The organism is Morganella psychrotolerans, from assembly GCF_001676155.1.
GTDB classification, from domain to species: domain Bacteria; phylum Pseudomonadota; class Gammaproteobacteria; order Enterobacterales; family Enterobacteriaceae; genus Morganella; species Morganella psychrotolerans.
The window spans coordinates 57,672-115,342 of sequence record NZ_LZEW01000032.1 but is presented as its reverse complement, the minus strand read 5'-3'; the positions used below and the strand labels follow the sequence as shown (position 1 = coordinate 115,342).

Annotated in this window: 46 protein-coding genes, 1 pseudogene and 1 other annotated feature (1 of these 48 only partly in view); of the genes and pseudogenes, 32 read left to right on the top strand and 15 right to left on the bottom strand. The window is 50.1% G+C overall.

Annotated features, from left to right (window positions below; all coding sequences use genetic code 11):
- Positions 1–8: 8 nt before the first annotated feature.
- A complete protein-coding gene (locus tag AYY16_RS17385) occupies positions 9–233 on the bottom strand; it encodes a hypothetical protein (protein WP_328585686.1) in 225 nt (74 codons plus the stop codon).
- Between the two features lie 144 nt (positions 234–377).
- A complete protein-coding gene (locus AYY16_RS17380) occupies positions 378–1,052 on the bottom strand; it encodes a YtjB family periplasmic protein (protein WP_067369520.1) in 675 nt (224 codons plus the stop codon).
- Positions 1,053–1,177: 125 nt separating this feature from the next.
- Here AYY16_RS17380 and serB point away from each other — a divergent pair, with 125 nt between their 5' ends.
- Genes serB through nadR form a run of 3 tightly spaced genes read left to right on the top strand, consistent with a single transcriptional unit; the run spans position 1,178 to position 4,890 of the window.
- Entirely contained in the window at positions 1,178–2,155 is a 978-nt protein-coding gene (gene serB, locus AYY16_RS17375) for a phosphoserine phosphatase (protein ID WP_067369517.1), read from the top strand.
- A 25-nt stretch (positions 2,156–2,180) separates the two neighbouring features.
- On the top strand, positions 2,181–3,572 hold the full coding sequence (radA, locus tag AYY16_RS17370; RefSeq protein WP_067369516.1) for a DNA repair protein RadA: 1,392 nt from the start codon (positions 2,181–2,183) through the stop codon (positions 3,570–3,572).
- Between the two features lie 10 nt (positions 3,573–3,582).
- A complete protein-coding gene (nadR, locus tag AYY16_RS17365) occupies positions 3,583–4,890 on the top strand; it encodes a multifunctional transcriptional regulator/nicotinamide-nucleotide adenylyltransferase/ribosylnicotinamide kinase NadR (RefSeq protein ID WP_235846350.1) in 1,308 nt (435 codons plus the stop codon).
- 469 nt (positions 4,891–5,359) lie between these two features.
- Here nadR and ettA read toward each other — a convergent pair whose 3' ends face one another.
- On the bottom strand, positions 5,360–7,027 hold the full coding sequence (gene ettA / locus AYY16_RS17360; RefSeq protein WP_067369513.1) for an energy-dependent translational throttle protein EttA: 1,668 nt from the start codon (positions 7,025–7,027) through the stop codon (positions 5,360–5,362).
- A 649-nt stretch (positions 7,028–7,676) separates the two neighbouring features.
- Here ettA and sltY point away from each other — a divergent pair.
- Complete coding sequence (sltY, locus tag AYY16_RS17355; protein WP_067369511.1) at positions 7,677–9,602, top strand: murein transglycosylase; 1,926 nt, start codon at positions 7,677–7,679, stop codon at positions 9,600–9,602.
- Between the two features lie 108 nt (positions 9,603–9,710).
- Positions 9,711–10,034, top strand: coding sequence for a trp operon repressor (trpR, locus tag AYY16_RS17350; protein ID WP_067369510.1), 324 nt, complete (start codon positions 9,711–9,713; stop codon positions 10,032–10,034).
- Between the two features lie 227 nt (positions 10,035–10,261).
- On the opposite strand, the gene yjjX is transcribed toward trpR, so the two are convergent.
- Entirely contained in the window at positions 10,262–10,801 is a 540-nt protein-coding gene (gene yjjX, locus AYY16_RS17345; protein ID WP_067369665.1) for an inosine/xanthosine triphosphatase, read from the bottom strand.
- A gap of 203 nt (positions 10,802–11,004) precedes the next feature.
- Here yjjX and gpmB point away from each other — a divergent pair, with 203 nt between their 5' ends.
- The gene (gpmB, locus tag AYY16_RS17340; RefSeq protein ID WP_067369508.1) at positions 11,005–11,652 is read left to right on the top strand and encodes a 2,3-diphosphoglycerate-dependent phosphoglycerate mutase GpmB; all 648 of its coding nucleotides are present in this window, start codon (positions 11,005–11,007) and stop codon (positions 11,650–11,652) included.
- An 84-nt stretch (positions 11,653–11,736) separates the two neighbouring features.
- Here gpmB and robA read toward each other — a convergent pair whose 3' ends face one another.
- A complete protein-coding gene (gene robA / locus AYY16_RS17335) occupies positions 11,737–12,651 on the bottom strand; it encodes an MDR efflux pump AcrAB transcriptional activator RobA (protein ID WP_067369505.1) in 915 nt (304 codons plus the stop codon).
- A gap of 287 nt (positions 12,652–12,938) precedes the next feature.
- Here robA and creA point away from each other — a divergent pair, with 287 nt between their 5' ends.
- Entirely contained in the window at positions 12,939–13,430 is a 492-nt protein-coding gene (gene creA / locus AYY16_RS17330) for a protein CreA (RefSeq protein WP_150385047.1), read from the top strand.
- Between the two features lie 148 nt (positions 13,431–13,578).
- Here the strand turns inward: creA and arcA are convergent, their stop codons facing one another.
- Entirely contained in the window at positions 13,579–14,295 is a 717-nt protein-coding gene (gene arcA / locus AYY16_RS17325; RefSeq protein ID WP_067369502.1) for a two-component system response regulator ArcA, read from the bottom strand.
- A 653-nt stretch (positions 14,296–14,948) separates the two neighbouring features.
- Positions 14,949–15,063, top strand: a sequence feature (Thr leader region).
- Between the two features lie 30 nt (positions 15,064–15,093).
- Here arcA and thrA point away from each other — a divergent pair.
- The 3 genes from thrA to thrC are packed head-to-tail and all read left to right on the top strand — an operon-like array spanning position 15,094 to position 19,790.
- Positions 15,094–17,553 (top strand): bifunctional aspartate kinase/homoserine dehydrogenase I, encoded by a 2,460-nt coding sequence (thrA, locus tag AYY16_RS17320; protein ID WP_067369499.1) that lies wholly within the window; start codon positions 15,094–15,096, stop codon positions 17,551–17,553.
- Positions 17,554–17,556: 3 nt separating this feature from the next.
- Complete coding sequence (gene thrB / locus AYY16_RS17315) at positions 17,557–18,489, top strand: homoserine kinase (RefSeq protein WP_067369495.1); 933 nt, start codon at positions 17,557–17,559, stop codon at positions 18,487–18,489.
- Positions 18,490–18,497: 8 nt separating this feature from the next.
- On the top strand, positions 18,498–19,790 hold the full coding sequence (gene thrC / locus AYY16_RS17310) for a threonine synthase (protein WP_067369492.1): 1,293 nt from the start codon (positions 18,498–18,500) through the stop codon (positions 19,788–19,790).
- Positions 19,791–19,874: 84 nt separating this feature from the next.
- Here thrC and yaaA read toward each other — a convergent pair whose 3' ends face one another.
- Positions 19,875–20,648: a peroxide stress protein YaaA gene (gene yaaA, locus AYY16_RS17305; RefSeq protein WP_067369489.1), complete on the bottom strand. Its 774-nt coding sequence runs from the start codon at positions 20,646–20,648 to the stop codon at positions 19,875–19,877.
- A gap of 326 nt (positions 20,649–20,974) precedes the next feature.
- On the opposite strand from yaaA, the gene tal reads away from it, so the two are divergent.
- The 5 genes and pseudogenes from tal to dnaJ all read left to right on the top strand — a co-directional run bounded on the left by tal (position 20,975) and on the right by dnaJ (position 27,748).
- Positions 20,975–21,928, top strand: coding sequence for a transaldolase (gene tal, locus AYY16_RS17300; RefSeq protein ID WP_067369486.1), 954 nt, complete (start codon positions 20,975–20,977; stop codon positions 21,926–21,928).
- A 106-nt stretch (positions 21,929–22,034) separates the two neighbouring features.
- The gene (gene mog / locus AYY16_RS17295) at positions 22,035–22,619 is read left to right on the top strand and encodes a molybdopterin adenylyltransferase (protein ID WP_067369481.1); all 585 of its coding nucleotides are present in this window, start codon (positions 22,035–22,037) and stop codon (positions 22,617–22,619) included.
- Between the two features lie 122 nt (positions 22,620–22,741).
- Positions 22,742–24,040, top strand: coding sequence for an MFS transporter (locus AYY16_RS17290; RefSeq protein ID WP_067369477.1), 1,299 nt, complete (start codon positions 22,742–22,744; stop codon positions 24,038–24,040).
- 540 nt (positions 24,041–24,580) lie between these two features.
- Positions 24,581–26,503 (top strand): molecular chaperone DnaK, encoded by a 1,923-nt coding sequence (gene dnaK, locus AYY16_RS17285; RefSeq protein ID WP_067369475.1) that lies wholly within the window; start codon positions 24,581–24,583, stop codon positions 26,501–26,503.
- Between the two features lie 104 nt (positions 26,504–26,607).
- A pseudogene (gene dnaJ, locus AYY16_RS17280) lies at positions 26,608–27,748 on the top strand (molecular chaperone DnaJ).
- A 172-nt stretch (positions 27,749–27,920) separates the two neighbouring features.
- Here the strand turns inward: dnaJ and AYY16_RS21580 are convergent.
- Both AYY16_RS21580 and AYY16_RS17275 read right to left on the bottom strand, forming a co-directional pair.
- Positions 27,921–28,214 carry an EamA family transporter gene (locus AYY16_RS21580; protein ID WP_459562094.1) on the bottom strand — a complete coding sequence of 98 codons (294 nt, stop codon included), beginning with the start codon at positions 28,212–28,214 and terminating at the stop codon, positions 27,921–27,923.
- Positions 28,174–28,764, bottom strand: coding sequence for an EamA family transporter (locus tag AYY16_RS17275; protein WP_328585684.1), 591 nt, complete (start codon positions 28,762–28,764; stop codon positions 28,174–28,176). Before AYY16_RS17275 ends, AYY16_RS21580 begins: the two co-directional genes overlap by 41 nt.
- A 281-nt stretch (positions 28,765–29,045) precedes the next feature.
- On the opposite strand from AYY16_RS17275, the gene nhaA reads away from it, so the two are divergent.
- The gene (nhaA, locus tag AYY16_RS17270; protein ID WP_067369472.1) at positions 29,046–30,224 is read left to right on the top strand and encodes a Na+/H+ antiporter NhaA; all 1,179 of its coding nucleotides are present in this window, start codon (positions 29,046–29,048) and stop codon (positions 30,222–30,224) included.
- A gap of 90 nt (positions 30,225–30,314) precedes the next feature.
- The gene (gene nhaR, locus AYY16_RS17265) at positions 30,315–31,244 is read left to right on the top strand and encodes a transcriptional activator NhaR (protein ID WP_067369469.1); all 930 of its coding nucleotides are present in this window, start codon (positions 30,315–30,317) and stop codon (positions 31,242–31,244) included.
- A gap of 58 nt (positions 31,245–31,302) precedes the next feature.
- Here the strand turns inward: nhaR and rpsT are convergent, their stop codons facing one another.
- The gene (rpsT, locus tag AYY16_RS17260; protein WP_067369660.1) at positions 31,303–31,563 is read right to left on the bottom strand and encodes a 30S ribosomal protein S20; all 261 of its coding nucleotides are present in this window, start codon (positions 31,561–31,563) and stop codon (positions 31,303–31,305) included.
- 350 nt (positions 31,564–31,913) lie between these two features.
- Between rpsT and ribF the strand changes: the two genes are divergently transcribed.
- The 10 genes from ribF (at position 31,914) to AYY16_RS21575 (ending at position 45,286) form a co-directional block, all read left to right on the top strand.
- On the top strand, positions 31,914–32,858 hold the full coding sequence (ribF, locus tag AYY16_RS17255; protein WP_067369467.1) for a bifunctional riboflavin kinase/FAD synthetase: 945 nt from the start codon (positions 31,914–31,916) through the stop codon (positions 32,856–32,858).
- Positions 32,859–32,885: 27 nt separating this feature from the next.
- A complete protein-coding gene (gene ileS / locus AYY16_RS17250) occupies positions 32,886–35,699 on the top strand; it encodes an isoleucine--tRNA ligase (RefSeq protein WP_067369464.1) in 2,814 nt (937 codons plus the stop codon).
- Between the two features lie 3 nt (positions 35,700–35,702).
- Entirely contained in the window at positions 35,703–36,251 is a 549-nt protein-coding gene (gene lspA, locus AYY16_RS17245) for a signal peptidase II (RefSeq protein WP_067369461.1), read from the top strand.
- A gap of 64 nt (positions 36,252–36,315) precedes the next feature.
- The gene (fkpB, locus tag AYY16_RS17240) at positions 36,316–36,747 is read left to right on the top strand and encodes an FKBP-type peptidyl-prolyl cis-trans isomerase (RefSeq protein WP_067369458.1); all 432 of its coding nucleotides are present in this window, start codon (positions 36,316–36,318) and stop codon (positions 36,745–36,747) included.
- Positions 36,748–37,050: 303 nt separating this feature from the next.
- Positions 37,051–38,001, top strand: coding sequence for a 4-hydroxy-3-methylbut-2-enyl diphosphate reductase (gene ispH / locus AYY16_RS17235; protein ID WP_067369455.1), 951 nt, complete (start codon positions 37,051–37,053; stop codon positions 37,999–38,001).
- Positions 38,002–38,176: 175 nt separating this feature from the next.
- The gene (dapB, locus tag AYY16_RS17230; RefSeq protein WP_067369452.1) at positions 38,177–38,992 is read left to right on the top strand and encodes a 4-hydroxy-tetrahydrodipicolinate reductase; all 816 of its coding nucleotides are present in this window, start codon (positions 38,177–38,179) and stop codon (positions 38,990–38,992) included.
- Between the two features lie 433 nt (positions 38,993–39,425).
- Positions 39,426–40,565 (top strand): glutamine-hydrolyzing carbamoyl-phosphate synthase small subunit, encoded by a 1,140-nt coding sequence (gene carA, locus AYY16_RS17225; RefSeq protein WP_067369449.1) that lies wholly within the window; start codon positions 39,426–39,428, stop codon positions 40,563–40,565.
- 15 nt (positions 40,566–40,580) lie between these two features.
- Positions 40,581–43,808, top strand: coding sequence for a carbamoyl-phosphate synthase large subunit (gene carB, locus AYY16_RS17220; RefSeq protein ID WP_067369446.1), 3,228 nt, complete (start codon positions 40,581–40,583; stop codon positions 43,806–43,808).
- A 205-nt stretch (positions 43,809–44,013) separates the two neighbouring features.
- Positions 44,014–44,931, top strand: a complete 918-nt coding sequence (locus tag AYY16_RS17215) for a hypothetical protein (protein WP_067369444.1) — start codon at positions 44,014–44,016, stop codon at positions 44,929–44,931.
- Positions 44,900–45,286, top strand: a complete 387-nt coding sequence (locus AYY16_RS21575; protein ID WP_067369443.1) for a YadA C-terminal domain-containing protein — start codon at positions 44,900–44,902, stop codon at positions 45,284–45,286. The genes AYY16_RS17215 and AYY16_RS21575 overlap by 32 nt, the downstream gene beginning before the upstream one ends.
- A gap of 474 nt (positions 45,287–45,760) precedes the next feature.
- On the opposite strand, the gene dkgA is transcribed toward AYY16_RS21575, so the two are convergent.
- The 3 genes from dkgA to AYY16_RS17195 form a co-directional block, all read right to left on the bottom strand.
- Complete coding sequence (dkgA, locus tag AYY16_RS17205) at positions 45,761–46,585, bottom strand: 2,5-didehydrogluconate reductase DkgA (RefSeq protein ID WP_067369442.1); 825 nt, start codon at positions 46,583–46,585, stop codon at positions 45,761–45,763.
- Positions 46,586–46,616: 31 nt separating this feature from the next.
- A complete protein-coding gene (gene yqhD, locus AYY16_RS17200) occupies positions 46,617–47,774 on the bottom strand; it encodes an alcohol dehydrogenase (RefSeq protein ID WP_067369441.1) in 1,158 nt (385 codons plus the stop codon).
- 208 nt (positions 47,775–47,982) lie between these two features.
- A complete protein-coding gene (locus tag AYY16_RS17195; RefSeq protein WP_067369439.1) occupies positions 47,983–48,681 on the bottom strand; it encodes a DedA family protein in 699 nt (232 codons plus the stop codon).
- Positions 48,682–49,023: 342 nt separating this feature from the next.
- On the opposite strand from AYY16_RS17195, the gene exbB reads away from it, so the two are divergent.
- Positions 49,024–49,965, top strand: coding sequence for a tonB-system energizer ExbB (exbB, locus tag AYY16_RS17190; RefSeq protein ID WP_067369435.1), 942 nt, complete (start codon positions 49,024–49,026; stop codon positions 49,963–49,965).
- A 6-nt stretch (positions 49,966–49,971) separates the two neighbouring features.
- Positions 49,972–50,394 carry a TonB system transport protein ExbD gene (exbD, locus tag AYY16_RS17185; protein WP_067369432.1) on the top strand — a complete coding sequence of 141 codons (423 nt, stop codon included), beginning with the start codon at positions 49,972–49,974 and terminating at the stop codon, positions 50,392–50,394.
- Between the two features lie 41 nt (positions 50,395–50,435).
- On the opposite strand, the gene AYY16_RS17180 is transcribed toward exbD, so the two are convergent.
- Positions 50,436–51,611: a multifunctional CCA addition/repair protein gene (locus tag AYY16_RS17180; protein ID WP_067369430.1), complete on the bottom strand. Its 1,176-nt coding sequence runs from the start codon at positions 51,609–51,611 to the stop codon at positions 50,436–50,438.
- Positions 51,612–51,642: 31 nt separating this feature from the next.
- Positions 51,643–52,260 carry a TIGR04211 family SH3 domain-containing protein gene (locus AYY16_RS17175; RefSeq protein ID WP_067369657.1) on the bottom strand — a complete coding sequence of 206 codons (618 nt, stop codon included), beginning with the start codon at positions 52,258–52,260 and terminating at the stop codon, positions 51,643–51,645.
- Positions 52,261–52,488: 228 nt separating this feature from the next.
- Here AYY16_RS17175 and AYY16_RS17170 point away from each other — a divergent pair, with 228 nt between their 5' ends.
- The 3 genes from AYY16_RS17170 to hldE form a co-directional block, all read left to right on the top strand.
- The gene (locus tag AYY16_RS17170) at positions 52,489–53,454 is read left to right on the top strand and encodes a CYTH domain-containing protein (protein WP_067369423.1); all 966 of its coding nucleotides are present in this window, start codon (positions 52,489–52,491) and stop codon (positions 53,452–53,454) included.
- 51 nt (positions 53,455–53,505) lie between these two features.
- On the top strand, positions 53,506–56,334 hold the full coding sequence (glnE, locus tag AYY16_RS17165; protein ID WP_067369654.1) for a bifunctional [glutamate--ammonia ligase]-adenylyl-L-tyrosine phosphorylase/[glutamate--ammonia-ligase] adenylyltransferase: 2,829 nt from the start codon (positions 53,506–53,508) through the stop codon (positions 56,332–56,334).
- Positions 56,335–56,438: 104 nt separating this feature from the next.
- Positions 56,439–57,671, top strand: partial view of a bifunctional D-glycero-beta-D-manno-heptose-7-phosphate kinase/D-glycero-beta-D-manno-heptose 1-phosphate adenylyltransferase HldE gene (gene hldE, locus AYY16_RS17160; protein ID WP_067369420.1) — the 5' portion only. Its footprint extends 195 nt past the window's final position; the window shows 1,233 of its 1,428 coding nt (coding positions 1–1,233); the start codon lies at positions 56,439–56,441; its stop codon lies off the right edge, out of view.

The window sequence follows — 57,671 nt, the reverse complement described above, 5'->3', positions numbered from 1 at the left end:
ACAGCCTTTCATATGCAGGGCGCGGATAATAAATAATCCTCAAGCCACCCCGCTTGCCGGTTCCCTTCTGATACCAGCGAATTTTTTTTACATCCGCCGGTCTGGCTAATCGTATTTCCCTGTTTGTAGCTTTCCAAAAGATAGCTTTGCAGTTCCCGGAATTCATCATCAGTCATTAGTTCCTGACGAATACTGCTGAATATTGTCGTTTCGATAAATACCAGGTAATTCATTGCGCCACTCCTCATATCAGTATGGGGAGTGTAGTGACAGAGTATAAACTAACGCCAGGTAAATTAGTACCCTGTACTAATTTTATTATCCCTGTCATATAAACAGACAGGGACTAATTAAAAAAATGAATGGAGTCAGATAAATCATTTCTGCCCGTTATCTTTCTTATCTTCCGGTTTCTTCTCCGGTGTCTCTTCATCATTTTTCAGATTGGCGGTCAGGAGATAGAGTGACTGCTGCCAGCGGCTTGGTGTCAGTTGCAACAGGTTATTGGCCAGCACAAAACCAATCGCCAGCGCCAGCAGTAACATCACGCGCAGCAGGTTGGTGGTATTATCCACCTGCGTGGATTCTGTCGCCAGGCGGTGGGTGTCGATAGTCAGGCGCAAAAAGCCTTTCGGCCCGTTTTTCCCGGGAATGGTGGCGACAATCTGATGATTGAAATAGCTGCCTGCTTTCTGTCCGTCCAGCGCCAGCCGGTCGCGTACCGTAATATTTTCGCCGGTTGTGGCTATCTGAACCCCGTCATCCTGATACACTGTGGCATCCAGAATACGGCTGTTTGTCGTCAGTTGCGCTAAATTTGCCGTGATCTGTTTCTTATTGAGGACTTTCCCGTTATCGTCTATAGCATCGGAAAGGTTAAATGCCACTTGTTGTGCCAGCGAATAGGCCAGTTCATTAAACTGTTCCATAGACGATTGCTGATGCACGCGGCTGAAATAGGAAACGCCCTGTAACAGGCAGACCATCAGGGCGAGACAAATCAGAATAATGGCTGTCTTATGCAGCCGGAATGTTAACTTCGTTTTGGCCATTTTTTATCCGTTTTTCTGTTGTCGTCATCATATTGCCAGAAGCGATGCTGTCAGGATAGCCGGAAACCCACATTTTTGTCCGCTACCATCATGAATATTATCAGAGATTATAGGAGTATCTGTTGATGTCGACGAGTCTGACCTACTGTTATTTGCCGAATGAAATCCATAAGTGGCCGGGTCTCCCGCTCTCTCTGAGCGGCGACGAAGTGATGCCGCTGGACTACCGGGCGGGTGACAGCGGCTGGCTGTTATACGGCCGCGGGCTGGATAAAGCGCGGATTAGCGATTTCCAGCATCGTCTGGGCGCGGCTATCGTGGTGGTGTCATCATGGCGGATTGATGATTATCAGGTGGTGCGGATAGCGGGCAGTCTGAGCGGGCGCATTAAGCGTGTGGCGGATGAATTTCAGATGGATGTCGTACCATTAGGCAATATCCCGAAACTGCGCTCACCGGGCTTACTGATGATGGACATGGACTCCACGGCAATTCAGATTGAATGTATTGATGAAATCGCCCGTCTTGCGGGAGTCGGTGATGAAGTCGCCGGTGTTACAGAAAGAGCCATGCTGGGTGAGCTGGATTTCAGCGAAAGCCTGAAAGCGCGTGTCGGCCTGCTTGCCGGCGCGGATGCCAACATCTTACAGCAGGTTCTGGATAATCTGCCGCTGATGCCCGGGCTGACCAGTCTGGTGCGAAAACTCCAGGCAATGGACTGGCATGTGGCTATTGCCTCCGGCGGATTCACCTTTTATGCCAATCACCTGAAAGACTCTCTGCGCCTGATTGCGGTGTATGCCAATCAGCTGGAGGTTAAAGACGGCAAACTGACCGGTAAAGTGAAAGGTCCTGTAGTAGATGCAAAATACAAAGCTCAGGCGCTGCTCAAACTGGCGGCGTTTCTTAATATTCCGGTTGAGCAGACAGTGGCGATTGGCGATGGTGCTAATGATTTGAAAATGCTTAAAAAAGCAGGTCTTGGTATTGCATTTCACGCCAAACCGAAAGTCTATGCGCGGGCAAAAGTGGCTATTCGTCACGCCGATTTAATGGGGGTGATGTGTACCCTGAGCGGCGGGCTGAAACACGAAGAACGTTAATTAATCAGTTATTACGGGGTCACGAGTGGCAAAACCAGCAAAACGCGCCTTTGTCTGTAATGAATGCGGGGCAGATTATCCCCGCTGGCAGGGGCAGTGCACCGCGTGTCAGGCGTGGAATACTATCACAGAAATCCGGCTGGCGGCCGCGTCGTCGTCTTCTGCGGCGCGGGCAGAGCGCCTCAGTGGTTATGCGGGGCAGGGCGGGATCAGTAAAGTTCAGAAGCTGTCTGACATCAGCCTGGAAGAGTTGCCGCGTTTCTCAACCGGCTTCAAAGAATTTGACCGCGTACTGGGCGGTGGTGTGGTGCCCGGCAGTGCGATTCTGATCGGCGGGAACCCCGGTGCCGGAAAAAGTACCCTGCTGTTACAGACCATGTGCCAGCTCGCCTCACAAATGAAAACCCTGTATATCACCGGGGAAGAGTCCTTACAGCAGGTCGCCATGCGCGCGCATCGTCTCGCGCTGCCGATGGACAATCTCAATATGCTGTCAGAAACAGCGATTGAACAAATTTGCCTGATTGCAGACCAGGAACAGCCTAAGCTGATGGTGATCGACTCCATTCAGGTGATGCACATGGCAGATATCCAGTCGTCACCCGGCAGTGTGGCGCAGGTGCGTGAAACCGCCGCTTACCTGACGCGCTTTGCCAAAACCCGGGGTGTGGCGATTATCATGGTGGGTCATGTGACCAAAGACGGTTCACTGGCGGGACCTAAAGTGCTGGAGCACTGTATTGACTGCTCGGTGATGCTCGACGGTGAGTCAGATTCACGTTTTCGCACATTGCGCAGCCACAAAAACCGCTTTGGTGCGGTGAATGAGCTGGGTGTTTTTGCGATGACTGAACAGGGGCTGCGTGAGGTGAGTAATCCCTCCGCCATTTTCCTGAGCCGGGGCGATGAAATTACTTCCGGCAGCTCGGTGATGGTGGTCTGGGAAGGAACACGTCCGCTGCTGGTGGAAATTCAGGCGCTGGTGGATCACTCGATGATGTCAAACCCGCGCCGCGTGGCTGTGGGTCTGGAGCAAAACCGGCTGGCTATCCTGCTGGCGGTATTACACCGCCACGGCGGGTTGCAGATGTCTGATCAGGATGTCTTCGTCAATGTGGTCGGTGGGGTGAAAGTAACAGAAACCAGTGCGGATCTGGCATTGCTGCTCTCGCTGGTGTCAAGTTTTCGCAATCGTCCTATCCCGCGGGATGTGGTCATTTTCGGGGAAGTCGGGCTGGCAGGGGAAATCCGACCGGTGCCGAGCGGACAGGAACGTATTGCTGAAGCCGCCAAACACGGGTTTAAACGGGCGATTGTGCCGGGCGCCAACTGCCCGAAAAACCCGCCTGCGGGCATGCAGGTCTTCGGCGTGAAAAAACTGGCAGATGCATTATCCGTTCTGGATGAGCTGGAATAGAGAGGCGTGAATGACTGATTTTTCCTATCTGAAGCACGCCATTAAACAGGCGGGTCTGACACTGCAACAACTGGCAGATCAGTGCGGTGTGACCAAAGGCTATCTCAGCCAACTGATCAATAACAAAATCAAAAGCCCGGGCGGACAGAAAATGGCCGACCTGCACAGTGCGCTGGGGCTGGATTATCCGCTGCAAAAAAAACGTGTCGGCGTGGTGTTTGGTAAATTTTACCCGCTGCACACCGGACATATCTATCTTATCCAGCGGGCATGCAGTCAGGTGGATGAGCTGCATGTGATCCTCTGTCATGATGAACCACGCGATAAAGCCTTGTTTATCAACAGTTCCATGTCACAGCAACCGACAGTCAGTGATCGCCTGCGCTGGTTGTTGCAGACGTTTAAATATCAGAAAAATATCCGCATCCACTCCTTTGATGAACATGCTTATGACCCGTATCCTCATGGCTGGGAGCACTGGAGTCAGGGGGTGTGTCAGTTTATGCAGGAGAAAGGGATTGCCCCTGATTTTATTTATTCAGGTGAAAAAGCCGATGTTCCGCGCTACCGCGAATCGTTTGGTATTGAAACGGTACTGATCGATCCGGAACGCAGCTTTATGAATATCAGCGGACGCCAGATCCGCCAGGCGCCTTTCCGCTACTGGGATTACATCCCGACAGAGGTTAAACCTTTCTTTGTGCGCACGGTTGCAGTGCTCGGCGGGGAATCCAGCGGAAAATCCACCCTTGTCAACAAGCTGGCAAATATGTTTAACACCACCAGTGCATGGGAATACGGGCGTGATTATGTTTTCTCCCATCTGGGCGGGGATGAAATGGCGCTGCAATATTCAGATTATGACAAAATTGCATTGGGTCAGGCACAATATATTGATTTTGCAGTTAAATATGCAAATAAAGTCGCATTTGTGGATACGGATTTTGTGACTACTCAGGCATTTTGCCGGCGCTATGAAGGCAAAGATCATCCGTTTGTTCAGGCGCTGATTGCCGAGTACCGTTTTGATCTGGTTATTCTGCTGGAAAATAACACGCCGTGGGTTGCAGATGGCTTACGCAGTCTGGGCAGTGATAATGACCGCATGGCGTTTCAGACACTGCTTATCGGGATGCTCAGAGATAACGGTATCAAATTTGTCCATGTGACTTCTTCTGATTATGACACCCGTTTTCTGGAGTGTGTGGAGCTGGTACAGCGCCTGCTTATGCTGGATACCCCGGAAGTCCGGATGGTGACCGGACGAATAGTTGATGCAGATAACAGTTTTACACCAATGTTGATTTTTTTTATCTGATTTTCGTGCAGGATTTTTTTTCCCCGTCTATACTGAAATCATAAGGACAAAACACATCGTCCGACAGAATTCAGGGTCACAAAGGGAGGAAAGATGAAGAGTAAAGGATCCCTTTACTGATTGCGCGACGCAGTTGAATTATCACGCGCTGAATGTTGTAGAAAGCGGTAAACGTAAGTGTTAAGTAGTTAGTGAATCAGCTTTTTTTGCACCATGAATATCAGGTTTAACGTAATACCCGTTACAAAGTAGTAAACATCTTTAAATTATCCAACCCCGATGCCGCGCAATTTTTACTGCGCGGCATTTTCAATAGTGATACCGGCACGCCGTAATCTCAATTTATTAAGCACTGTGCATTATCAGGTGACCGCATCAGATATGCAGTTTCTTCCGCAGTTTCTGTTTTTTATCCATACATAAAAAAGCCGCGCCATTTTCATGGTACGGCTTTTCTGAGAACATCCCGTTACTTGGTCATACGCTTGTACTTCATCCGGTGTGGCTGAAGTGCGGCTTCGCCGAGTGTCCGTTTTTTGTAGTCTTCGTATTCGCTGAAGTTACCTTCAAAGAATTCCACTTTTCCTTCATCCTGATAATCGATGATGTGAGTGGCGATACGGTCAAGGAACCAACGGTCATGGGAAATAACCATGGCGCAGCCCGGGAACTCCAGCAGGGCATTTTCCAGCGCCCGCAGGGTTTCGATATCCAGGTCATTGGTTGGTTCATCGAGCAGCAACATGTTTCCGCCGACCTGCAACAGCTTCGCCAGATGCAGACGACCACGTTCACCGCCGGATAACTCACCCACGCGTTTGCCCTGGTCAACACCCTTGAAGTTAAAGCGTCCGACGTAGGCACGGCTCGGGATCTCCGTTGTGCCGACACGCATGATATCCTGCCCGCCGGATACTTCTTCCCAGACGGTTTTCTTATCATCCATGGAATCACGGAACTGATCGACAGACGCGATAGTCACAGTATCACCCAGTGAGATAGTGCCGGAATCCGGTTGTTCCTGACCGCTTATCATGCGGAACAGCGTCGATTTACCCGCGCCGTTTGGTCCGATAATCCCGACAATCGCACCTTTCGGCAGAGAGAAACTCAGGTTATCGATCAGGGTGCGGTCATCGTAAGATTTACTCAGATTTTCCACTTCCAGCACTTTGTCACCCAGACGCGGACCAGGCGGAATAAAGAGTTCGTTAGTCTCGTTGCGTTTCTGGTATTCGACACTGTTCAGTTCATCAAAGCGGGCCAGACGCGCCTTACCTTTGGACTGACGGCCTTTCGGATTTTGACGGATCCACTCCAGCTCTTTCTCGATAGATTTACGGCGGGCAGCCTCAGATGAAGCTTCCTGTGCCAGGCGCGCATCTTTCTGCTCCAGCCAACTGGAGTAGTTACCTTCCCACGGAATACCTTCACCGCGGTCCAGTTCCAGGATCCAGCCTGCGACATTATCCAGGAAGTAACGGTCATGGGTAATCGCCACGACAGTACCTTCATAGTCATGCAGGAAGCGCTCCAGCCAACCAACAGATTCAGCATCCAGGTGGTTAGTCGGTTCATCCAGCAGCAGCATGTCCGGTTTTTCCAGCAGCAGACGGCAGATTGCCACACGGCGGCGTTCACCCCCGGACAGATTGGCAATTTTGGAGTCCCATGGCGCTAAACGCAGGGCATCTGCCGCACGTTCCAGCTGGTTATCCAGGTTATGACCATCATGTGACTGAATAATGGCTTCCAGCTCACCCTGCTCTTTGGCAAGCTTGTCGAAATCCGCATCAGGATCTGCATACAGGGCGTACACTTCATCCAGACGGGTCAGCGCATGTTTTACTTCTCCGACCGCTTCTTCAACTGCTTCACGGACAGTATGTTCAAGATTCAGTTTCGGTTCCTGCGGCAGGTAACCGATTTTCAGTCCCGGCTGCGGGCGGGCTTCGCCCTCAATGTCGGTATCGACACCGGCCATGATGCGCAGCAGAGTTGATTTACCGGCACCGTTCAGGCCGAGAACACCAATTTTTGCACCGGGGAAGAAACTCAGTGAAATATTTTTCAGTATATGACGCTTCGGTGGCACGATTTTGCCGACGCGGTGCATCGAATAGACGTATTGAGCCAATGTGTATACCTTTTTGAAAAATAAGTAAATTATTTAATAGTTTATGATATATAGGGCATCTGTGGGGCATTATGATTTCTGAGGCGGGATTTTAGCATGGTTCGGTGTACTTCTCATCGTCAGTCAGTGTTATTCAGGTCACGCTGTGACGATCCCGCGTTTACCGTAAAAAAAAAAGACGACCGGAGTCGTCTAAGTATGTTCACGATTTATATAGTTTTATAGGTAGTATTTTGGACACCGGTTACCGGCGCAATGACCCGGTCGATTACCCATATCCGAAATTATTTAACATATGTGACGTTAGGAATTATTCCTACTATATATCAAAAACAGTCTCTGTGCCAGATGATCACGCTGCCATAGAGATAATATACCATTTTTTATCATAACGAGAATGCATAATAAGAATAATCAGAAGTATATTCTGTAACCGTCGGGTAAATGAACATACAACTCCTGGTTTCGGTTTTTTTATCATTTCGTGTTTGTTTTCTGTTTCTGATAACTAAAATTACGCACCTGTGTAATATTATTCGGCAGCAAGGTATTATTTATTTAATACATTCCCTGCACTTACTGTATTTTTTATGGTCAAACGGCTGAGAGAATGCCTGAGCAGGTAACCGGTAATTAAGGAGACGGGAAGATGACGAGGAAAAGTGTATGGCCGGGCGTGGCAGCCCTTGGTGTGCTGATGTTTTCAGTACCGGCATTCGCGGACTCGCTGGGTGAACAGCGCATACGCTATCAGGCTGTCAAGACCGCCTGGGATACCAATGATATGGCAGAGGTTGAACGCCTGATGCCGATGCTGAAAGAGTATCCGCTTTATCCGTATCTGGAATACCGCGAACTGACACAGGATATGAGCCTGCTGACCAGCAATCAGGTCAATGCATTTACAGCGACTCATCCTAATCTGCCCTCTGCGGCAAGCCTGAAAAATAAATTTATCAGCGAGCTGGCGAAACGTAATGACTGGCAGGGGCTGGTCAGTTTCAGCACCACGGTGCCGAAGCCGGTCGGCGCGAAGTGTGATTATTATTATGCGAACTGGCAGACCGGTAACCGGCAGGTTGCGCTGGACGGAGCAAAATCTGTCTGGCTGTCCGGTAACTCTCTGCCGGCAAACTGCGACAAATTATTTGATGTCTGGGAGCAGACCGGCGGGCTGACACCGGAACGGGTGCTTGAGCGTATCAGCCTGGCACTGAAGTCCGGCAATACGTCCATGGTCAGTTATCTGGCAAAACGATTACCACCGAAATATCAGACTATCAGTAACGGATTGATTGATCTGCAAAAAAATCCTGCGTCTGTTGTGACGTTTGCACAAATCAACCCGACTGATTTTACGCGCCAGGCAACTATCTCTGCTTTTTCGGCCTATGCCCGCAAATCACCTGATGCAGCCCGTATGAATCTGAGCGGTGTGGCACGCGCCCAGAAAATGAATGACAGTGAGCGTCAGCAACTGAAAGATGCGATCGCGTGGCAATACATGGGCGATGCAACAACAGAACAGGCGGCGTGGCGTGATGATGTTATTCAGGAGACGGATTCTGTCACATTGCGTGAGCGCCGGGTGCGTCTGGCACTGGGAAATGCCGATGATCGTGATTTAGACCGCTGGCTGACCCGGTTACCGGCGGAGGCTCAGCAAAAAGAAGAGTGGCAATACTGGCGTGCTATTCTGCTGGAAAAAGGCGGAAATAAAGCAGCCGCAGATGCCATCCTGGAGAAAATCACACAAGGGCGCGGTTTCTATCCGATGGTGGCGGCTCAGCATCTGGGCAAACCTTATGTCATGCTGATTAATGCCGCAGATAAACCAGACTACACCATCAACAACCAGGCGGAAGTGCGGCGCGTCAGTGAGTTGCTGTACTGGCAGCTGGAAGGGCAGGCGCGTACTGAATGGCTGAATCTGGTGGATAGCCAGCCACCTGCGCGTAAAGCTCAGCTGGCGCGTTATGCGCTCGAACAGGGCTGGGCGGATCTGAGTGTTCTGGCAACAATTAACGGCAAGCTGTGGGATCATCTGGAAGAACGTTTTCCGCTGGCGTGGCTGAGTGAGTTTGATGAATTCACTCAGAATAAAAGCATCACCAAAAGTTACGCGATGGCAATAGCGCGTCAGGAAAGTGCCTGGAACCCGCAGGCGCGTTCACCGGTCGGCGCGACGGGTCTGATGCAACTGATGCCGGCAACAGCAAGCCATACAGTAAAACAGAGCGGAATTACCGATTACAGCAATACCAGCCAGTTGGTAAACCCGCGTAAAAATATCGAGATTGGTACAGCATATCTGGACAGTGTCTACAGCCAGTTTGGTCAGAACCGGATCCTGGCGAGTGCCGCCTATAACGCGGGTCCGTCCAGAGTTAACCGCTGGCTGAGTAACAGTGGCGGACGACTGGATGCGGTGGCATTTGTGGAGACTATCCCGTTTGCAGAAACCCGGGGTTATGTGAAAAATGTGCTGGCATTTGATATTTTTTATCAAAACTTCCTGAAAGGTCAGACACCTGCGGATGTTCTTACACCTTCTGAAAAATCAATGCGTTATTGATCGTTTTTCTGCCCGGTACAGCAGGAGACAGTTGTACCGGGCATGTGTTATCCTGTCTGTACTAGTTAATGAGTATATTTTGTACTCCCGGTCAATATGGGGTAACACATGACAGCGGTTCACCTTCAGGACAGCGCGTCCGACGAGAACAGTGACTGGCAGCGCTTTGTCCGGTTATTGGGTAACGCATATTCGCAGGATATTGAATCCCATATTTTTCAGCTTCTTTTTACGCCAGATGAACGCACCGCTCTCGGCACCCGCGTCCGTATTGTGGAAGAACTGCTGCGCGGTAAAATGAGCCAGCGCGAGCTGAAAAATGAATTAGGTGTGGGGATTGCCACTATCACCCGCGGCTCCAACAGCCTGAAATATGCACCGGAAACAGTTAAAGCCTGGCTGGAACAGGAACTGATGACAAAAAAAGGGTGAGCAATCATCTTTTATTCTCCCGCCGGTAGTGCGTCGGGATCTTGAACGATGCAAACAGCAATTTTGAGATAAGTCAGCGTGAAGGTGAAATCGCGTATTGGGCCGGTGTCCCGTATCGGGGACAAGGGCTGGCACAGGAAGAGTAGCTTGCACAACTGTTATAAAGGTGTGAAAAAAGTCAAAGGTGTGAAAAAGTCGCCGGGCCGGTTGTCGCCGGTCCGGTTTTTTTATCTTTCTTCTTTGGTATTCAGTGATTTGTAGATTTCGTGCTGGATAGGGACGAGAGCCAGGATGGTTGCCTGCTCATACACGCTGGTGCGGGTAAGTGCGCCGCCGGTGAAGAAACCAATCGCGCCGCCTTTTTGTTTAATATCTTCCACGCCGGTCAGATCCGCCATTTCATCGCCCAGTTCACGGCCTTCGCGGATCCCCGCCAGAATTTTCTCCGGCAGCATCAGGCTGGCTGAACGGGATTCGCCCCGCAATTGCTGGTGTTCAATGACAATCCAGGCAAAGGTCATATCGCCGTCAATACCGGCTTCAACGCCGACCCAGAAATCTGCTTCCGGTCTTACCTGGCGGGCAGCATTTACACGCTGACGGGCTCCGGTACGGGTTTCGGTATTCCCGATGGGTTGCTGTGGCACACTGCTGTCCACATTCACATCTTCAATATCAAAATTTCCGTTCCCTAAAACCACTTCAAAAGCGGCACGAATTGCCTGAATTTTAGCCGGGTTAGTCGTCGCTGCGATAATATGAAACATGATAATTAAACTACCCACGTTATTTTGTTTGGCGCAGTATAGCGAATATTGGCGGCTTTCCGCAGTATTTTTTACCCCCCGCATGGCGGGCGGCACCGCCGGGACGATCTGTTTGCGGGATAAAGCGTGATCCTGTGAATACTTTTACGGTATGGTATCGGGGTAATCAGACTTCCACACAGCAAGAGCAGAGATTGATAGTTATGACACAGGTATTTCTTGTCCGTCACGGTGAAACCGAATGGAATGTTCAGCGCCGTATCCAGGGGCATTCCGACAGCCCGTTAACGCAAAGTGGTATTGATCAGGCCGGTCAGGTTGCCGCGCGTCTGAAAAATGAAGGGATCACGCATATTATCGCCAGTGATCTGGGTCGCACACAACAGACTGCGCAACTGATAGCAGATGCCTGCGGCTGTGATGTGATTGCAGATCCACGTCTGCGTGAGCTGAATATGGGGATTCTGGAAAAACGTCAGATCCATACCCTGAACGCTGAAGAAGAGGGCTGGCGTCAGAGCCTGCTCAACGGCGCAGAAGAAGGACGTATTCCTCAGGGAGAATCTCTCACTGAGCTGGAAAGCCGGATGCGTGCTGCTCTGGAAAGCACCCTTGAACTGCCGGAAGGCAGCCGGGTTCTGCTGGTCAGTCACGGTATAGCGCTGGGTTGTCTGATTGGCTCGGTGATGGGGCTGGCACCTTACGCGGAGCGTCGTCTGCGTCTGCGCAACTGTTCATTGTCTGTACTGGAATACCAGGAAAGCCCGTGGCTGGCAGATGGCTGGGTGGTGGAAACTGCGGGGGATACCACGCATCTTACCCTTCCGGCACTGGATGAAGTGCAACGCTGAACAGACAGATAATATAACTGATGCCGCTCCCGGAGGAACAGATACCGCCCGGGGCGGCATGTGTTCAGCGGAGTCAGGGGGCAATTACTGCGGATCGTGCCTGACAGGAATATAATATTTAAACTCTTCAATATGGTTACGCGGATCAGCTTCATCGATATCCGTTGCATTCACAACATCCGTATCTTTTCTCAGCTTGTAACGCTCAATATCATAGCCTCTGCGGCGGGTGATCCCCAGGCGCGGCACGCATTGCCCGTAAATCGTGAAGAGAAACTCCTGCATTGCACCACGGTAAGGAATGCCGTTGAATGTAAAGCAGAGATATTCACCGCCCGGCATCTCCAGCTCACGAAGATTTTCCTGTGTGGTGAATGCGGCAGACTCTTTATCCACAGCCGTGGTATAGCTGACGCTCTGCTCATCTTCTTTATCCGGATTGCGGGACGTGCTGTACAACCCGTAAACATAGTCCGGAATCGTTTTTGTCGCAGAAATATAGCGCAGCCAGAACTCCTGACGCATGCGTGTACAGGCGGTAGCCCAGTCTTCCAGACGATGGGAGCAGCTATTTTCTATCCCTATAACAGTACGAGGCGGGAATGTGACAAATTCATACTCCGGCATAGGGACATCGTTGAGCAAAATAGCAGAACAAATACCGTCAGAGCACCATTCGTCAAGACGGCGATACAGCGCGGGTGTTTTATTAAACTGTTTCTTGAATGCACGGGTGAACGTTTGTTGTGAGTCAAAACGATACTGAAGTGCGATATCTAAAATCGGACGTGAGGTCAGGCGCAGGGCAATAGCTGCGCGTGACAGGCGACGGGCGCGGATATAAGCCCCGATAGCTTCGCCGGTAACATCCTTGAACATACGTTGTAAATGCCACTTGGAGTAGCCTGCCTTCGCTGCAACGTGGTCGAGAGAAAGTGGCTGATCTAAGTGCTCATCTAACCAACGGAGTAAATCGCGAATGATGCTGGTCTGATCCATACATCTCCCTTATTGGATTGATGACGTTAGGAAATTATACTCGTCATACTTCAGAATGCCCGGGTGTTGACTACGCTCAGCTACCCTACATGCATTCCGAATTATTCATAGTATATATAACGGATTAATATTCTAACCTGAGTAATTATCAGTGGGATAATCATTTACTCATTATTACTTTTGGCCGGAGAATATTTTAAGAGTGCTGTGACTATCATAAAACGGCAATATGAATTATCTTTGAAATCATACATTTTTCAAATGATTTTCTCGGACTATCAAAAATTATGAATCAGACGAATAAGTCACTACTGGGTATTATCACAGCTATTTCATTGAGTACGTTATCCTTTTTGAGTCATGCCGAAGAAATTGGCTCGGTGGACACCGTGTTTAAAATATTTGGTCCTGACCACAAAATTGTGGTGGAAGCGTTTGATGACCCGGATGTGGAAAATATCACCTGCTACCTGAGCCGTGCGAAAACAGGCGGATTTAAAGGCGGGCTGGGGCTGGCTGAAGATACCTCAGATGCCGCAATTTCCTGTCAGCAGGTCGGGCCGGTCACGGTCAGTGATAAAGTGAAAAAAGGTAAGAAAGACAAAGGACAGGTTGTTTTCCAGAAAAGAACATCTATCGTATTCAAGAAGTTACAGGTTGTACGTTTCTATGATGAATCACGTCACGCACTGGTCTATCTGACCTACTCAGATAAAGTTGTTGACGGCTCACCAAAGAATGCGCTGAGTGCCGTACCGATTATGCCGTGGAATAACTAATTTATTCCATTACTTATATACCCAACGTCATTCAGGATGCAGCCAACGAACCTGCATTTTGAATGAATAAGGGTATAGCAGACGTAACAAAGCCCGGTGTCGTGGCACGGCACCGAGGCTGATATTACGTTACTGCTGTGGCAGAAGATTACTCTTCGAGATCACCACAGAACCGGTAACCTTCGCCGTGGATAGTGGCGATAATTTCCGGGGTATCCGGTGTGGATTCGAAATGCTTACGGATACGGCGGATGGTGACATCCACAGTTCTGTCATGCGGTTTCAGTTCACGGCCGGTCATTTTTTTCAGCAATTCAGCACGGGTCTGAATTTTGCCCGGGTTTTCGCAGAAGTGCAGCATGGCACGGAACTCACTGCGCGGGAGCTTATACTGCTCACCGGTCGGCCCGATTAATGAACGACTGTTAATATCCAGTTCCCAGCCATTAAACTTGTAACTTTCCACACTGCGGCGCTCTTCACTGCCACCGGACAGATTCATGGTCCGGGAGAGTAAGTTGCGTGCACGGATAGTCAGTTCGCGCGGATTAAACGGCTTGGTAATATAGTCATCAGCACCAATTTCCAGACCGAGAATTTTATCGACTTCATTATCACGGCCGGTTAAGAACATTAATGCCACATTTGCCTGTTCACGGAGCTCGCGCGCCAATAACAGACCATTTTTTCCCGGGAGGTTGATGTCCATGATAACCAAATTGATATCATGGTCTGACAGTACATTATGCATCTCTGCACCGTCAGTGGCTTCATGTACAACATAACCCTCTGCTTCGAAAATACTTTTCAGAGTGTTACGTGTGACGATCTCATCTTCAACAATTAAAATATGCGGGGTTTGCATAATAGTCGCTACCTAAATCACTTAGAATTATAAGAAATTGGATTATCTGCCCGGGTTTTCTGTGTCGGTGTAGTTTTGGTTATGTCTGACACGAAACCTGTGAACAGAAAAAAAATCTGGTTCAGACCGCGTTTTTACAATCACTCAATTCAGAAAGTAAAGAATTGAAACGATTCGTACCAATATTAGTCTATTAACACCAATATAACAGCAACCCATTCATTTACCATCTGGAAAACTAACCTTTGTTGATACATATCAAAATCAATTGTAGCACGTTAACACATTCTTCAATTGTTAATTGCCGGTTTTAATGATTGTCAAATAAATAAAGATACAATGTTAAGCATTATATCTGACTTGTCTGATTATTGTACATTTTTCTCCCGGGTAAACAGCGAAAAATGAAACCTGCGCAAGAAAAGTTAAAAAAAAACAAAAAAGTCAGGATTACGTGAAATTAAATACCGGGATATGTGTTAATGGCAGTGCGAATTTACCAGAATCTCTTTTTAATATGTTATGTGACAGGCCCCTGATAGTCTGATTTTCCGGGTTATTTTGAAGAATAATTTGACATCAACCGGCCTTTCCTTTAACCGTAATAGGGTAAACCAGATAAAGGACGGACAGGAACTCAATGCGTAATCACAGCCTGAACATGATTATTATTACGACCACCACCACCATTACCACCGGCGGTGCGGGCTGACGCATATCTGAATCACGAAAAAAGCCCGCACAAAAAATTGTGCGGGCTTTTTTTTTTGGACTAAAAACGGCAGGAGCAGGTGACACATGCGTGTACTTAAATTTGGCGGCACATCCGTGGCAAACGCGGAACGTATGCTTAACATCGCGGGAATTGCAGAGGAAAAACTCGCACAGGGACAAGTTGCACTGGTGCTTTCCGCACCGGCAAAAATAACTAATTATTTAGTGGCGATGGTAGAGCAGACCGTCAGCGGCCAGGACGCACACACGCTGGTACATGACGCAGAAGCTATTCTGAACGGCATTCTGGACGGGCTGAACGCCACTGTTTCCGGGTTTGAGTATGCACGTCTGAAGGGGGAAACTGAGCAGGAAATCAGCCGCATCAAACAGGTTTTGCACGGGGTATCCCTGCTGGGGCAGTGTCCGGACAGTATCAATGCCAATATGATTAGCTGCGGTGAGCGGTTTTCCATTGCGGTTATGGCATCACTGCTGAAAGCCCGCGGGCACAAAGTGACGGTTATTGACCCGGTGATGAGTCTGCTGGCGGTCGGTGCATATCTTGAATCGACAGTTGATATCAATGAATCCACTAAACGCATAGCGGCGCTGAATATCCCGGCTGATCATATTGTGCTGATGGCGGGTTTCACGGCAGGGAATGAACAGGGTGAGCTGGTTGTGCTGGGGCGCAACGGTTCTGATTATTCTGCTGCGGTGCTGGCGGCCTGTTTGCGTGCCAAATGCTGTGAGATCTGGACAGATGTGGATGGCGTTTATACCTGCGACCCGCGCTTTGTTCCGGATGCCCGGCTGCTGAAAGGGATGTCTTATCAGGAAGCGATGGAGCTGTCTTATTTCGGGGCGAAAGTGCTGCATCCCCGCACTATTGCGCCGATCGCGCAATTTCAGATCCCGTGCCTGATTAAAAATACCCTTAACCCGCAAGCGCCCGGCACACTGATTGGTGATGGTCAGCGCGATGACAGCACGCCGGTGAAAGGGATCACTAATCTCAATAATATGGCGATGTTTAATGTCTCCGGTCCCGGGATGAAAGGCATGGTCGGAATGGCGGCACGGGTGTTTACTGTGATGTCGCGGCGCAATATCTCCATTGTTCTGATCACGCAGTCTTCGTCGGAGTACAGCATCAGTTTTTGTGTGACTCAGAAAGACAAAGCCCGTACTCAGCAGGCGCTGGAAGAGGAGTTTTATCTTGAGCTGAAAGAGGGCGTGCTGGAGCCCCTGGATGTGCTGAATAACCTGGCGATTGTCTCTGTGGTCGGGGATGGTATGCGCACCCTCAAGGGGATTTCTGCCCGTTTCTTCTCGGCACTGACCCGCGCCAATATCAATATTATTGCGATCGCCCAGGGCTCTTCCGAGCGTTCGATTTCTGCGGTGGTGGATAACGATCTTGCCGCATCCGGCGTCCGCCTTTGTCACCAGATGCTGTTTAATACGGATCGCATTGTGGAAGTGTTTGTTATCGGCACCGGCGGGGTCGGCAGTGCGCTGCTGGAGCAAATCCACCGCCAGCAATCGTGGCTGAAAGCCCGCAATATTGACCTGCGGGTCTGTGGTATCGCCAACTCGAAAGCCATGCTGACAAATATGCGCGGTATTGATTTACAGGACTGGCGTCCGGCGCTGGCGCAAGCGAAAGAGCCGTTCAGCCTCAGTCGCTTGATCCGGCTGGAAAAAGAGTATCATTTTCTCAATCCGGTGATTGTGGATTGTACGTCAAATGAGGAAATCGCTCTCCAGTATTCAGCTTTCCTGAAAGACGGATTTAATGTGGTCACGCCGAACAAAAAAGCCAACACATTATCCATGGATTACTACCACGAATTACGCCGTGCGGCGGCACAATCAAAGCGTCAGTTCCGTTATGACACCAACGTCGGCGCAGGACTGCCGGTTATCGAAAACCTTCAGAACCTACTGAGTGCAGGGGATGAACTGGTGCAGTTCAACGGCATTCTTTCCGGTTCACTCTCTTTTATCTTCGGGATGCTCGATGAGGGAATGTCGCTTTCAGGCGCAACGGCTATCGCCAAAACAAAAGGCTTTACGGAGCCGGATCCCCGTGACGACCTCTCCGGCATGGATATCGCGCGTAAGTTGCTGATCCTCGCCCGCGAAACCGGTCTTGCACTTGAGCTTTCTGATATTCAGGTGGAGTCAGTTCTGCCGCCGGACTTTGATGCCACAGGTGATGTGGATACGTTTATGGCCAATCTGCCCTCGCTTGATGCCGCCTTTGCTGACCGTGTGGCGAAAGCAGCAGAAGCAGGACGTGTTTTGCGCTATGTTGGCGTGATTGATAACGGCTGTTGTCAGGTGAAAATCATGGATGTTGATGGTAACGATCCGCTGTATAAAGTGAAAAACGGCGAGAACGCCCTGGCATTTTACACCCGCTATTATCAGCCGATCCCGCTGGTCTTGCGCGGCTACGGTGCGGGTAATGATGTGACAGCCGCCGGGATTTTTGCAGATGTGTTGCGCACAATGTCATGGAAACTGGGAGTGTAACGGGTGATTAAAATTTATGCACCGGCGTCAATCGGGAATGTAAGTGTGGGGTTCGATGTGCTGGGTGCGGCAGTGTCTCCGGTCAGCGGAGAACTGCTTGGTGACTGTGTGTCTGTTGCAAAAGCCACGCAGTTTTCACTGACAAACAGCGGGCGGTTTGTCAAAAAGCTGCCCGATAACCCGAAACACAATATCGTTTACCAGTGCTGGGAGCGGTATTGTGAGGTACTCGGGGATGTATTGCCTGTGGCGATGACGCTGGAAAAAAATATGCCGATTGGCTCCGGGCTTGGCTCCAGCGCCTGTTCGGTTGTTGCGGCACTGGTTGCGCTGAATGATTACGCCGGCAAGCCGCTGGATGATATGACGCTGCTGCGCCTGATGGGCGAGATGGAAGGGCGCATCTCCGGCAGTGTGCATTATGACAATGTCGCGCCGTGCTTCCTGGGTGGTTTACAGCTCAATATTGAAACGCCGGACAGTGTCAGTCAGGCGGTGCCGTGTTTTGACAGTTGGTACTGGGTGATGGCGTATCCGGGCATTAAAGTCTCCACGGCGCAGGCACGGGCGATTTTACCGGCGGCATATTCCAGGTCTGATATTGTGGATCACGGGCGCAACCTGGCGGGGTTTATCCACGCCTGTCACACCGGGCAGGCGGATTTGGCGGCATCTATGATCCGTGATGTGGTTGCTGAGCCGTACCGCCGGCAGTTATTACCGAATTTTGATGCTGTGCGCGCACAGGTCATGTCCTGCGGCGCGAAAGCCTGCGGGATCTCCGGCTCCGGGCCGACACTGTTTGCTGTTTGTGACAACAAAGCGGCGGCAGAGCAGGCCGCAGATGTGTTTACCACGCACTATCTGCAAAACAGCGAAGGGTTTGTTCATCTGTGCCGCCTGGATCTCGCGGGCGCACGACAAGTGAGTGCATAAGGTTAAAAATGGAACTGTACAATTTAAAAGACGAAAGCGAAAAAGTCAGTTTTGCGCAGGCAGTAAAACAAGGTCTGGGGCGTGGTCAGGGGCTGTTTTTCCCGCGTGACCTGCCGTTCTTTGATTCTGAGGCGATGGATAACCTGCTGGCAATGGATTTTGTCAGCCGCAGTGTGGTTATCCTGCATGCACTGATTGGTGATGAAATTCCCCGGGCAGAGCTGGATACGCGTGTCCGCGCCGCGTTTGCTTTCCCGGCACCGCTGAAACCGGTGGAAAGTGATGTGAGCTGCCTGGAACTGTTTCATGGCCCGACCCTGGCGTTTAAAGATTTCGGCGGGCGCTTTATGGCGCAGGCGCTGGCAGCGGTTGCCGGAGATAAACCCGTTACTATTCTGACGGCAACCTCCGGTGATACCGGGGCGGCTGTCGCACATGCCTTTTATGGTCTGAAAAATGTGCAGGTGGTTATCCTTTATCCGCAGGGGAAAATCAGCCCGTTACAGGAAAAACTGTTCTGCACATTGGGTAAAAATATTCATACGGTAGCTGTACAGGATGATTTCGATGCCTGTCAGGCGCTGGTAAAACAGGCGTTTGATGATGAAGAGCTGAAACAGGTGCTGCATCTCAATTCGGCGAACTCGATTAACATCAGCCGTCTGCTGGCGCAGATTTGCTATTACTTTGAAGCGGTGGCACAGGCTCCGGCAGAAAAACGCGGCGAACTGGTCTTTTCTGTCCCGAGCGGAAATTTCGGCGACCTGACCGCAGGGGTTCTGGCGAAAGCAATGGGCTTGCCGGTGAAGCGTTTTATCGCCGCCACCAATGCCAATGACACGGTGCCGCGCTATCTGGCAGACGGACAGTGGAAACCGGCGGTGACTGTTGCCACGCTGTCTAATGCGATGGATGTCAGCCAGCCGAATAACTGGCCGCGGATTGAAGCGCTGTTTGCGCGTCAGGGTTGGTCATTGCGTGATTTGCGTTCCGGTGCGGTAAATGATGATGAAACCCGGGAAACAATGCGCGAACTGATGGGGAAAGGCTATATATCTGAACCGCATGCCGCTATTGCGTATCGCTTGCTGCGTAAAGATTTACAGCCCGGGGAGTACGGTATTTTCCTCGGCACGGCACATCCGGCAAAATTCCTGGAGAGCGTGGAAGCCATTCTTGAGCAAAAATTGCCGTTACCGGCAGAGCTGGCGGAGCGGGCAGATCTGCCGCTGCTGTCTGCGGTATTACCGGCAGATTTTGCAGCACTGCGTGACTATTTAATGAAGACAGTGAAGCCGTAATTTTTTTTTTACCGGTAAAAAAACAGCCGCGCAGGTAATTATCAGCGCGGCTGTTTTTATTAATTTGCATGCCGGAATCGATAATCACTGTTCCGAACGGGTAAACACCAGCTCCCGCTCTGTGGACTGACTTTCATCAAAACGGTAGCCATCCAGGTCAAAATCAGGCAACTGAGACGGCTGCGTCAGGCGGTTCTGAATAATAAAGCGGCTCATCAGCCCGCGCGCTTTTTTTGCATAGAAACTGATCACTTTGTATTTGCCGTTTTTCTCATCGAGAAAGACCGGTTTAATCATGACGGCATCCAGTTTCTTCAGATTCACGGCTTTGAAATACTCATCAGATGCCAGGTTCACCAGGACATTATCACCCTGTGCCGCCAGCGCCTGATTGAGATTCTCTGTGATGATATCCCCCCAGAACGTATAGAGATTATTTCCGCGCGGATTGACCAGCTTTGTGCCCATTTCCAGGCGGTACGGACGCATTAAATCCAGCGGGCGCAGCACACCGTAAAGCCCCGAAAGCATCCGCAGATGCTGCTGGGCAAAATCAAAATCTGCCTCACTGAAGGTATCAGCCTGCATACCGGTGTAGACATCCCCTTTAAAGGCAAGGATCGCCTGGCGCGCATTTTCCGGCGTGAAATCCGGCTGCCATTCCCCGAAACGGGCGGCGTTCAGACCGGCGAGTTTATCGCTGATATGCATCAGAGAGCCGATATCCGCCGGGGTCAGTTTGCGGCAGGTTTGCATCAGTTCTTCTGATTGTGCGAGCAACTCCGGCTGTGTATAGCGCTGTGTGGTCAGCGGGCTGTCATAGTCGAGTGTTTTGGCAGGGGAAATCGTCAGCAGCATAATAGTCGGCTCCGGTCTGTTTTCATCATTATGTGGTCTACTCTATCAAAAAAAATGCGGCAACGGGCAAATCACAGCAATAGCCGGAAAGGGGATCTGTGTGGATTAGATGAAATTATCATAATTACAGCAGGTTAGATAAAAACAGCCACTGATGATGCGGATTTTCCTTGCTTGCGCAGCAGCCTGACCGTGATATTATCAAACGCAGTTGCGGCATATTGCCATCTATACCCGTCATACTTCAGGATGCACCGGCTTTGCTTGTCGCCTACATGCATTCCGAATTATGCAGAGTATCTTCTGACATAAGATGAGAGACGAAAATGACCGATAAATTGACTTCCCTGCGTAATCTGACCACGGTCGTGGCCGATACCGGTGACATTGCAGCAATGAAGCTTTACAAGCCTCAGGATGCCACCACTAACCCTTCTCTGATCCTCAACGCAGCGCAAATCCCTGAATACCGTCAATTAATTGATGAAGCGGTAACCTGGGCGCGCGGGCAGAGTGATTCACGCGAACAGCAGATTATCGATGCCGGTGATAAGCTGGCGGTAAATATCGGTCTGGAAATTCTCAAACTGATCCCGGGTCGTATCTCAACAGAAGTGGATGCCCGTCTCTCTTATGACACTAAGGCGAGTATCGCCAAAGCAAAACGTCTGATCAAACTGTATAACGATGCAGGTATCAGCAATGACCGTATCCTTATCAAGCTTGCCTCTACCTGGCAGGGTATCCGCGCGGCAGAACAGCTGGAAAAAGAAGGTATCAACTGTAACCTGACACTGCTGTTCTCCTTTGCACAGGCGCGCGCCTGTGCAGAAGCGGGTGTGTATCTGATCTCCCCGTTTGTCGGTCGTATCCTTGACTGGTACAAAGCCAACGGTGACAAAAAAGAATTTGCTCCGGCAGAAGATCCGGGTGTCATTTCTGTCACTGAGATCTACAATTTCTACAAAGAGCACGGCTACAAAACCGTGGTTATGGGTGCAAGCTTCCGTAACTCAGGCGAAATCCTGGAACTGGCCGGTTGTGACCGTCTGACCATCGCACCTGCACTGCTCAAAGAGCTGTCAGAAGCGACCGGGGCTGTTGAGCGCAAACTGGAGTACAAAGGTGACGTTAAAGCGCCCCCTGCGCCACTGACTGAAGCTGAATTTTACTGGGCTCATCACAGTGATCCTATGGCGACTGAGAAACTGGCGGACGGTATCCGTAAGTTTGCAGTAGACCAGGGTAAACTGGAAAAAATGATCGCCGATCTGCTGTAATGTTTGATTAACAGCATGATTGTGAGAGGCAGCCGGTTGGCTGCCTTTTTTGTTTCCGGCACCAATGCTATGCTGGCGCCGGAGTCAAAATGACGCAGAGGTAATTATGAATAATGTGTTGCGCATCGGCCTTGTCTCGGTTTCTGACCGCGCATCCGGTGGTATTTATGAAGACAAAGGTATCCCGGCTTTACAGGCGTGGCTGGCGAAAACTATCACCACGCCCTTTCAGACAGAAACCCGCCTGATCCCGGATGAAGAAACCATGATAAGCCAGACACTGTGTGAGCTGGTGGATGAATTCGGTTGCCATCTGGTGCTGACAACCGGTGGCACGGGACCGGCCCGGCGTGATGTCACTCCTGATGCAACACTGGCAGTCGCCGATCGCGAAATGCCGGGATTTGGTGAACAAATGCGCCAGATCAGCCTGAAATTTGTGCCGACGGCGATCCTATCCCGTCAGGTAGGCGTGATCCGCAATCAGTCTCTGATCCTCAATCTGCCCGGTCAGCCGAAAGCCATTGCAGAAACCCTGGAAGGGCTGAAAGATGAAAGCGGAAACGTCACCGTTGCCGGTATTTTCGCCAGTGTACCGTATTGTATACAGCTTCTGGATGGTCCCTATATTGAAACTGACCCTCAGGTTGTCGCGGTATTCCGTCCTAAATCAGCCATAAAGCCACAGTAATTCAGGGTATTCAGCATAAAATAAAAAAACGTTCCCCTGAGCACCTTTCTTGTCCTATGATGCGGTTACCTACTTATGTAAAGTAAAAATAACAGCAATGTAAAGACAGGAAAGGTGAACTCATGGCTCAAACGGCTCTCCGGACGCTGAACCGGCAGGATTACAAAACGCTCTCTCTTGCAGCTCTGGGCGGCGCACTCGAATTCTACGATTTCATCATCTTTATCTTTTTTGCGGTTACCATCGGGCAACTATTCTTTCCGCCGGACATTCCCGGCTGGCTGGTTCAATTACAAACCTTCGGGATTTTTGCAGCCGGTTATCTGGTGCGCCCATTGGGCGGCATTGTGATGGCACACTTCGGCGACCTCGTCGGGCGTAAAAAAATGTTCTCTCTCAGTATTCTGCTGATGGCGGTACCGACGCTCTGTATCGGTCTGCTGCCGACCTATGAAACTATTGGTATTGCCGCTCCGGTACTGCTTCTGCTGATGCGGATTATGCAGGGTGCGGCTATCGGCGGGGAAGTGCCGGGGGCGTGGGTGTTTGTCTCCGAACACGTACCAAAGCACCGCATTGGTATTGCCTGCGGCACGCTGACCGCCGGGCTTACAGTCGGGATCCTCCTCGGCTCTCTGGTGGCGATGATGATAGCGACGCAGCTTACGGACGCGCAGCAACTGAGCTGGGGCTGGCGTGTACCCTTTTTCCTCGGCGGTATCTTTGGTTTTGTCGCACTCTATTTACGCCGTTGGTTAGCGGAAACCCCGGTTTTTCAGGAAATGCAGAAACAGAAAGCGTTAGCGAAAGAATTGCCACTGAAAACCGTGATTGCGGATCACCGGGAAGCGATAGTTATCTCAATGCTGCTGACGTGGTTGCTGTCTGCCGGTGTGGTGGTGGTGATCCTGCTGACGCCTGCATATTTACAGACAGAATTCGGGCTGGCAAAAGCGGTGGTGTCGGTCGCGAATATGACCGCGATCCTTGCGTTATGCGCCGGTTGCCTGGTTGCAGGATTCTTATGTGACAAATTGGGTGCCGCGATTGTTTTTATCGGCGGCAGTATTCTGCTGGCGGTGTGTACCGGCTATTTTTATCTGACGGCGGGTTACCCGGGGACACCACTGTCACTGACCTACGGGCTTGCCGGGTTCAGTGTCGGTGTCGTGGGCGCGGTGCCGTTTGTCCTGGTAAACAGCTATCCGGCTGAAATCCGCTTCAGCGGAATTTCATTTTCCTATAATGTTTCCTATGCCATTTTTGGCGGACTGACGCCGATCGTGGTGACTCTCTTTCTGAAATGGACGCCTCTTGCACCTGCTTATTATATGGCGGGATTGTCACTGATTGGTTTATTAACGGGGCTTTATATGCGCAAAGCCACAGTATACCGGCGGATGGTGGTGCTTAGTTCCTGATATTTATACCCTTATTCATTCAAACTGCAGGTTCGTTGGCTGCGCTCAGCCAGCCGGGTCACATACTTGTGTATGCTCCCCGTCTACCTTCCCTTGCCGCCTTCCTGCATCTTGAATGACGTTGGGTATAGACACTTATTCATTCAAACTGCAGGTTCGTTGGCGGCGTGAAACCAGCTGGGTCACATACTGATGTATGCTCCCCGGCGGTCGGAGCTTGTCGCCTACAGGCATCCCGAATTATTCAGCGTATATGTTGCAATGACAGCACTGTTATTGCGGAATTTTTCAGCAATTGATCATTTTCTTTTAAATAATCTGTTTTTTTTTCTGTTTTACCCTTGATGAATGCATTTATGACCCCATCTAGTTGTCATCGGAAACTGAATCTCAGTTGAATTTCTTTTAGCGTTGCGGATGTCCTGTACCGTCGGGGGAGAATCCGGGTCAGGATGGCGAAAATTTTTTCTTGAAAAGTGAAAATCGAACCTCATATATATCGTAACGTAAGACAGAACAGAATTATTCGGAGGCGTTTAAATGGGTAAAATTATTGGTATCGACTTAGGTACAACTAACTCTTGTGTTGCTGTTATGGATGGCAACAAAGCGCGTGTACTGGAGAATGCGGAAGGCGATCGCACAACACCGTCAATCATTGCGTATACCGCCGATGGCGAAATTTTAGTCGGACAGCCGGCAAAACGCCAGGCCGTGACTAACCCGCAAAATACACTGTTTGCTATCAAACGACTGATCGGTCGTCGCTTTAATGAAGAAGAAGTCAGCCGTGACATGAATATCATGCCGTACAAAATTGTCGGCGCAGATAACGGTGACGCATGGGTGGAAGCGAAAGGCCAGAAAATGGCACCACCACAGATTTCAGCTGAAGTGCTGAAAAAAATGAAGAAAACCGCTGAAGACTATCTCGGCGAGCCGGTAACTGAAGCAGTTATCACCGTTCCTGCCTACTTTAATGATGCGCAGCGTCAGGCAACAAAAGACGCAGGGCGAATTGCAGGTCTGGATGTAAAACGTATCATCAACGAACCAACTGCGGCAGCGCTGGCTTATGGCCTTGACCGTGAAGTCGGTAACCGCACTATCGCGGTATTTGACCTTGGTGGTGGTACATTCGATATCTCTATCATCGAAATCGATGAAGTTGATGGCGAAAAAACCTATGAAGTGCTGGCAACGAACGGCGACACTCACTTAGGTGGTGAAGACTTCGACAGCCGCATGATCAACTATCTGGTTGAAGAATTTAAGAAAGAGCAGGGTATCGACCTGCGTAATGACCCGCTGGCAATGCAGCGTCTGAAAGAAGCTGCCGAGAAAGCAAAAATTGAGCTTTCTTCCGCTCAGCAGACCGACGTTAACCTGCCATACATCACGGCGGACGCGTCTGGTCCTAAACACATGAACATTAAAGTGACCCGTGCAAAACTGGAGTCACTGGTTGAAGACCTGGTTAAGCGCTGCATGGAGCCGGTCAAAGTTGCATTGAAGGATGCCGGACTGTCTGTTGGTGACATCCAGGATGTTATCCTGGTTGGTGGTCAGACCCGTATGCCGATGGTTCAGAAAACCGTAGCAGATTTCTTCGGTAAAGAGCCACGTAAAGACGTGAACCCGGACGAAGCTGTTGCTGTTGGTGCGGCAGTTCAGGGTGGTGTGTTAGGCGGCGAAGTGAAAGATGTTCTGCTGCTGGATGTCACCCCGCTGTCACTGGGTATCGAAACTATGGGTGGTGTGATGACGGCGCTTATAGCCAAAAATACCACTATCCCGACCAAACACAGCCAGGTGTTCTCCACAGCGGAAGACAACCAGTCTGCGGTGACTATCCATGTGTTGCAGGGTGAGCGTAAACGTTCCGGTGACAACAAATCACTGGGTCAGTTTAACTTAGACGGTATTCAGCCGGCACCACGCGGTATGCCGCAGGTTGAAGTTACATTTGATATTGATGCGGATGGTATCCTGCATGTGTCTGCTAAAGATAAAAACAGCGGACGTGAGCAGAACATCACCATCAAAGCCTCTTCCGGTCTGAATGAAGAAGAGATCCAGCAAATGGTTCGTGATGCTGAAGCTAACGCAGAAGCTGACCGTAAGTTTGAAGAGCTGGTACAGGTTCGCAACCAGGCAGATCAACTGGTTCACGCAACCCGTAAACAGATTGAAGAAGCAGGCGACAAACTGCCGGGCGACGATAAAGTAAAAATCGAGCAGGCAGTGAGTGAGCTGGAAATCGCAAGCAAAGGCGAAGATAAAGCGGCTATCGAAGAGAAAACGAAAGCGCTGATCGAGGCTTCTGCCAAGCTGATGGAAATGGCTCAGCAGCAGGCTCAGGCAGGTGCAGCTGGTGCTGATGCTGCGCAGGATGCCGGTCAGAATGATGATGTTGTCGACGCTGAATTCGAAGAAGTTGATGATAGCAAAGACAAAAAATAAGGCCCTTAGCGGGCGCGGTGATGGACAAGATTAATCACTGAAAACCCACACGGGCGTTGAGGAAACTCTGCGCCCGTGTGCGTGTGTGTTAAGGGACAAAACGGATGGCAAAAAAAGATTACTACGAGGTGTTGGGCGTCTCTAAATCAGCAGATGAAAAAGAGATTAAAAAAAGCCTATAAACGCCTTGCGATGAAATATCACCCTGACCGTAATCAGGGCGATAAAGGCGCAGAAGATCAATTCAAAGAAGTTAAAGAAGCTTACGAAATTCTCATCGACAGCCAGAAGCGTGCAGCGTATGACCAGTATGGTCATGCAGCATTTGAACAAGGCGGTATGGGCGGAGGCGGACAAGGCGGCGGTTTCGGCGGTGCAGATTTCGGTGATATTTTTGGTGACGTCTTCGGTGATATTTTTGGTGGCGGACGCCGTCAGCAACGTGCATCGCGCGGGGCAGACCTGCGTTACAGCATAGAGCTGACACTGGAAGAAGCGGTTCGTGGTGTGACCAAAGAGATCCGTATTCCGACGCTGGAAACCTGTGATAAATGCCACGGCAGCGGCGCGAAAGAAGGCACTGATCCACAGACGTGTCCGACCTGTCATGGTATGGGCCAGGTGCAGATGCGCCAGGGGTTCTTTGCGGTTCAGCAGGCGTGTCCGACGTGTCAGGGACGCGGTCAGATTATCAAAGATCCGTGCAGCAAATGCCATGGTCATGGTCGTGTTGAGCGCTATAAAACCTTGTCAGTCAAAATTCCGGCAGGGATGGACAGCGGTGACCGTATCCGTCTGACCGGTGAAGGTGAAGCAGGCGAAATGGGGGCACCGGCGGGCGATCTGTACGTTGAAGTCCACGTTCGTCAGCATAATATCTTTGAGCGTGAAGGCAGCAACCTCTATTGCGAAGTGCCGATTGGTTTTTCCGTTGCAGCACTGGGCGGTGAAATTGAAGTACCGACACTGGACGGGCGCGTTAAGCTCAAAATACCGGCTGAAACCCAGACCGGTAAGCAGTTCCGCATGAAAGGCAAAGGTGTCAGACCTGCGCGCGGCGGAATGCAGGGCGACCTGATGTGCCGTGTTGTGGTCGAAACCCCGGTTAAACTGAGCGAAAAACAGAAAGAACTGTTACGTGAGTTCGGTGAGTCGGTGGAAGGCCAGAGTGGTCACAACAACAGCCCGAAAGCGAAACGCTTCCTTGACGGGGTGAAAAAATTCTTTGATGACCTGACGAAGTAAGTCAGCTTCATATAAGAACTGAACCGGCCGGAATACTCTTTCCGGCCGGTTTTTTTGTGCGCTTTATAAAAGTTGTTTTATCCCGTTCCGTTATTGTTTCTCATGTGATCATCATGATGATCACAAAATGAATAGTATTGCGCAGTCACCTGCAATCACAGGAGAGTGAGCGCTAGCTTCCCAGCTTTGTCACAATAACTCCCGCCACAATGATACAGGCGGCAACTATCCGCGCCTGTGTCAGCCGTTCTTTCAGGAAAAAGGCGGAGAGCAGCAAGGCAAACAGTACACTGGTTTCCCGCAATGAGGCGACAAGCATAATGGAAGCCTGCCCCATTGCCCAAATTACAATGCCGTAACTGAATATCTGCAATATGCCGCCGGTAAGCCCGGGCTTACTGTAGCGCAAAAAATTCCGTGTAAAATTATGCCGGTAGCGGGCAAACCCTAATATCAGCATCACCAGCCCGTTTAATGCAAACAGCCAGAAAATATAGGTCAGGGGGTCTGAACTGCTGCGCGCCCCGAAACCATCGGAAAGCGTATAACAGGCGGTAAAAAAAAGCCGTGATAATGGCATAAACCAGCCCTGCGCGGGCATGTGACGGTGAGCGGCGGTTGAAAGCAAGCAGAATAACACCAGATACAATCAGCATAATACCGGCGAATGAGAGCCATGCCAGATGTTCACCAAATAGAGTGACAGCAAAAAGGGTGGTCAGTAAAGGCGCACACCCGCGCGAGACAGGGTAAATCTGGCTGAGATCCCCGCGCGCATAAGCCCGGCTCAGGCAGACTGCATAACCGATATGAAACAGCGCGGAGAGCGCCAGCCACTTCAGCGCGGCGGCGTCAGGTAACCCGATCAGGAACAGCACGGGAACAGACACCAGACCTGAATAAATCGTCATGACGGCGATGCCGAGAAACCTGTCCTGACCAAATTTTATAACTGCATTCCAGCTTGCGTGGAAAAAAGCGGCAAACAGAACGGCAATAAACAGCGTGACGGACATAAAATAACCTGTTTTATTCAGAGTAGGAGCAATTTGATACTAAAATATCAACCAATATGATGAATAAAAAGGTATTCATCACTATCATTAAGTGTTTATTTAATGTTAATTAATATTTTTATTTAAGATTATTCTGTGATGTAAACACTATTTAGATCGAAAAAACCGATGTTTAAGTGATGAATAAACTACTTTTTTCGAGTTGATGATTCGCATAGTATTAACGTCAATAGTATTGATGTCGATAGTATTATTGTCGACAGTGTAAACGGAGTTAAATTATGAAAGCAATTATCCGACAGTTTTTAAGACTTGAAGCCGCAGGTGGCATACTGCTGATTATTGCAGCTCTGGTTGCATTAATAATGGCAAATACATCGCTGTCGGTAGTGTATCAGCAGTTTCTTGATATTCCGGTTGCCGTGAAATTTTCTGCACTGGAAATTGATAAGCCCTTGTTATTATGGATTAATGATGCCCTGATGGCGATATTTTTCCTTGTCGTCGGGCTGGAAGTTAAGCGGGAGCTGATGGTCGGCTCTCTGGCCGGTCGTGATAAAGCGATGTTTCCGGCGATTGCCGCACTTGGTGGTATGGTTGCCCCTGCGCTGGTGTATCTTTTGTTCAACGGGAGTGATCCCGCAGCCAGTCAGGGTTGGGCAATACCTGCGGCAACCGATATCGCTTTTGCACTCGGCGTTATGGCGCTGCTGGGCAAGCGGGTGCCGACAGAACTGAAAGTCTTTCTGCTGGCGCTGGCAATTATTGATGACCTCGGCGTCATTGTGATTATTGCCTTATTTTATACAAAAACAGTATCGCTTACGGCGTTACTGCTGGCGGCATTAATGGTTGTGGTGCTGTGCCTGATGAACTGGCGCAATGTTAACAATACAGCGGCTTACATGGTTGCGGGGCTGATATTATGGGTCTGCATTCTGAAGTCCGGTGTCCACGCCACACTGGCGGGGGTGATTGTCGGGTTCCTTATCCCGCTGCGCAGTAAAGATGGAGTACACTCTCCGTCTGAAGAGCTGGAGCATGTTATGCATCCGTGGGTGGCGTATCTTATCCTGCCACTGTTTGCGTTTGCGAATGCAGGCGTCAATGTACAGGGTATTTCAATGGATGCGTTGATGGGGACATTGCCGCTGGGAATACTGCTCGGGTTATTTATCGGTAAACCGCTGGGGATTTTCACGGCGTGTCTGATTTCGGTAAAACTGGGCTTTGCAAAATTGCCGGAGAGGATTACTCTTAACCATATATTTGCGGTATCAGTGTTGTGCGGGATCGGTTTTACTATGTCAATCTTTATCGCGGGGCTGGCATTTGACGGACTACCGGAAGCGTTTAACACCTACTCTAAGCTGGGAATTCTGATTGGTTCCACAATGGCGGCGGTCACCGGGTTATTTTTACTTCATTCTGTGTTACCGAAGAAAACCGTCCGGCAGTAATGAATTATTCACCGGCCTCCCGGCCGGTGAATACAACAGAATTTCCGAGTTAACCATCATAAAAAGATAAGGTACGTGTCGGGAAAAACTATGCGCGTCTCCCATTTAAACTACAATCACCTCTATTATTTCTGGCATGTCTGCAAAGAAGGCTCTGTGGTGGGGGCGGCAGAAGCCCTTTACCTGACACCGCAGACAATCACCGGACAAATCAAAGCGCTGGAAGAGCGTCTGGATGGCAAACTGTTTAAACGACAGGGCCGGGGACTCGTCCCGTCAGAGCTGGGGCAGTTGGTGTTCCGCTATGCGGATAAAATGTTTATGCTGAGCCAGGAAATGCTGGATATTGTCACCTACAGCCGGGAATCTAATCTGTTGTTTGATGTTGGCGTCGCTGATGCTCTGTCAAAACGACTGGTCAGTAAAGTTCTGGAAACGGCGGTTGTGGAGCAGGAACAAATTCATCTGCGCTGCTTTGAATCTACCCATGAAATGCTGCTCGAACAGCTCAGCCAGCATAAACTGGATATGATTTTGTCTGATTGTCCGGTGGATTCCACTCAGCAGGAAGGGTTATTTTCAGTCAAGCTGGGTGAATGCAGTATGAGCTTTTTCTGCCGTCAGCCCGCACCACAGAAGCCTTTTCCCGCCTGTCTGGAAGAGCGCCGCCTGCTGGTACCCGGCAGGCGTTCCATGCTGGGGCGTCAGTTGCTGACATGGATACGCAATAAAAATCTGGAAGTGGAAATTTTGGGCGAGTTTGATGATGCCGCGCTGATGAAAGCCTTCGGCATGTATCACAATGCCATTTTTGTGGCGCCATCACTCTATACCAACGGAATTTTTGCTGACAGTGACATTGTGGAACTGGGCACGGTGGATACCATCAAAGAAGAGTATTACGTGATTTTTGCAGAGCGGATGATCCAACACCCGGCAGTTCAGCGGGTCTGTAATAAGGATTTCTCTGCACTGTTCAGCGGTTCACAGTCTGTTGAGACGGGTGTTTTGCTCGATTAGACAAAAAAAAGACATAAAAAAACCGGCAAAAGCCGGTTTTTTTATGTCTGCATACAGATTACATTGCTTTGATCTGAGCAGCCAGGTTTGCCTTATGACGGGCAGCCTTGTTTTTGTGGATCAGGCCTTTAGCAGCGTGACGATCCACAAGTGGTTGCATATCATTAAATGCTTTCTGAGCAGCTTCTTTATCGCCGGTGGCGATAGCAGCGTAAACCTTCTTGATAAAGGTACGCACCATCGAACGACGACCAGCGTTATGCTGACGACGTTTTTCAGATTGAATGGCGCGTTTCTTAGCTGATTTGATATTAGCCAAGGTCCAACTCCCAAATATATTCTTCGAGGACAATACAAAGGTGGAGGAATATGCCTGCTCAACTTTATTTTGTCAATGGATTTGTGCAAATAAGCGTCGTTGTACAGCGACGCAAATGTACGTTGTGATGGGCGGGGATTTTATCAGTTTACTCTGCGGGAATACAGTCTTTCCCCCGAAAAAAGTCACGCGACAGACAACATTCTGATGAAAAAAGTATTTTTCGGTATCCCGGGAGGCGGATGTATCGCTTTTCATACAGAGAATTCGCGATTCAACAGTAATAGTGGGTTAACCTCACGCGGCGGACAAGGTATAATCAGGCTAATTTTGACTGTATTGAGCCTGCTATGGAGCTAATTCGCGGTACTCATAATATTCGCGCGCGACATCACGGATGCGTGCTGACTATTGGTAATTTTGATGGTGTTCATCGCGGGCATCAGGCATTACTGTCACATCTGGCACAAGAAGGCCAACGTCTGGGGCTGCCGTCGGTCGTCATGATCTTCGAGCCGCAGCCGCCGGAATTTTTTGCGCCTGATAAAGCACCGGCACGCCTGACCCGCCTGCGCGATAAGGTAAAATATCTTGCACACTACGGTGCGGACTACTTATTGTGTGTTAAATTCAATAAACAGTTTGCCTCGCTGACGCCGGAAGCCTTTATCTCACACCTGCTGGTTGAGCAACTGGGTGTGAAATTTCTGGTGGTCGGGGACGATTTCCGCTTCGGAAAAAACCGGCAGGGTGATTTTGCCGGGTTATGTGAAGCGGGTAAACGCTTTGGTTTTACCGTGCGCAGCACAGAAAGTTTCTGTGATAACGGCACGCGGATCAGCAGTACGGCTATCCGCCGTGCGCTGGAATGTGATGATTTAGCGCAGGCCGAAGCGCTGCTCGGGCATCCGTACCGTATCAGCGGGCGGGTGGTTCACGGCAACGAACTCGGGCGCACAATCGGGTTTCCGACCGCCAATATTCCCCTGAAACGCCTGACCGCACCGGTCAGCGGTGTTTATGCGGTGGATGTTTACGGTCTCGGACCGAAACCCCTTCCGGGTGTGGCTAATATCGGCTCCCGTCCGACAGTGCAGGGTAAAGAGCGACAACTGGAAGTACATCTGATTGATGTTGCCATGGATTTATACGGGCAGCATCCGGATGTTGTATTACGCAAAAAATTACGAAATGAACAGCGGTTTGCCTCGCTTGATGAGCTGAAAGCGCAAATCGCACAGGATGAAATTGCGGCAAGGGAATTCTTACAATTGCATCCCTCGTTATGTGTTTAACGGAATAATAGTGGAACTGAGAAACTGATGAGTGACTATAAAAATACCCTGAATCTTCCGGAAACAGGATTCCCGATGCGCGGGGACTTAGCAAAGCGCGAACCTGATATGCTGAAACGCTGGTACAAAGACAGTTTGTATCAGGCAATCCGTAAAGCCAAAACAGGTAAAAAAACCTTTATTTTGCATGACGGCCCTCCGTATGCAAACGGCAGCATTCATATTGGTCACTCAGTAAATAAAATTCTCAAAGACATTATTATTAAATCCAAAGGCATGTCAGGGTTTGACTCCCCGTATATTCCGGGCTGGGACTGCCATGGCTTACCGATTGAACATAAAGTAGAACAGCTTATCGGCAAACCGGGCGACAAAGTCTCCCCGGCTGAGTTCCGTGCTGCCTGTCGTGAATACGCGAAAGAGCAGATCGAAGGTCAGAAAGCTGACTTTATCCGCTTAGGTGTGCTGGGCGACTGGGATCATCCGTATCTGACGATGGATTTCAAAACAGAAGCCCATATTATCCGCGCACTGGCAAAAGTGATTGCCAATGGTCATCTGGTGAAAGGGGCAAAACCGGTTCACTGGTGTACTTCGTGCGCCTCTTCTCTGGCAGAAGCGGAAGTCGAATATTACGACAAAACCTCACCATCGATTGATGTGCGCTTCCCGGCAGTTGATGCAGATGCTGTCTGCGCCAAATTCGGTGTGAGAAACGAAGGTCTGCCGCTGTCACTGGTTATCTGGACCACCACGCCGTGGACATTACCGGCGAACCGCGCTATTTCACTGAATCCGGAATTTGATTATCAGTTAGTCCGTATTAATGACGAACTGGTTATCCTGGCAGCTGAGCTGGTTGAAAGCGTCATGAAACGCGCCGGTATCACAAGCTGGACTGTATTGGCAGATTGCAAAGGCAGTGACCTGGAACTGCTGCGCTTTAATCATCCGTTTATGGGCTTTGATGTTCCGGCTATTCTGGGCGACCACGTTACACTGGAAGCGGGTACCGGGGCGGTTCATACTGCGCCCGGCCATGGTCCTGATGACTATGTTATCGGTCAGAAATACGGTCTGGAAACGGCCAATCCGGTTGGTCCGAACGGCTGTTATGTGAACGGAACGTATCCGTCACTCGATGGCGTGTTTGTACTGAAAGCCAATGACATTATCCTTGATCTTCTGAAAGAGAAGGGTGCGCTGTTGCACAGCGAAAATATTTCTCACAGTTATCCGTGCTGCTGGCGTCACAAAACGCCGGTTATCTTCCGTGCCACGCCGCAGTGGTTTATCGGAATGGATATCAATGGGTTGCGTTCACAGTCACTGAGTGAAATCAAAGGCGTGAAGTGGATCCCGGGCTGGGGTGAAGCGCGTATTACCGCAATGGTGGAAAACCGCCCTGACTGGTGTATCTCCCGTCAGCGCACATGGGGCACACCAATGTCCCTGTTCGTTCATAAAGAGACTCAGGAGCTGCATCCGCGCACATTAGAGCTGATGGAAGCGGTTGCCAAACGTGTGGAAGAGCACGGAATCCAGGCATGGTGGGATCTTGACCCGCGTGACCTGCTGGGCGATGACGCTGATATCTATGAAAAAGTGCCGGATACCCTGGATGTCTGGTTTGACTCAGGATCAACACATTCCTCTGTGATTGATGTGCGCCCTGAATTCCATGGCAATTCTGCGGATATCTATCTGGAAGGATCGGATCAGCACCGCGGCTGGTTTATGTCTTCACTGATGTTGTCTACTGCGATGAAAGGCAAAGCGCCTTACCGCGAAGTACTGACTCACGGCTTCACCGTCGATGGTCAGGGACGCAAAATGTCTAAATCCCTGGGGAATACAGTAAGCCCGCAGGATGTGATGAACAAGCTGGGCGGGGATATCCTGCGTCTGTGGGTGGCATCAACGGACTACTCCGGTGAAATTGCCGTTTCAGATGAAATTCTGAAGCGCTCTGCTGACTCTTACCGCCGTATCCGTAATACTGCGCGTTTCCTGCTGGCAAACCTTAATGGTTTCAATCCGGAAACCGACATGGTGAAACCGGAAGAGATGATTGTGGCAGACCGCTGGGCGGTGGGTCGTGCGCTTGCAGCTCAGAACGATATGCTTAAATCATATGAAGCGTATGATTTTCATGAAGTTGTTCAGCGTCTGATGCAGTTCTGCTCGGTTGAAATGGGTTCATTCTATCTGGATATCATCAAAGACCGTCAGTACACTGCGAAAAGTGACGGACTGGCGCGCCGCAGCTGCCAGACCGCGCTGTACCACATTGTTGAGGCACTGGTGCGCTGGATGGCACCGGTCATGTCCTTCACGGCAGATGAAATCTGGAATGTGATGCCGGGCAAACGTGCGCAGTATGTCTTTACCGAAGAGTGGTATGACGGTCTGTTTGGTCTGAACGACCATGAAAGCATGAATGATGATTACTGGGCAACGCCGCTGGCGGTGCGCGGCGAAGTCAATAAAGTGCTGGAGCAGGCGCGTGCGGACAAACTGATCGGCGGTTCACTTGAAGCGGCAGTAACACTGTATGCAGATGATGCATTAGCTGCGAAACTCAATACCCTGGATAACGAGCTGCGCTTTGTGTTGCTGACCTCTCAGGCAGATGTGAAACCATTGTCTGATGCACCTGAAAGTGCCGTAAACAGTGAGCTGGACGGTCTGCGCATCGGCTTTAATAAAGCGGCAGGCAGTAAATGTCCGCGCTGCTGGCATTACACCACTGATATTGGTCAGGACAGTGCACATCCGGAACTGTGCGGTCGCTGTGTCACTAACGTAGCCGGAAACGGTGAAGAACGTAAGTTTGCCTGATAAATGAAAAAAACACTGTGTTCGACCGGATTGCGCTGGTTATGGCTCTCTGTACTGGTTCTGGTGCTGGATATCATCTCGAAGCAGCTCGTATTATCGAATTTCGGGCTGCATGAATCCTCACCGCTGATCCCGTACTTTAATTTGACCTATGTTCGCAATTATGGTGCCGCATTCAGCTTCCTCGCCTCACAGGGCGGGTGGCAGCGCTGGTTCTTCACAGTCGTGGCAATCGGTATTTCCGTCACCTTGTTAGTGATGATGTACCGCACCAGTGCGCGCAATAAAATCAGCAATATTGCCTACGCACTGATTATCGGCGGGGCTATCGGTAATTTACTCGATCGCCTGATGCACGGTTTTGTGGTGGATTACATCGATTTTTATGTCGGTGACTGGCACTGGCCGACATTCAACCTGGCGGACTCCTGGATTATCATCGGGGCGGGGCTGATTATCATCGAAAGCTTTATTCCGGATGGTAAGAAGCACGCTGAACCGGTAGATAAGCCGGAAGACAAACCGGAAAGCAAAACACCATCATCTGATTGATTAAGAAAATATCCGCCTTCCGGCGGATATTTTTTATCTGATATAAAGACAAAGAGCGATAATAATGCAGGCAGAAAAACATCACAGCGTATTACTGGATTTCACCTTAAAGCTGGCGGATGGCTCCGTTGCAGACTCCACTGAAGCACAGGGTAAGCCGGCACTGTTTCGCCTGGGTGACGGTAGTTTGTCACCGGAACTCGAACTGGAGCTGCTCGGATTGTCGGCCGGGGATAAAAAAACCTTCACGCTGCCCGGTGAGACTATTTTCGGCAAGCCAAGTCCGGAGCTTATTCAATTTTTCTCCCCGTCTGATTTTACAGAGACAGGCTTACCTGAAATCGGCACAATTATGCTGTTTGGTGCCATGAACGGCAGTGAAATGCCGGGACTTGTCAAATCTGTCTCGGATGAGTCTGTTGAAGTCGATTTCAATCATCCTCTTTCCGGGCAGGACATCACGTTTGACATTGTTGTCCGTGAAGTCACTGAATAATTCGTATATACCCAACGTCATTCAGGATGCTGCCAACGAATCTGTGGTTTGAATGAGTAATGAATAAAGGTTATATACCCAACGTCATTCAAGATGCAGGAAGGCGGCAAGGGAAGACAGACGGGGAGCATACACTAGTATGTGACCCGGCGGGCTGAGTGTAGCCAACGCACCTGCAGCTTGAATGAATAAGGGTATAGCAACAATTAGCATTACGGTCAGAGTAGCCGCTCTGGTATAGTATTGCGTAAATGTTGATTTTTTGTTTTATTACCCGTCAGGGTGATGTTCCGGAGGCTGAACGTGCGTATTTTACTGGCAAACCCACGGGGTTTTTGTGCGGGGGTTGACCGTGCTATCAGTATTGTGGACAGGGCACTTGAACTGTATGGCGCACCTATTTATGTCCGCCATGAAGTCGTGCATAACCGTTATGTGGTGAATGATCTGCGTGAGCGCGGGGCGATTTTTATTGAAGAAATCGCGGAAGTGCCGGATGGCGCTATCCTTATCTTCTCCGCACACGGTGTGTCGCAGGCGATCCGCCAGGAAGCCCGCTCCCGCAACCTCACTATGCTGTTTGATGCCACTTGTCCGCTGGTAACGAAAGTTCATATGGAAGTTGCCCGCGCCAGCCGTAAAGGCAAAGAAGCGATTCTTATCGGCCACGCCGGACACCCGGAAGTGGAAGGGACAATGGGGCAGTACAGTAACCCGGAAGGCGGCATGTATCTGGTGGAATCCCCGGAAGATGTGTGGAAATTGCAGGTCAAAGATGAGGAGAATCTCAGCTTTATGACGCAAACCACATTGTCCGTTGATGATACCTCTGAAATTATTGATGCCCTGAATGCCCGTTTTCCGAAGATTATCGGACCGCGCAAAGATGATATCTGCTACGCAACCACTAACCGCCAGGAAGCGGTGCGCGATCTGGCCGGAAAAGCCGATCTGGTGCTGGTGGTGGGCTCAAAAAACTCGTCAAACTCCAACCGCCTTGCCGAACTGGCTGAGCGGGTCGGAAAACCATCCTACCTGATTGATTCCGCAGATGATATTTCACCTGACTGGCTGAAGGGTGTGGACACTATCGGGCTGACCGCAGGCGCTTCTGCGCCGGATGTCCTGGTACAACAGGTGATCCGTCGTTTGCAGGAACTGGGTGCAGATGATGTCCGGCAACTGGAAGGCCGCGAAGAGAACATTATCTTTGAGGTACCGAAAGAGTTGCGGGTAGATATTAAAGAAGTCTGATACGACGAAGCAGAACGCAGGTTCTGCTTTTTTTTGCCTGAAACCGGGGAAATACAGTTTTACTGATAATCCGCGGGCAATATTGTGATTTTCTGATGATAACAGCAGGTAACTGGTAATGATCACAGACTCCCGCTAATCTGCCGGTACACAGATAAAAACTGAGGATAACAACATGAGTAAATTACGGGTAGCGGTTGTCGGTGCCGGAGGCCGCATGGGACGGCAGTTAATTCAGGCGATTGCACAGAGTGATGATGTGGTGTTGGGCGCGGCATTTGAGCGCGAAGGATCATCACTTACCGGGACAGATGCCGGTGAACTGGCGGGGATCGGACATAACGGGATCACGCTGACCGCTGACCTGAACAGTCAGAAGGATAACTTTGATGTCCTTATCGATTTCACCCGCCCGGAAGGCACACTGGCACATCTGGCATTTTGTGCGACATATGGCAAAGGCATGATTATCGGTACCACCGGTTTTGATGATGCAGGAAAAGCCGCTATTGTGCAGGCAGCAGAGCAGATCCCTGTCGTTTTTGCGGCAAATTTCAGTGTTGGTGTCAATTTAGTCCTGAAACTGTTAGAAAAAGCAGCCAAAGTGATGGGCGACTATACCGATATCGAAATCATTGAAGCACATCACCGCCATAAGGTGGATGCACCATCCGGCACAGCACTTGCGATGGGAGAATCAATAGCCGGTGCGCTGGGACGTGATCTGAAAGATTGCGCGGTGTATTGCCGTGAAGGCTATACCGGGGAGCGCGGGCGTCACAGTATTGGTTTTGCAACTGTCCGTGCCGGCGATATCGTGGGTGAGCACACCGCTATGTTTGCAGATATTGGTGAGCGCGTAGAGATTAGCCACAAGGCATCCAGTCGGATGACCTTTGCAAATGGCGCAGTAAAGGCATCTGTTTGGTTAAGTGATAAAAAATCAGGGTTATTTAATATGAAAGATGTACTTAATCTTGATGATTTATAATTAATCCTATTTTTATTTTATTGATAAATCAGCAATTAATTTAAAATAATTGCTGATATTGCTTTTTTATTTATTTTTATAGTTAGATTGGTATATAAAGCAGATATCCTCTGTTATTGTCTTTTTTTTTATACCTGTTTCTGCCCTTTGTTATCTTTTTCCTTCCCTTTCTTCGTTTTTTCATTAATGTCATACAAAATTCAGCTTAAACCCTCTGATAAGATAATGTTATTGTCATCATCGCTGATTTTTTTGTCATGATGATTAAAAGTCGATAAAAAAACATTTTTTTTTCTGGACAACTGCCCATTGGATCTTTAGAATGCGCCCAATTTGCCGAAATTTGATTAAAAGTGCATTCCGGCATTGCTTTATAGCCCGATTATGAATTAATATGCATTAAATGTGATTTATTATTCTTCCGGAGGGTGTTTTGTTTAAGTCAGCGATCCTGGTTCTGCAAGACGGAACCACATTTCACGGGCGCGCTATCGGCGCTGAGGGAACCGTCACCGGTGAAGTTGTTTTTAATACCTCGATGACGGGGTATCAGGAAATTCTTACCGACCCCTCTTATTCCCGCCAGATAGTCACTCTCACTTATCCCCATATCGGCAATACCGGCACTAACAGTGCTGATGAAGAATCCTCAGGTGTTTATGCTCAGGGTCTGGTAATCCGCGACCTGCCGCTGATCACCAGCAATTTCCGCAGTGAAGAGAACCTGTCTGATTACCTGAAACGCCACAATGTGGTGGCCATTGCTGATATCGACACCCGTAAACTGACCCGTCTACTGCGCGAAAAAGGCGCACAGAACGGCTGTATTATTGCCGGAGAACACCCGGACGCCGCACTGGCGCTGGCGAACGCACAGGGTTTCAGTGGTCTGAACGGACTGGATTTGGCGAAAGAAGTTACAACCCGTCAGCCGTACACCTGGACTCAGGGTTCATGGACATTGGAAGGTGGTCTGCCTGCGGATAAAAACACAGATGAACTGCCGTTTCATGTTGTGGCATACGATTTCGGAGCTAAACGCAATATTCTGCGGATGTTGGTGGACAGAGGTTGCCGACTGACCGTTGTCCCGGCACAGACCCCGGCGGAAGAGGTGCTGAAAATGGCACCGGACGGTATTTTCCTCTCCAACGGTCCGGGTGACCCGGCACCGTGTGACTATGCTATTGACGCTATCCGCAGCTTCTTAGAAACCGATACTCCGCTGTTCGGCATCTGTCTGGGACACCAGTTACTGGCGCTCGCCAGTGGTGCAAAAACCATCAAAATGAAATTTGGTCACCACGGCGGTAACCATCCGGTCAAAGATCTTGAAAAGAGTGTGGTGATGATCACCGCGCAAAACCACGGTTTTGCCGTAGATGAAGCAACATTGCCCGATACGCTGCGTGTGACACATAAATCACTGTTTGACGGCACATTGCAGGGCATTCACCGCAATGATAAACCGGCATTCAGCTTCCAGGGACATCCGGAAGCCAGCCCCGGCCCGCATGATGCCGCACCGCTGTTCGACCACTTTATTGAGTTGATGAAAAACGCCCGTCACTAATCAGGAGCAGGAAAAATGGCAAAACGTACTGATATTAAAAGCATCCTGATTTTAGGCGCTGGTCCGATTGTTATCGGTCAGGCGTGTGAATTTGACTACTCCGGCGCGCAGGCATGTAAAGCGCTGCGCGAAGAAGGCTACCGTGTTGTGCTGGTGAACTCCAATCCGGCGACCATTATGACTGACCCTGAAATGGCGGACGCGACATATATCGAACCTATCCATTGGGAAGTCGTGCGCAAAATTATCGAGAAAGAGCGCCCTGATGCGGTGCTGCCGACCATGGGCGGACAGACGGCACTGAACTGTGCGCTGGAACTGGAACGTCATGGTGTGCTGGCGGAGTTTGGCGTCGAAATGATTGGCGCTACTGCCGATGCGATTGATAAAGCAGAAGATCGCCGCCGTTTTGACATCGCAATGAAAAAAATCGGGCTGGACACTGCGCGCTCCGGTATCGCACACACGATGGAAGAAGCCTTCGCGGTGACTGATGAAGTTGGTTTTCCGTGCATTATCCGCCCGTCATTTACGATGGGCGGCACCGGCGGCGGTATTGCTTACAACCGTGAAGAATTTGAAGAAATCTGTACGCGCGGACTGGATCTCTCTCCTACCAATGAATTGCTGATTGATGAATCACTGATTGGCTGGAAAGAGTATGAAATGGAAGTGGTGCGCGATAAAAACGATAACTGCATTATCGTCTGTGCCATTGAAAATTTTGATGCGATGGGGATTCATACCGGCGACTCCATCACGGTAGCACCGGCGCAGACACTGACAGATAAAGAATATCAAATCATGCGCGATGCCTCGATGGCGGTGCTGCGTGAGATTGGTGTTGAAACCGGCGGCTCAAATGTTCAGTTTTCGGTAAACCCGAAAAACGGACGTTTAATTGTTATCGAGATGAACCCGCGTGTTTCCCGCTCGTCGGCGCTGGCATCAAAAGCGACCGGTTTCCCGATTGCAAAAATCGCGGCAAAACTGGCGGTTGGTTATACTCTCGATGAATTGTCGAATGACATTACCGGCGGGCTGACACCGGCGTCGTTTGAGCCTTCCATCGACTATGTTGTGACAAAAATCCCGCGCTTTAATTTTGAAAAATTTGCCGGTACCAATGACCGTCTTACCACCCAGATGAAATCTGTCGGTGAAGTGATGGCAATCGGGCGCACGTTTCAGGAATCGCTGCAAAAAGCCCTGCGTGGTCTGGAAGTCGGTGCTGCCGGGTTTGATCCGAAAGTGAATCCGGATGAGCCGGATGCACTGACAAAAATTCGCCGCGAACTGAAAGAAGCGGGCGCTGAGCGTATCTGGTATATCGCGGATGCCTTCCGTGCCGGGCTGTCTGTCGATGGTGTCTTTAATCTGACCAATATTGACCGCTGGTTCCTGGTACAAATCGAAGAACTGGTGCGCCTGGAAGAGCAGGTGGCAGAAGTGGGTGTTAACGGGCTGACGCCGGAATTTCTGCGTCACCTGAAACGCAAAGGCTTTGCGGATGCCCGCCTGGCAACGCTGGTCGGTGTCGCGGAAACTGAAATCCGCAAACTGCGTGACAGCTATCAGCTCTGGCCGGTGTACAAGCGTGTAGACACCTGCGCGGCAGAATTTGCAACAGATACGGCCTATCTTTACTCGACTTATGAAGAAGAGTGCGAAGCACAGCCGAATGATGATAAACCGAAAATCATGATCCTCGGCGGCGGACCTAACCGGATCGGTCAGGGAATTGAATTTGACTACTGCTGTGTCCACGCCGCCATGGCGCTGCGCGAAGACGGCTATGAAACTATCATGGTGAACTGCAACCCGGAAACCGTTTCCACGGACTATGACACCTCGGACCGTCTCTATTTTGAGCCGGTAACCCTGGAAGATGTGCTGGAAATTGTACGGGTTGAAAAACCGGCCGGTGTGATTGTTCAGTACGGCGGACAAACTCCGCTGAAACTGGCGCGCAGCCTTGAAGCGGCAGGTGTGCCGGTTATCGGTACCAGTCCGGATGCGATTGACCGCGCTGAAGACCGTGAGCGTTTTCAGCAGGCGGTGGTTCGCTTAGGGCTGAAGCAGCCGGCGAATGCGACCGTTTCCAATATTGAGCAGGCAGTTGAACGTGCAAAAGAGATTGGTTATCCGCTGGTGGTGCGTCCTTCTTATGTGCTGGGCGGGCGGGCGATGGAAATCGTCTATGATGAAACCGACCTGCGTCGTTACTTTCAGAACGCAGTGAGTGTGTCAAATGATGCACCGGTGCTGCTCGACCGCTTCCTGGATGATGCGATTGAAGTCGATGTGGATGCTATCTGTGACGGTGAACAGGTGTTGATTGGCGGTATTATGGAGCATATCGAGCAGGCGGGTGTTCACTCAGGTGACTCTGCATGCTCTTTACCGGCTTACACACTGAGTCAGGAGATTCAGGATGTAATGCGCGACCAGGTCAGAAAGTTGGCGATGGAACTGCGTGTGCGCGGGCTGATGAATACTCAGTTTGCGGTAAAAGATAACGAAGTTTATCTGATAGAAGTAAACCCGCGTGCGGCGCGTACTGTCCCGTTTGTCTCAAAAGCCACCGGTGTGCCGCTGGCAAAAGTAGCAGCACGCGTAATGGCAGGACAAACACTGGCACAGCAGGGCGTAACAAAAGAAGTTATCCCGCCATACTATTCGGTTAAAGAAGTGGTTCTGCCGTTTAATAAATTCCAGGGTGTTGACCCGATTTTAGGACCGGAAATGCGCTCAACGGGTGAAGTGATGGGCGTGGGGCGCACCTTTGCGGAAGCCTTTGCCAAAGCAATGCTCGGCAGTTCCTCATCCCTGAAAAAGAAAGGTCGTGCGCTGCTCTCTGTCCGCGAAGGGGATAAAGCTCGGGTGGTAGATCTTGCGGCGAAGTTGCTGAAACAGGGCTTTGAACTGGATGCGACTCACGGCACGGCAATTGTGCTGGGCGAAGCGGGCATTAATCCGCGCCTGGTTAACAAAGTGCATGAAGGGCGCCCGCATATTCAGGACAGAATTAAAAACGGCGAATACGATTACATCGTGAATACAACGGAAGGTCGTCAGGCAATTGAAGACTCTAAAGTTATCCGCCGCAGTGCCCTGAGATACAAAGTGCATTATGACACCACGATGAACGGTGGTTTTGCCACAACCTTGTCACTGAATATGGATCCGACAGACAGGGTTATTTCAGTACAGGAAATGCACCGCCAGATTAAAAATAAATAAAGTGATTAAGTGAAATAAGAAACCCGCCACCGGCGGGTTTCTTATTTTATATGCGTATAATTAAACTCTATTATATTAAATCTAAATTAGTCTGTTAATTATCTATTTTGCTTTTTTTTTATGTTTATATTCTGTTTATTTTTATTTGTTATAAACAGAGATATATTCTATTGAAATTCATTCCTCTCCCTATCAGGATAATTACATGAAAAAAAGTTTATTAGCGTTAATTATTGCACCCTTATTTGTTCACGCAGCAGATACAGGAAATAAGGTAACAGAAGTCAGATTTAATTCGCTGTACCATGATTACCCTGTAAGATTTTTGGAGAAAAAATCAGATGGTGATCGTGCGGCAGGCGTTTCTGAATTACGCCAGACGATTGACTATCTGGGGCAAAATATCAGAGAAAATAACGAATTTCTGGGTGGACTACAGGATGAGATTACCCGAAATCAGCGAATCGCTATGGATGAGTCTGGTAAACTGGATGATAAAATTACATCAATCGGTGAGTTGGTCGATAATACCCATCAGCAAATAAAGACATTTATGGTAGATATCACTGAGAACCAGGTTCCTGAATATGTGAACAGTGTTCTGCCCGGGCTGGTCGGAAACGAGATTGACTATCGTGTCTCAACCGCAATAGAACAGCAGGTTTCTGTATTTGAAGAAAAATTACCTGAATATGCCGGACATGTACTGCCGGAACTGGTAAAAAATGAGGTTGGCAGCCATGTATCTGTTGCACTGGAAAATCAGGTTTTACCCTTAGCGCAACGTACAGAATCATTAGAAGACAAAGCACAGCAGTTAGATATCCAACTGGATATTACCGCGCGAAAATCGCTGCATAATAATATGCTTATCGGCACCATTCCCGGTATGATTAAAGATGAAATGAATGAGTATGACGAGTATATGACCACTCAGATTGAGCCTCTGAAGCGTCAGGCCGATCAAACTGAGTTTGCTGTTCTGGAAGTGGAAAAAACAATAGAATCAGCAAAAGTGGTTACAGCCGTAATTATGGATGCCACAACCAGTCTGGAAGCAGACGTTGATGCGCTGAATACCCGGGTTAGTAATGCATCTAAAAAAAGCAAATATCACAAGTAACGTAGCCACCGGGAACAGAAAAGATATTGATCAACATACAGTGAAAATCGAGAAAAATGCCCTCGATATGCTGAAAAATCGTCAGGACTTGCGTGGTCTGGAAAATGACCTGCGGGAAACCAATGAACGCCTTGATAATGGTCTTGCTGCTAATGCGGCATTGAATGGTTTATTCCAGCCATACGGTATCGGAAAACTGAATATCACGGCAGCGATGGGAGGATACAACTCCACCCAGGCAGTGGCTGTGGGAACCGGCTACCGGTTCAACGAGAACATCGCGATGAAAACGGGTGTTTCATACACCGGTTCAAACGATGTGATGTACAACATGGCAGTTAACCTTGAGTGGTAATGCTGTGTGATGGTGACTGAATAGTCATGTTCTTTATACCCTTATTCATTCAAACCGCAGGTTCGTTGGCTGTACTCAGCTAGCCGGGTCACATACTGATGTATGTTCACCGTCTATCTTCTCTTGCCGCCTTCCTGCATCTTGAATGATGTTGGGTATATACCTTTACTTATTCAAACCGCAGGTTCGTTTGCTGCATCCTGAATGACGTTGGGTATATATACTCCTCCTTTCAAATTGGCTTTTTGGGTTGTTTTTTAACAGGCAGGTAATAATTTATAAAAATGACAGGTCTTACTGCATTTGAAATAATTGTTCCTGCTATATTTGCCATGCTTTGGGAAGTATATCAATTATTGATATACTTCCCTTTTTTTATCGGGTAAATAAATGCTTGATGTTTTAATAAAATAAAATAAAAAGTCATCGATAAAAATATTATCAATGACTTTTAAATTATAATTAATAATGTAATTAATTAAATTCTTTTGGTTCTGGCCCTAAGCGCGTTCCGGTATCGAGCTGCTGAACAAGAGCAAGTTCTTCTTTCTCAAGCCGGAAATCAAAGACATTAAAATTTTCCTGAATTCGCATCGGGGTGACTGATTTCGGGATAACAATCAATCCGCGATCCAAATGCCAGCGGAGAGCTATCTGTGCCGGTGTTTTCTGGTATTTTGCTGCCAGCGACTGAATTATCTCTGTATCGAACACACCTTTGCCACCTTGTGCCAGCGGGCTCCAGGACTCTGTATGGATAGAGTGAGTCGCATTCCATGCCTGCAATTCACGCTGCTGTAAAAGCGGATGAAGCTCAATCTGATTAAGCACCGGTTTCACGCCGGTTTTATGGATAATGCGTTGCAGATGACCGACATCAAAGTTACATACGCCGATACTGCGGGTCAGTCCCGATTTTTGCAGCTCAATCAGTTGCTCCCAGGCACTGACATAGTGATCCGCAGCCGGAGCGGGCCAGTGGATAAGATAGAGATCCACATAATCGAGCTGTAATTTTTTCAGACTTTCTTCAAGTGCTTTACGGGCGTGCTGCTGATCACTGTTCCATAATTTTGTGGTGATAAACAGTTCATCACGGGGAACCGTTGTGGATTTCAGCGCGTCACCGACACCTTCTTCATTCTGATAAATCGCAGCGGTATCAATCAGGCGGTAGCCGGTTTCCAGCGCGGTGCTGACAGCAACGCCCACCTCATCGTTACCGGCTTTCCAGACACCTAATCCCAGCTGCGGCATTAAATGACCATCAGATAAGGTAATTAGTGCGGGTTTATTCATGTTACCTCCGGTAATAAATGTTAAAGATATTTCAGACGGCAGCGCGGTAGATCCGTTCACTGACTTGCGGAGTAATATCCTGCTGCTCACCTAATGCAGTCTGTCCGTGTTCGACAAGCTTTGCCACTAACTGCGGGATCTTGCAGTCATCTATCTGATAATCTGAAAAACGCGTTTTCACACCCATTTCTTCAAAAAAGACGCGGGTCGCTTCAATTGCGCACTCAATCCGGCTATCTTCTGAACCATCGGTCAGATGCCAGATACGCTCTGCATACTGCAATAATTTTTCCCGTTTGGTTTTGCGTTTTTCATGCAACAGTGCCGGTAATACAATCGCGAGCGTTTGCGCATGATCCAGCCCGTGTAGTGCGGTAATTTCATGCCCCAGCGCATGGGTTGCCCAATCCTGCGGCACACCGGCGCCGATCAGTCCACTCAGTGCCTGGGTCGCAGCCCACATCACATTTGCACGGCTGTCATAATCATCCGGGTTTGCCAACACTTTCGGACCTTCTTCTATCAGCGTCAGCAAAATACCTTCCGCAAACCTGTCCTGAATTTTTGCATTAACCGGGTAGGTCAGATATTGCTCCAGGGTGTGAATAAACGCATCAACCACGCCGTTTGCCGTCTGGCGCGGCGGCAGTGTAAAGGTGGTTTGCGGATCAAGTATCGCGCACTTCGGATGCACCAGCGGATTGCCGAATGATTGTTTATCCCCGGTTTCCCGGCGGCTGACCACAGAAAAACAGTTAGTTTCAGAGCCGGTTGCCGGCAGTGTCAGAACACAGGAAATGGGCAGTGCGCTGCGGATATCCTGCCCGCCGTTTGTGACGATTTTCCACGGGTCGCCCGGATAATCCACGGCAGCGGCAATAAATTTTGTGCCGTCAATGACCGAGCCGCCGCCGACTGCGAGCAGATAATTAATGTCATTTTCACGAATATACGCGACAGCTTTTATCAGCGTCTCGTAAGCGGGGTTCGGTTCAATCCCGGAGAACTCATGAATATCGTAACCATCCAGCGCCGTTATAACCTGCTCATAAACACCGTTACGTTTGATACTGCCGCCACCGTACAGCATAAGCACTTTTGCATCTTTCGGAATTTCACTGCTGAGTTTGGCGATTTGGCCTTTGCCGAAGCGGATTTTGGTCGGGGTATAAAGTGTGAAATTGTTCATTATTTCTCCGTGAATGATTGGGGAAAAACGGGGCGGATAACGACTATACTCAACGTCATTCGGGATGCAGCCAACGAACCTGCGGTTTGAATGAATAAGGGTATAAGTGTAGTGCAATTCAGCACAGATGCGATGATGAATCTGAATATGCCTTGTAAACCTTTGCTGACAAACAGGCAGAAAAAAAGCTCCCGCAGGAGCTTTCAAATCATTTCTTTTTCGCGCGCCGGTGGCGGCGGTTAAGCAGCGCACGGCGTCTGCGGTAATGCCGGATGAACAGATACACAGAGGCAAGAATACCGACAATCAGGAAAAAAACAGGGATCAGCAGCAGTGCTGTCATCACCAGTTTTTCATGGGCTTTTACAAACGGGATCTGGTTGAGCACATAACCAAATGTTGTAATGATGCCTACCCAGAGAAATCCACTGATCCAGTTAAAAAACTGAAACCGGCGGTTCGGCAGGGTGGATAACCCGGCGAGCAGCGGCAGCAGTGTGCGGACAAAACCGAGAAAACGACCAATCAGCAGGGCGTACAATCCGTGGCGGTTAAACAAAACTTCGGCTTTCTGGTGATAATTTTTCGGGATTTGCATCATCCAGCGCCTGACTGTTTTCGTATCACTCAGCCAGCGCCCCTGCACAAATCCGAGCCAACTGCCCAGACCGGCGGCGGCAGTCAGAATCGCCAGTGTCGGTAAAAAGTCCATCACACCTTTGGCTATCAGCGCCCCGGACAATATCAACAGGGTATCGCCGGGTAAAAAGGCGGTGGGTAATACGCCATTCTCCAGAACAATCACGACAAAGAGAATGGCATAAACCAGCCAGATAACATCGGGGTTGGAGAGGGCGGCGAAATCGTGCGACCAGAGCGCGCTCACAATCTCGGATAAACTATGCATGAGGTTTCCTGTAAAACGAGATCCGGAACAATAATACAGATAGTGTATCGCAAAAAAAGAACACTCGTTTGATTTGATCGGGTTTTTATTCTGATTCACTGACGGTATAAAGAGCATGAAAACCAGACCGTTTCGTCAGCAGACTGATGTAAACACTTAGCTTTCCGTGTGTAATTTTAACGGGAAATGGTTTTTTTTTTGGTAAACGGTAATGATAATTACTATCAAATCACTCAAGATTTGGTATGATCAGCGGGTTTCGTTTTTTGGGTAGCGATGAATAACATATTTTATTTTTTGCTTAAAAATAGTGCATAACAAAAGAGAGTTGAAGACCAACTGATGCGTAATCTGACCGTTTCTGTTCTATTGGCGTTAAGTTTAACCGGCAGTGCGTTTGCGGATAATACTGCCACACCACCAGCCACAACAGCAAACAGCCCGGCCACCACTGTCGGACAGTCTGCTCAGACATCTGCCACCGGTAATACCACAGGCGCTGCGGTTGAGCAACCGGCTGCATCAGGTACGGTTACAGACGTTTCTGTACCGGACACCACCGGCACTCTGACAGAATCTCCGTCAGACAATAACCGTGGTTTTGCCGCTGAACTGTCCGTTATTTCAATGTACCAGGGAGCGGACATTATCGTTAAAACGGTAATGATCGGCCTTATTATTGCATCAATAATTACCTGGGCACTTTTCTTTTCCAAAGGGTATAACCTTATCACATCCCGCCGCCGGCTCCGCCGTGAGGCTGAGGCGCTCAGAGGTGCACGCTCTCTGGATGAAGCCGCTGAAATTGCTGAAACTTTCGGAAAACTAAGTATTACCGGGATGTTGGTGAAGGATGCCGTGACAGAACGTACACTGTCCGAAAAAAGCCATGATCCTGCCGGTACCAAAGATCGTGTAATTTTCCGTCAGGAGCGCATTGTCGCCGCGGTTGTCCGCCACATGGGCAGAGGTAACGGTTATCTGGCCACCATTGGTGCAATCTCACCGTTCGTGGGTCTGTTCGGAACCGTCTGGGGGATCATGAACAGCTTTATCGGTATTGCGCACTCCCAGACCACAAACCTGGCAGTTGTTGCCCCGGGGATTGCAGAGGCTCTGCTGGCAACGGCGTTAGGCCTGGTTGCGGCAATTCCTGCGGTGGTTATTTATAACATTTTTGCCCGTATGATCTCGTCTTTCCGTGGCGACCTGGGTGACACGGCGGCTCACACAATTTTATGGCTGGGTCGTGACCTGGATCTGGCTGACAGCAAAGCAAGGTAATGACTGATGGCAATGCGTCTTAACGAAGACCTGGATGACAGCGGCGAATTGCATGAAATTAACGTCACACCATTTATTGATGTGATGTTAGTTCTGCTGATCATCTTTATGGTAGCGGCTCCGCTGGCAACAGTTGATATCAAAGTAAATCTGCCTGCGTCAACGGCAAAACCGCAGCCGCGTCCGGAAAAACCGGTGTTTTTGACAGTGAAAGCCGACAATCAGCTGCTGGTTGGTGAGCAGGAAGTTACAAAAGAGACACTGGCTCAGATTCTGGATCAGACCACGGAATCGAACAAAGAAACGACTATTTTCTTCCAGGCGGATAAAACCGTGGATTATGAAACCCTGATGGGCATTATGGATGCCTTACGCAAAGCGGGGTATCTGAAAGTCGGATTAGTCGGTATGGAGTCTGCAGATAAATAATGTAGCAATAACGCAGCTAAATGACTGAAAAGCCGCTGATGTCAGCGGCTTTTTTGTTGCCATTCATTGATGGCATCAATACGTCGGCGGGTCAGTTCTGTTTTAATGTCTGCCCCTTTAAAACCAGCATCGATAACCGGTTTGACTGCAACCTGCTGCGCGATAGTAAATGCATCAGATAGCAGTTGTCCCGGCAGATAATCATCAGCGTCGGGTGATATCCGGCTGCGGTAATCGGCTTCACCTGCCAGTGCTAGCTGCTTAATTCGTTCCGGTTTCCGCCAGGCATCCAGGTTGTCAAACAGCGCGATAATATCATCTGCACTAAGATGGCTGATGCGGTGAACGCAGTGATAAAAACGGCTTGAGAGCAGCGCCAGATCCCGCGCCGGGTTAGGTACCCGCACTCGTTCTGACAGTGCCTTAATTGCCGCAATACCTTCTTGTATACCCTGGTAACTCAGATACAGACATAATACCGCAAAGCGGATCTCTGTGCTGTCGGTGAGCACTGTTATCTGCTGCAACGCCTGTTCAGTCAGTGTGCCGTAATCTGTTTGTCCGTCAGACTCCCGGTAAAGTGCATCGAGTTCGGGAAACAGAACCGCAAGGGCTTTACAGCGGCGCAGTACAGAGAAATAGATCTCCGGATGTGTACTGTTCAGTGCTTTTTCTGTCTCTTTCCAGACCCGTTCAGCGGTGAGGTGAGTCAGTTCGCCCTGCTCAGTGATGGTCGTCATCAGTGACAGGGTTTCCGGCGCAATGGTAAAACCCAGCCCGGTAAAACGGGCAGCAAAGCGCGCGACGCGCAGAACACGCAACGGATCTTCTGTAAAAGCATCGGAGACATGACGCAAAATCCGGTTTCGCAGATCGTCTGCACCCCGGTATGGATCATATAGCGTGCCGTCAGCCGCTTGTGCAATAGCATTGATGGTCAGGTCACGGCGCTGTAAATCCTCTTCCAGCGTAACATCCGGCGCGCTGTAACAGGCAAAACCGGTATAACCGGCACCCGTTTTTCGTTCCGTGCGCGCCAGTGCGTACTCTTCCCGCGTTACCGGATGAAGAAATACCGGGAAATCCCGCCCGACCTGCTGATAGCCCTGTGCCAGCATTGTTTCCGGTGTCGTGCCGACCACAACCCAGTCTTTATCTGTAACAGGCTGTCCCAGCAGTGTATCGCGGACAGCTCCGCCGACCAGGTAAATTTCCACTATAACCTCCTGAACTGGTGCGGTTGCAGCATCAGTTCATCCAGCGATCTTTTTTCTTCCGGCGGGGAACCATGTGCGGCAGTAACAGACCCAGCAGCAGCCCGACACCGGCAACACCACCACCATACATAAACCATTGCAGTATAATATCGCGTTGCTTATCATCTAACTGGACACTGATGGCATCGAGTTTTTTCTTCGCGACCACGACCTGGTTACGCAGGCTGTCATTCTCTTTTTTCAGGTTATCGATGATGTCATCACTGGCGGCCACGCGGTTTTGTATATCGGCGGTTTTGTCATTCCAGGTTCCGTCGATATTGGCGAGTTTTCCGCGCAGTGTTTTTATTTCATCTTCCATTGCCGGAACACGCTCTTTCAGGCTTGGCGTGGCACTCAGCATTTCTTTCGGCAGCCAGACATCGCGGTTTTTACTGTCGCGGACCTGGACAAAACCGGTTTCATTATTCACATTAATGACGGTGACTTTTTCACCCGAATTCAGTGAACCTGCGATACGATAACGGGCGCTGGGACCACTGTGAACATAAGTGGACAGATCATCAGACACATAGCGGGTTTCTTCAGCATATGCGGTCAGGCTGCCAAGGGCTGCAAATAACAAAGGTAATAAGGCGAGTTTTTTCATCGTCATAGACTTATCATTCGTTGGTTATGAAATAGCATACTAATGAGTTAAGTGTGCGGGTGCAAACGGTAAACAGCCATGAGAACATTCTTAACGACGGTATAAACAACGGCATAACGTCGATAAACAGCAAAAAATCCGGCGATTTTCGGCACGATAAAGGCACACCCATCATAAATGAACGAATAAAGTGAAGATAATCATCTGAGTGAGATTACGGGGCAGCTTATGAGCACTTACGAAACAGAACTTAAATTTGCAGTAAAACCGGAAGCTATTACCGCGGCGATCGCCGCACTGACGGTATTTCCCCATCAGCATTTCCGGGCTGTCCGTCTGACCAACCGCTATTTTGAAACCGCTGATGACACGCTGCGCGGGTGGGATATGGGCTTGCGGATCCGCGGTTGTGATACGGAATACGAAATGACACTGAAAACGGCGGGCAATGATCTCGGCGGGTTACATCAGCGTCCGGAATATAATATTCCGCTTTCCCTGCCGGAGCTTGATTTAGCAGCATTGCCGGCGGATGTCTGGCCGGTGCAAACGGATGTGACAGCCTTGCAATCTGCACTCAGCACGCGGTTTTCCACAGATTTTTCCCGTGAAAAGTGGCTGCTTACTGTTAATAACAGTCTGGTGGAGGCGGTGCTGGATCAGGGCAGTGTGGTGGCGGGTGATGCACAATCCCCTATCTGTGAATTTGAACTGGAGCTGAAAGAAGGGACAGTCGGGGATTTGTTGCTGGCGGCAAAAGTACTGACGCCACTGCCGGGCTTACGTCTCGCCGGGCGCAGTAAAGCCGCGCGTGGCTACTGGCTGGTGCAGGGTTCACCAAAACCGGTGCTGCCGCAATTGTTAACGCCACCTGATCCGCAGGCACCGGTTGCGGATGTGCTCACCGCGCTGATTAAACAATGGCAGAGCCTGGAAGAGGCGTGGTTGCTGGATACAGACAACGCACTGCCTGCATTGCAGCAGACAGTTGTGCAACTGATGAGTATGGCAGATATTTATCCGGGCGCCGTCCCTGATTTTGTCCGTGACAGCCCGCTGGCAGACATCGCTGCCGCACTTTCCGGGACAAAGGCAAACGCGTCGGATGTCTGTTTCAGTCCGGCATGGTTGCAGTGTAAACTGGCTTTCACACAATGGATTTTCGCACTATGGATGGCAGAGCCCGCCGCGTAATGCGCGGGCATATTGTCCTGTAACAGGAATCTGATGACAAAAGGAACATTGATGCTGCCGCTGACTCCGGTACTCCGGCAACAGGCTGAGCGGATCTCCGCCCGGCTTGATGCAAATCTGGCCCCGTATTCTGCACAGGAAGCGTGTGTTTTTGCGGGCAGTGACTTTGTGGCACAGCTGTGTATCTGCCATCCGGACTGGTTACAGGCACTAAGACACTTGCCGCCGCAGCCGGATGAATGGCAGGACTATGCCGCGCGGCTGGCGGATGCTATGGCGGATGTCACACAGGAAGAGGAAGTGATGCGGGTGCTGCGTTTGTTCCGTCATCAGATGCTGATGCGCATTGCATGGATGCAGATCCTGCGCCAGAGCGCGACCCACACAACATTACGCCAGCTGAGTGAGCTGGCGGAGGTTCTGATTATCGCCGCCCGCGACTGGCTGTATCAGCGCTGCTGCGCGGAGTGGGGAACGCCTTGTTCTGCTGACGGCGAAGCCATGCCGCTGCTGATCCTCGGCATGGGTAAGCTGGGTGGTGGTGAACTGAATTTCTCTTCAGATATCGATCTCATTTTTGCTTATCCCGAAAACGGCGTGACACAAGGTGGTCGCCGTGAGCTTGAAAATGCACAGTTTTTTACCCGGATGGGGCAAAAAATTATCAAAATGTTGGATCAACTGACAGCGGACGGCTTTGTTTACCGCGTGGATATGCGTCTGCGTCCGTTTGGTGACAGCGGACCACTGGTGTTCAGCTTCTCTGCACTGGAAGATTATTATCAGGAACAGGGGCGCGACTGGGAGCGTTACGCGATGGTAAAAGCGCGTATTCTCGGGCACGACGATCGCGGATACAGTGATGTGCTGCGTAAAATGCTGCGCCCGTTTGTTTACCGCCGCTATATTGATTTCAGTGTCATTCAGTCACTGCGCAACATGAAAAGCATGATCGGCAGAGAAGTCCGGCGGCGCGGGCTGAAAAATAATATCAAACTGGGTGCGGGCGGGATCAGGGAAATAGAGTTTATTACCCAGGTCTTTCAGTTGATCCGTGGCGGGCGGGAGCCGGGGCTACAGACACAATCGCTGGCGGCAGCACTGGCTGAAATTGCGCGCCTGGGGCTGCTCGGAGATGAACAGGTTGCATTGCTGCTGGATGCTTACGCGTATCTGCGGCGTCTGGAAAATTTGTTACAGGCAATTGGTGACAACCAGACTCAGACACTGCCGGATACGGAGTTGGATAAGGCCCGGCTGGCGCACGGAATGGATGCGCCGTCGTGGGCAGCGCTGGAAACCGTTCTGAATGAAAAAATGACCGGGGTGCATCATATTTTTACTGATTTGATTGGTGAAGATGATGAGGCAAGTGAGGATGAAGCCGGATTACAGCCCTTTATCGCCCTGTGGGAAAGTGAGCCGGAACTGACTGATATTACAGCCGCATTTTCTCTTGATGAGGTGCAATCGGCTCAGTTTCTTGCCGATTTACAACTCTTCCGCCGGGATCTGGGTAAGCGGACCATCGGGCCGCGCGGGCGTGATGTACTTGATCAACTGTTACCCAAACTGCTGGCAAAACTGGCACAACAGCCGGATGCTCAGGTTATTTTACAACGGCTGACCCCGCTGCTGCTCGGCATCGTCAGCCGCACGACCTACCTGGAGTTACTGCTGGAATCAGATGTGGTGCTGACCCACGTTGTGCGCCTGTGCGCGGCATCCCCGATGATTGCGGTACAACTGGCGCGCCACCCGCTGCTGCTGGATGAGCTGCTGGACCCTGCATCACTTTATCAGCCGCTGCCGCTGACGGCGTACCGTGATGAGCTGCGCCAGTACCTGATGCGGGTGCCGGAAGAGGATGAAGAACAGCAGCTTGAAGCGCTGCGTCAGTTTAAACAGGCGCAGTTATTGCGCATTGCAGCGGAAGATATCACGGGTGTACTGCCGGTCATGAAGGTCAGCGACCATCTGACCTATCTTGCGGAAGCTATGATTGATGCGGTGGTTCAGCAGGCGTGGATGCAGATGGTAAAACGCTACGGCGAGCCTGCACATCTGACCCGTAATGGTGACAAAGGGTTTGCTGTGATTGGCTATGGCAAACTGGGCGGCTGGGAGCTGGGTTACAGTTCCGATCTTGATTTAGTCTTTCTGCTGGATTGCCCGGAAGGCACGCAGACCACAGGCCCGCGTGAAATCGATGCCCGCCAGTTCTATCTGCGGCTGGCGCAGCGCATTATGCATTTATTCAGCACCCGTACATCCTCGGGTGTACTGTATGAAGTGGATGCCCGCCTGCGCCCGTCCGGTGAGGCAGGGATGCTGGTCAGTACCCCGCAGGCATTTGCGGACTATCAGAAAAACAGCGCCTGGACATGGGAACATCAGGCGCTGATCCGCGCCCGTCAGGTATATGGTGATGAGGCGATTGCCGCCGGGTTTGATGCTATCCGCCGCGAAATTTTGTGCCGCCCGCGCGATAATGCGCAACTGAAGCAGGATGTCCGTGAGATGCGTGAAAAAATGTATCAGCATCTGGGCGGGCGCGACAGCGCGGTATTTAATATTAAACTGGATCCGGGCGGGATAACCGACATTGAGTTTATCGCGCAATATCTGGTGTTGCGCTTTGCGCCGCAAACCCCGGCACTGACGCGCTGGTCTGATAATGTGCGGATTTTTGAACTGATGGCAAACTATGATGTGATGCCGGAAACCGATGCGCAGCAACTGACCACCGCCTACACCACAATGCGCGATACTCTGCATCATCTGGCGTTACAGGAAAAATCCGGCGTAGTGCCGCTGACAGAGTTTGCCGCACAGCGCCAATTTGTCCGCGACTGCTGGCAGCACTGGCTCGGGGAATAAGACCCGCACAGCGGCACAGAAATTGTGATACAGGGTTTTCTGTTCAGCGGCAGGTTTGTGATAATATCAGTAATAATTTCGTTATTTATAAGGTGGAGCAGGGGATGAAAGTAACACTCCCGGATTTTCAGAAGGCGGTTGTTTTAGTCGTCGGTGATGTGATGTTAGACCGCTACTGGCACGGACCGACCAGCCGGATCTCCCCGGAAGCACCGGTACCTGTGGTAAAAGTCACTGAGATTGAAGAGCGCCCGGGCGGCGCTGCCAACGTCGCTATGAATATTGCGTCACTGGGGGCAAATTCCCGCCTGGTCGGATTAACCGGAATCGATGATGCTGCCCGCGCTCTGACTGAGCGCCTCAATGAAGTGAATGTGCGCTGTGATTTTGTCGGGCTGCCGACACACCCGACCATCACCAAGCTGCGGGTGTTATCGCGTAATCAGCAACTGCTCCGTCTGGATTTCGAAGAAGGATTTGCGGATGTTGATCCGCAGCCGATGCTGGAGCGCATTGAACAGGCACTGCCGCACATTGGCGCTCTGGTACTGTCTGACTACGCAAAAGGCGCGCTTGCCCATGTGGAAGCAATGATCGCACTGGCGCGCAAATCAGGTGTTCCGGTCCTTATCGATCCTAAAGGGACAGATTTTGCCCGTTATCGCGGTGCAACCCTGCTGACACCAAATATGTCTGAATTTGAAGCGGTCGCCGGGAAATGCACGGATAATGCGGATATTGAAGAGAAAGGCCTGAAGGTTATCCGTGATTTTGATTTACAGGCACTGCTTATCACCCGCTCTGAGCAGGGAATGAGCCTGCTGCGTCAGGGAATGCCCGCATTACATCTGCCGACATTGGCGCAGGAAGTGTTTGATGTGACCGGTGCCGGTGATACGGTGATCGGCGTACTTGCGACCTCCCTGGCGGCCGGAAAAACTCTGGATGAATCCTGTGTGCTGGCAAATGCCGCCGCCGGTGTGGTGGTGGGTAAAATCGGTACCTCGACGGTATCTCCGGTTGAGCTGGAAAATGCCGTACGCGGACGCAGTGAAAACGGGTTTGGCGTAATGACCGAAAATGAGCTGCATCAGGCTGTTGCCGCGGCACGTCAGCGTGGTGAAAAAGTGGTGATGACCAACGGCTGTTTTGACATCCTGCACGCCGGACACGTTTCCTATCTGGCGAATGCGCGCAAACTGGGTGATCGCCTGATTGTGGCGGTGAACAGTGATGCCTCCACCAAACGCCTGAAAGGTGAAAGCCGCCCGGTCAATCCGCTGGATCAGCGAATGATTGTGCTCGGCGCGTTAGGTGCTGTGGATTGGGTGGTGCCG

What these genes read in the sequence shown, in the direction of transcription:
- AYY16_RS17385 (WP_328585686.1), bottom strand. Translation starts at nt 233, where the DNA reads ATGAATTACCTGGTATTTATCGAAACGACAATATTCAGCAGTATTCGT.
- AYY16_RS17380 (WP_067369520.1), bottom strand. Translation starts at nt 1,052, where the DNA reads ATGGCCAAAACGAAGTTAACATTCCGGCTGCATAAGACAGCCATTATT.
- serB (WP_067369517.1), top strand. Translation starts at nt 1,178, where the DNA reads ATGTCGACGAGTCTGACCTACTGTTATTTGCCGAATGAAATCCATAAG.
- nadR (WP_235846350.1), top strand. Translation starts at nt 3,583, where the DNA reads ATGACTGATTTTTCCTATCTGAAGCACGCCATTAAACAGGCGGGTCTG.
- sltY (WP_067369511.1), top strand. Translation starts at nt 7,677, where the DNA reads ATGACGAGGAAAAGTGTATGGCCGGGCGTGGCAGCCCTTGGTGTGCTG.
- trpR (WP_067369510.1), top strand. Translation starts at nt 9,711, where the DNA reads ATGACAGCGGTTCACCTTCAGGACAGCGCGTCCGACGAGAACAGTGAC.
- yjjX (WP_067369665.1), bottom strand. Translation starts at nt 10,801, where the DNA reads ATGTTTCATATTATCGCAGCGACGACTAACCCGGCTAAAATTCAGGCA.
- gpmB (WP_067369508.1), top strand. Translation starts at nt 11,005, where the DNA reads ATGACACAGGTATTTCTTGTCCGTCACGGTGAAACCGAATGGAATGTT.
- robA (WP_067369505.1), bottom strand. Translation starts at nt 12,651, where the DNA reads ATGGATCAGACCAGCATCATTCGCGATTTACTCCGTTGGTTAGATGAG.
- creA (WP_150385047.1), top strand. Translation starts at nt 12,939, where the DNA reads ATGAATCAGACGAATAAGTCACTACTGGGTATTATCACAGCTATTTCA.
- arcA (WP_067369502.1), bottom strand. Translation starts at nt 14,295, where the DNA reads ATGCAAACCCCGCATATTTTAATTGTTGAAGATGAGATCGTCACACGT.
- thrA (WP_067369499.1), top strand. Translation starts at nt 15,094, where the DNA reads ATGCGTGTACTTAAATTTGGCGGCACATCCGTGGCAAACGCGGAACGT.
- thrC (WP_067369492.1), top strand. Translation starts at nt 18,498, where the DNA reads ATGGAACTGTACAATTTAAAAGACGAAAGCGAAAAAGTCAGTTTTGCG.
- yaaA (WP_067369489.1), bottom strand. Translation starts at nt 20,648, where the DNA reads ATGCTGCTGACGATTTCCCCTGCCAAAACACTCGACTATGACAGCCCG.
- tal (WP_067369486.1), top strand. Translation starts at nt 20,975, where the DNA reads ATGACCGATAAATTGACTTCCCTGCGTAATCTGACCACGGTCGTGGCC.
- mog (WP_067369481.1), top strand. Translation starts at nt 22,035, where the DNA reads ATGAATAATGTGTTGCGCATCGGCCTTGTCTCGGTTTCTGACCGCGCA.
- AYY16_RS17290 (WP_067369477.1), top strand. Translation starts at nt 22,742, where the DNA reads ATGGCTCAAACGGCTCTCCGGACGCTGAACCGGCAGGATTACAAAACG.
- dnaK (WP_067369475.1), top strand. Translation starts at nt 24,581, where the DNA reads ATGGGTAAAATTATTGGTATCGACTTAGGTACAACTAACTCTTGTGTT.
- AYY16_RS17275 (WP_328585684.1), bottom strand. Translation starts at nt 28,764, where the DNA reads ATGTCCGTCACGCTGTTTATTGCCGTTCTGTTTGCCGCTTTTTTCCAC.
- nhaA (WP_067369472.1), top strand. Translation starts at nt 29,046, where the DNA reads ATGAAAGCAATTATCCGACAGTTTTTAAGACTTGAAGCCGCAGGTGGC.
- nhaR (WP_067369469.1), top strand. Translation starts at nt 30,315, where the DNA reads ATGCGCGTCTCCCATTTAAACTACAATCACCTCTATTATTTCTGGCAT.
- ribF (WP_067369467.1), top strand. Translation starts at nt 31,914, where the DNA reads ATGGAGCTAATTCGCGGTACTCATAATATTCGCGCGCGACATCACGGA.
- ileS (WP_067369464.1), top strand. Translation starts at nt 32,886, where the DNA reads ATGAGTGACTATAAAAATACCCTGAATCTTCCGGAAACAGGATTCCCG.
- lspA (WP_067369461.1), top strand. Translation starts at nt 35,703, where the DNA reads ATGAAAAAAACACTGTGTTCGACCGGATTGCGCTGGTTATGGCTCTCT.
- fkpB (WP_067369458.1), top strand. Translation starts at nt 36,316, where the DNA reads ATGCAGGCAGAAAAACATCACAGCGTATTACTGGATTTCACCTTAAAG.
- dapB (WP_067369452.1), top strand. Translation starts at nt 38,177, where the DNA reads ATGAGTAAATTACGGGTAGCGGTTGTCGGTGCCGGAGGCCGCATGGGA.
- carB (WP_067369446.1), top strand. Translation starts at nt 40,581, where the DNA reads ATGGCAAAACGTACTGATATTAAAAGCATCCTGATTTTAGGCGCTGGT.
- AYY16_RS17215 (WP_067369444.1), top strand. Translation starts at nt 44,014, where the DNA reads ATGAAAAAAAGTTTATTAGCGTTAATTATTGCACCCTTATTTGTTCAC.
- AYY16_RS21575 (WP_067369443.1), top strand. Translation starts at nt 44,900, where the DNA reads ATGCATCTAAAAAAAGCAAATATCACAAGTAACGTAGCCACCGGGAAC.
- dkgA (WP_067369442.1), bottom strand. Translation starts at nt 46,585, where the DNA reads ATGAATAAACCCGCACTAATTACCTTATCTGATGGTCATTTAATGCCG.
- yqhD (WP_067369441.1), bottom strand. Translation starts at nt 47,774, where the DNA reads ATGAACAATTTCACACTTTATACCCCGACCAAAATCCGCTTCGGCAAA.
- AYY16_RS17195 (WP_067369439.1), bottom strand. Translation starts at nt 48,681, where the DNA reads ATGCATAGTTTATCCGAGATTGTGAGCGCGCTCTGGTCGCACGATTTC.
- exbB (WP_067369435.1), top strand. Translation starts at nt 49,024, where the DNA reads ATGCGTAATCTGACCGTTTCTGTTCTATTGGCGTTAAGTTTAACCGGC.
- exbD (WP_067369432.1), top strand. Translation starts at nt 49,972, where the DNA reads ATGGCAATGCGTCTTAACGAAGACCTGGATGACAGCGGCGAATTGCAT.
- AYY16_RS17175 (WP_067369657.1), bottom strand. Translation starts at nt 52,260, where the DNA reads ATGAAAAAACTCGCCTTATTACCTTTGTTATTTGCAGCCCTTGGCAGC.
- AYY16_RS17170 (WP_067369423.1), top strand. Translation starts at nt 52,489, where the DNA reads ATGAGCACTTACGAAACAGAACTTAAATTTGCAGTAAAACCGGAAGCT.
- glnE (WP_067369654.1), top strand. Translation starts at nt 53,506, where the DNA reads ATGCTGCCGCTGACTCCGGTACTCCGGCAACAGGCTGAGCGGATCTCC.